Below are 57671 nucleotides of genomic sequence, written 5' to 3'. Positions count from 1 at the left end.
TTAGCGGCTTCCATTTGTCTATAAATTGGAGGGCCGGCAGAATTGGAGGGCTCTCCATCGTCATTGGCTCGGTATGAAATTGGATGCTGGCCTAATTGCCATGCATAACAAAAGTGATTTGCAGTGGGGTGCTTCTTTTTTAGACTTTCCAGGATACCCCTTATCTCATCTTCAGAAACCACTCCAAAACCATAACCCAAAAACTTACTTTTTCGGTCCTTATACTGTATAGGGCCCGTGGGTTTCTTTATGACTTTATATAATTTATTTTCGTCCATTAGAATAAGCTAACCATCAAAATACTAATAACTGCTAACAGAATTCCAAGCCAATTTTTAAGAATTAGTTTTTCTCTGAAAAGAATTATACCCAAAAGAGTAGAAAAGAGAACGATGGCAACATTATTAATAGTAAAAATTGAAGCACTGTTTAAAGTACTGCCTTGAAGAGCGCGGAGTAAGAAGTATATAGAAAAATAATTAGGAACTCCAAGTACAATTCCTCCAATAACATTTCTTAGGCTGTATTTCCATCCATTTTGGGTTGTTTTGAAAGCTAAATAGATAAAACCTCCACAGGCGGCCGAAGCAAAGGCGATCGAGGAAAACAAGGGATATTCTTCTATCGATAAATGCTTTTCTTGAAGGAATTTAAGGCTGGTATCAATTATTCCAGAGCCTAAAAACACTAAAAAAGGCAGCAAGAGTAATTTAGGTTGAAAAACTTGACTTTTTCCTTTATAAGATGCAAGGTAAACCGCCACCAATGCCATGAGGATTCCTATTATCTTAAATGTGTTTAAGGATTCTGAATAAACAAATACCCCAAAAATAACCGGTAATACAAAAGACATTTTTGTTGCAACTGAAGCTACTGAAACTCCAAGGATTTGAGAGGTTCTGGCCATAAGGTTAAATACAACGAAGAAGAAAAAACCTAACAAGACAGTGCTAAAAAACCAACTCTTCTGCGGTAATGTTTCTAAGTTGGTGGGAAGATGGGCAAATAGTAAACCTACCGATGATGCCGTAATATAGTTAACCACAATTGCATATACCGTTTGTACTTTATACGTAGCAAACAATTTGAAAACAACGAAAATAAGACTCGAAAAAAAGACGCTTAATAAAAGATCAAACATGGCGTAAATATCTATCCAACTCTATAATATCTTCTTTACCAACTAACAAATTCCATGTTCTTATACCCAGTCTTTCAGCCCCCAGGGTATTGTCTTTTAGATCGTCAACAAAAAGGCATTCTTCCGCAAGAAGCTTGTTGTTTTTTAACACAAATTCATAAATAGCAGAATCCGGTTTTCGTAATCCAATTTCATGTGAAAGATAAAAGGCATCAAAACAAGACTGGAATCTTTTATAACGTATTTCACCCATTTTACTTCTAACCTCCTCTATGTGTAATTCGTTAGTATTGCTCAAGAGTATGAGTTTATATTTACCTTCCCGGACAAGCTCCTCCAAATAGGTCAGACGGTATTCCGGAAATTCTTGAATTATTGCCTTCCATGCCTTTTCTAAGGCATCAGGAGTCGCTGAAGGAAAAAAAGCAAGCATCTTGCGAATAAACCCTGAGGTACTAATTGCTCCGACCTCATAACTCTTTATATATTGAAATAAAGCTGGACTTAGACCTTCGAAACCAAATTTCGTCATTTCTCTCGCCGTCGCTTCTTTATCTAAATTGATAAATACATCTCCAAAATCAAAAATTATAGTTTTAATCATTAAAATAGGTTTCTAAGTAATCCTTGCCTATTCTTTCTTTTTCCATCAATTTTTTTATTGGTATGTAAGGAGCTTTGATTCCATTTTGGAATATCCCCGGTCCGGTAAATACTCTGGCTTCATCCCAAAGATTAGCATTTAAAAAACTATTGAGAGTAAAGCTACCACCCTCAACTAAGACGCTATTAATGGCTTTTTTAAATAACACCTTACAGATCTCATAGGGCACATTATTTTTAAAATCAATTAGTTCATAGTCTACTTCTGGGAAATAGGACTGCTTATTGGAATTTTCTGTCAAAATAATTGTAGAAGCGATACTTGTGTCAAAAATCTTGCAGCTGCAAGGGATTTTCAGTTCTTTATCTATAATTATTCTAGAAGGTGAATTTCCATACCAATCTCTGACATTTAAACCAGGGTTGTCCTGAAGAACAGTATTTGTGCCCGCTAAAATCGCCTGTTCCTCAGTTCGCCATTTGTGTACCCGTTGTCTCGAGAGAGTATTACTTATCCAATAAGGAGAAGGATCGCCTTCACGCATCTCTTTTGAAGGCGCCAGGAATGAATCTTTGGTCTGGGCCCACTTCAAAATTATATAGGGTCTTTTTTTCTCATGATGACTTAGAAAACGCCTCAGATGAAATCTACATTCCTTTTCCAATATCCCAAAGGTAACTTCACAACCCGCTTCTTTAAGCTTTTTAATACCCCTACCACTAACCTTATTATTCGGGTCCATGATACCTATAAATACTTTCTTTATTTGGTGTTTGATAATGAGGTCGACACAAGGCGGAGTCTTACCAAAATGGGAGCAAGGTTCAAGACTTACATATATAGAAGAATTGGGAAGAAGGGATTTATCTTTAACGGATTTTATGGCATTAACTTCGGCGTGGGCTCCCCCATAGGCACTGGTATAGCCTTCTCCAATTATGCTATCCTTGTACGTAATCACAGCCCCTACCATAGGATTAGGCGCAGCTGTTCCCAATGCTTTTTTACTAATTTCGATACAGCGTCGAATATATTTTTCATGTATCTTCACCACGCAAAAATAGGTATTCCTAAAGATATTAATTTGGGATTTCTGAGAGATAGAGGATTCTTATGTTATTGAGAGAGATAAAGGCCATTTTTCATGAAGAACTAACACTTAAATACCCCAAAGAAGAAATTGATAGTTTTTTTTTCTGGTTGATTTCGCATTATTTGGGTTTGGAAAAATTTGTAATGGTACTTCAGCCTGATTATACGGTAAGCAAAGAACAACAACAGCCGCTATTTGAAGGACTTGCTGCCCTAAAAAAAGGACAGCCAATACAGTATATTACGGGAGAAACGGAGTTTAGTGGCCTGCCTATCTTCATAAATTCCTCTGTATTAATTCCCAGACCAGAGACGGAAGAATTAGTAGATTGGATTTTAGAGGATTATAAAAATAACACGGAAGAATTAAAAGTTTTGGATCTGGGTACTGGCAGTGGAGCTATCGCTGTGGCACTGTCAAGTAAACTGGGCAATTCTGAGGTATTTGCAATAGATATTTCTGATAAGGCAATTGACCTTGCCTCAAAGAATGCAGAGAAGAATAAGGTATCTGTAATATTTAAAAAAGAAGATATTTTTAAATTGCCTTTTAGTATTGCAAGAGATTATCACATAATAGTTTCAAACCCTCCATATGTAAAAATGTCTGAAAAAGCATTCATGCATCAAAATGTATTAGAACACGAACCACATTTGGCACTGTTCGTCCCCGACAAAGATCCATTAAAGTTTTATCGACCTATTGTGAAGTACGCACAAGAATCCCTTCTTTTAAATGGGGCTTTGTATTTAGAAATTAATGAAAAAGAGGGGAGAAGCATAGCTGAATTAATGGAAGAGAATGGGTTTAAAACTATTGAAATAAGAAAGGATATCTTTGGGAAGGACAGAATGGTAAAAGGGGTTATATAAACTAACCAACAACTAAAAATTATATCTTAAGAGAATTCTTTGAGGCGTTTTTTAAAGAAGAAATTTAATGAATGAACTAGAAAAACTAAATGCTCTGCGAGATGAGCTAAGGGAACATAATTATAACTATTACATATTGGATGCTCCGGTTATTTCAGATTTTGAATTTGATTTTAAATTAAAAGAGCTCCAGGCTCTAGAAGCAAAGTTTCCGGAATACGCAGATCCAAACTCACCTTCGGTCCGCGTAGGTGGTGCTATTACCAAAAATTTCGAAACAGTGAAACATACCATGCGTATGTATTCTTTGGATAATTCTTATTCTAAAGACGAGTTATTAGAATGGGAACAAAGAGTTCACAAAAATTTGGGGAATACGGCAGTTACTTATACTTGTGAATTAAAATATGATGGGGCGTCTATTAGTTTGTCGTACGAGAATGGTCGGTTTGTAAAGGCAGTGACACGGGGAGATGGTTTTCAGGGGGATGATGTTACGGCGAACGTTAGGACCATAAGGTCTGTACCCTTACAATTAAAAGGAGACTATCCCGCTAAATTTGATATTAGAGGGGAGATTGTATTGCCCTTTGAAGGATTTGAGAAAATGAATGCCATTAGAATTAGTCAAGGAGAAGAACCATATATGAATCCTCGAAATACGGCATCGGGTAGTCTTAAATTACAGGATAGTGCTCTTGTGGCAGAAAGGCCATTGGAATGTTTGTTGTACAGTGTAGTTGGAAATGATTTGGGGATTTCATCTCAAATAGAAATGCTTGATAAGGCAAGAGAATGGGGTTTTAAAGTACCTAGTATTGCAGCTCATTGCAAAAATACCGATGAAGTCCTGTCCTTTATAGAGCGTTGGGATGTAGAACGTAGTAAATTACCCTATGAAACAGATGGTGTTGTTATTAAAGTAAATAATTTACAGCAACAAGAAGAACTTGGTTATACTGCCAAGTCTCCAAGATGGGCTTTGGCTTATAAGTTTAAGACCGAACAAGCGGCTACGATTCTCGAAAAAATTACCTATCAGGTGGGTCGTACAGGGGCCATTACTCCAGTAGCCAACCTACGCCCAGTTCTCCTAGCAGGAACCTTAGTAAAAAGAGCATCTCTTCACAACGCAGACCAAATTGCCAAATTAGACGTTCGCGAAGGGGACACAGTTTTTGTAGAGAAAGGCGGGGAGATAATTCCAAAAATAGTAGGGGTGGATTTTTCCAAAAGAGACCCGAACTCTTTAGTAACAGAATACATTAGCCATTGCCCGGAGTGCAATACTTTACTGGTTAGAAAAGAAGGAGAGGCGCAACATTTTTGCCCAAATGACAGCGGTTGTCCCCCACAAATTACGGGCCGGATACAGCATTTTATATCCCGTAAGGCTTTAGATATAGAAGGATTGGGCAGTGAGACGGTAGAACTGCTTTTTAAAGAAAACCTGATTGCCAACTATGCAGATTTATACAATCTGACTAAGGAACAGCTTATTCCTTTAGAGAGAATGGCAGATAAGTCTGCTGATAATTTATTAAAAGGAGTACAAGAATCTTTAAAAATCCCTTTTGAAAGGGTTTTATTTGGTTTGGGAATACGCTATGTTGGAGAAACAGTAGCCAAGAAGCTAGCAAAGGCTTATAAGAATATAGAGGCCTTAATGAATACAAATCTAGAAGATTTAATGCGGGTAGACGAAATTGGTGAGCGCATTGCGAATAGCGTGGTTGACTTTTTTTCACAAGAATTGAATAAAGATATTATTAGAAGACTTCAGGCATATGGTGTGCAATTAGCCTTGACACAGGATCAACTAGAAGGGCAAACAGATAAGTTAAAGGGCAAGACTTTTGTCGTTTCAGGGGTTTTTCAGAATATCAGCAGAAATGAATTAAAAAAGGCTATAGAAGATAACGGGGGTAAACTAAGTTCTTCTATTTCTTCCAAAACTTCTTTTGTTGTTGCAGGAGAAAATATGGGACCAAGTAAAAAAATTAAGGCAGAGAAATTAGGGATACCTCTAATCTCAGAGCAAGAATTTTTAGAGATGATCTAATAGATTCGCCCTTGAATTACCAAGGGCGACTCCAACTAATTTCAAAGGTAAAATGTACTAGTTTCCACTAAGATTTTTGTCGTAAACCCATATTTCATCCCAACTGTTGTCCATCACTTGATCCATGTTGCGTATAAACGCATCCCAAGAGTTTTCTCCGTGTACTTTTAGGTAGGTTTGCTTAAAGGTAGGATCTTCATCAAATTCGGTCCAGTTCTTGTAAAAACTTACTGTGGCTATATGTCTTCCAATGCGAGTTCCTTGCCTGTATGCATTGTAATACACACCAAAAATATTGTTGCCGTCCATTGCTTTAATGGTTTTACTAATATGTTCGAGCATGGTTTGCACATTATGGGAATGATCAATATTTACTTCCCAATATCTGATAAACTGAATGGGATAATCGCCTACAACTCCACTGAGTTTGGAGGTATTAGAATTTTTGACATCCTGTGTCCAATGCTCTCCATGTTCCATTTTCTTTATATAGGGCATAATATTATCCCTCCAATCTTCATCATGTCCTCCTACGGCTGGTCTACTATCTAGATCCTTATACTGTAACGGCCCCATCATCCAAATGATTTTACCAACATTAGGACCTGTTGTAATATTGTAAACTGTAGCTCTGTGCGCCCCTTCTTTGTGGTATTTTTGGTTGTGCTTCCGCATATTTTCTCCCAGTATTTTGAGTTTTGTATTATCAGGAGTAAGTGTAATGGCTTCCCACATTGGGGTTATTTCCGAATCTTCTTGCGCTTGTACTTCTGGATTTGCTAAAACTATGAATGCGCATGCAATTACTAGAGTAAAAATGTTTTTTCTCATATCGATATCTGGTGTTAAGGGTTAGCTATTATAGTTTTAAAATGTAATTTTTTATTTTCAAAGAATATTGGCATTAAGGACCAATGACTGAATTAATTGTCCCAAATACCTAAAATAGTTATCAGATAAATGGATAAACGAAAGGATTATTTAACATTTATGGCCTCTCTCGATGAAGCACTGCCAATAGAAGAATGGCCATTGATTAAAACAGCTTTGTGGTGGGCGGCAAAAGGAAATTGGAATAAATCACACAACATAGCGCAAGACCTAGATTCTGAGGAGGGAGCCTGGATTCACGCCTACCTGCATAGGATGGAAGGAGATAAATTTAATGCTGGCTACTGGTACCGGAGAGCAAATAAGCCATACCCAGATCTAGCCTTGGATAAGGAATTGGAGCAAATCATAAACACACTGTTGTTTTAAATGTAACAATTTGTTGTATTTTTAAATGTATTATCCGACGTATCTTAGCATCGAATTTGTATGGATATTAATTACCTTTGGGAAAAGGTAAAAATAAATGTTTTTAAAAGGACTTAAGGATAAGTTTAAATTAAAATCGGGTCGTAAATTTTTAAAGAATGCCTTGGATAATCCGCTATCTGTGGAATCAAGGAAACAAGGGATAACCTCCGTTGGGATTTTGGTAGATCTGGATAGATTCGATAATTCAGAGGTGTTTTATCAATTTGTGGAAGATTTTCGTCTTCGTCCGAATGCTATTAAAATAATGGGATATAAGTCGTATTACGATAAAAATTCTCCTTATGCCACTCCAGTATTTTCCGATAAGGATTTAGGATGGAATGGGGAAGTAGAGAATAGTTACGCCTTGGAATTTTTAGGGAAAGAATACGATATGCTGGTCAATTATTTTAATGAAGAAAATTTTATGCTTCATCTTATGTCTGTAAGAACCAGAGCCCGAATAAAAGTTGGTTTTGCCGAGGTGGATGATAGATTGAATGATTTAATTCTAGAAACTCCGATAGAAGATTTTAAAACATTTAAGAGAGAACTCAAGAAATACCTTAAGGTTTTTAGTGAAATCGAAGTTTAAAAAATAGTATTTAAGAGTTTAGCTTGAATGACAGCTAGTATAAAAATGACAGCTAGTATAAAATGGTATCCATAGGTTTATTGCACAGAAAATTGCAAAATTAAAGACATGATGGAATTGTTACAAAATGCAAAGTTTATTGGTACAGGTGTAGCACTTATTACACCATTTAAGAAAGACCTTACTGTGGATACGGAGGCGTTAAAAGCTTTGGTAAATCACTGTATTGAAGGTGGTGTAGAATATATTGTTGCTCTTGGTACCACCGCAGAGGCGGTGACCTTGAATACGGAAGAAAAACTACTAGTTAGAAAGATTATTGTAGAGGAGACCAGCAACAGAGTGCCCTTAATAGTAGGTGTAGGAGGTAATAACACAGGAGAACTAGTTCATCAACTAAAGGGGGATAAACTCGATGGTTTTGATGCGGTTTTATCGGTTTCTCCATATTATAACAAACCTACGCAAGAGGGTATCTACCAGCATTTTGTAGCTCTTGCCGATGTTTCGGAAAAACCCATTATTTTATATAATGTCCCCAGTCGGACAGGTAGTGATATGACTGCAGAAACAATCATTAGACTGGCCAAAGCCCATTCGAATATTATCGGGATTAAGGAAGCCGGTGGTGATATGGCAAAGGTGGAAGAATTAATACAGAAGGTTCCCAAGGGATTTTTAGTTATTTCTGGTGACGACCTTACCGCTTTAGCTACCGTTCAAAAAGGGGGGGCTGGTGTAATATCGGTTTTGGGACAGGGAATTCCGGATTTATTCTCGCTAATGATCCGGTACGGTCTTAAGGGCAATGCAGAAGAAGCAACAGAGATTAATTCTTCCATAACTTCAATGATACATCTAATTTTTAAGGAAGGAAATCCCGCTGGTATAAAGTCACTTTTGGAATTAAAAAATATTGGTTCCTCATTGGTTCGTTTGCCCTTGGTGGAAAGTTCCTTTGATTTAAAAAGCGAAATAAAAACGGCTTTGGCACGTTTAAAAAAAAAGCATAATAGACTGCGTTCTGCAGAGGAAGAATTAAATTAATTTTACCGTATAAAAGGTAAATTTGGTTAAAACTTCACTAAAACTAGTCCTGAGATTAGAGAACAATAGTATATTAGACCTAATTATTCTTTCTATTTCGCGAAATAGTATTAATTTTGCAAGATGTTTTTTAGACCCAAGTTACTGCCTCTTATACTTTTAGTTTTAATATTCTCCTATTCTTGTAGTGAATATCAGAAAGTATTAAAGAAACCAAATAGCAATGCAAAATATCAGCTTGCAGAAAAATTGTATGCGGAAGGGGACTTTAAAAGAGCAAATAGGCTTTTGGAACAAATTGCTCCTAGTTATGTAGGTAAACCACAGGGGGAGAGGGTGATGTTCTTCTTTGCTAATAGCTATTACGAAATAGAAGATTATAATTTTGCCGGATACCAATTTGAACGTTTTTTAAAATCTTATCCTAAAAGTGATAAGGCTGGGGAGGCATCATTTTTAGGAGCAAAGAGCTACTATATGTTGTCACCACGTTATTCTGTAGATCAGACAGATACCGATAAAGCACTAACTAAGTTGCAATTATTTATAAACTCTTATCCAAATTCGGAACATTTACCAGAGGCCAATATCATGGCAGCGGAATTAAGAACAAAAAAAGAAAAGAAAGAGTTTGAGGTAGCAAAACAATTTACAAAACTTGGGAAGTCGTATATAATGAATTACAGTATCTCTGCCATTGCAGCACTAGATAATTTTATAAATGACAATCCAGGTTCTATCTACCGAGAAGAAGCTTTGTATCTCAAGGTACAGGCCACAACTAATCTGGCTTTGAATAGTTCTGAGGGTAAAAAGCAGGAAAGGCTTAACGATGCAAGAGTAGCACATGCCGACTTATTCAAGAATTATCCAGAAACCGAATACGCAGAGGATGCCAATAAATTGGTCGAAGAAGTTAACAACGAATTAAAACTATATTCAGAACAAGAAAACCTTTCGAAATGAACATGAACGATTTGAAGAATTCAAAAGCACCTGTTTCTACTGTTACAATCAATAGAAATGAATTTGATGAGGATACGAGTAATATATATGAGGCTATATCCATTACGGCTAAAAGAGCTATTCAGATAAACTCTGAAATCAAAAAAGAGCTTTTAGAGAAGTTAGAAGAATTTGCTACTTATAGTGATAGCTTGGAAGAAGTATTTGAAAATAAGGAGCAAATAGAAGTCTCTAAGTTTTACGAAAAACTTCCTAAACCACATGCTTTGGCGGTAATGGAGTGGTTAGAAGATAAAATATACTACAGAAATACCGAGAAAGACCAATAAAATTATGTTAGGCGGTAAAAAGGTTCTTTTGGGAATAACCGGGGGAATTGCTGCCTATAAGACAACTTTTCTCGTAAGATTACTAATTAAAGAGGGTGCGGAAGTTAAAGTTATTTTAACTGAAAGTGCTCTTTCTTTTGTTACCCCCTTAACCTTAGCTACACTCTCAAAAAATCCTGTATTAACAGATTTCGTTAAGGCAGATGAGAAAGGTTTTGATTGGAATAACCATGTTGAACTGGGGTTGTGGGCAGACGTAATGCTAATTGCCCCGGCCACTGCGAATACCTTGAGCAAAATGGCTAAGGGCCAAGGCGATAATCTTTTGATGGCCGCTTATCTATCTGCAAAATGCCCCGTCTATTATGCACCGGCAATGGATTTAGACATGTATAAGCATCCTTCGACTAAAGCTTCTCTTAAGACTCTAGAATCGTTTGGCAATATTATGATACCTCCCGGAAAAGGAGAATTGGCTTCGGGCTTACACGGTGAGGGACGAATGGCAGAACCCGAAGATATCATTTCATTTATAGATCAACACCTCAATGAAAAGGCTGTTCTGTTTGGCAAAACAGTTTTAATTACAGCCGGGCCTACCTATGAGCCATTGGACCCTGTGCGATTTATTGGGAACCATTCTACTGGGCTGATGGGATTTGCCCTTGCTGAGAGAGCGTACGAATTTGGGGCTAAAGTTATACTTATCACCGGCCCAACTAATTTAAGGATAGAAGGAAAGTCTGTTGAGGTAATACGAGTTTTTACAGCGGAGGAAATGTATGCGAAAGCACACGAATTTTATAAAGACTGTGATATCGCCATATGCGCCGCAGCTGTATCGGATTACAGACCAGAATTAGTAGCAACGCAAAAGATTAAAAAAGATTCTAATAGCCTTAATCTTAAATTAATTAAGAATCGGGATATTTTATTATCACTTGGAAAATCTAAGCGTAATCAAATCCTTATTGGCTTTGCCCTGGAAACAGAAAATGGTGTGGAAAATGCCAAAATAAAGTTGCAAAAGAAAAACCTTGATGGGATTGTGCTCAACTCTTTAGAGGATAATGGAGCAGGATTCGGTACAAAGACCAATAAAATAACTTTTATAGATAAGAATTTAAAGATAAAATCGTTTGCTTTAAAAGATAAGATAGATGTCGCTTTAGATATTCTTCAAGAAATTATCCATTTAGTATATGCGTAGCCTTCTCTGTGTCTTTTTTGGCATTTTTATTTTGATGAGCCTTCAGGCCCAAGAATTAAATTGTTCTATAACGGTAAATGCCGATCAGGTTAATCAAACAAATCAACAAATTTTTAGAACTTTAGAGCGTTCGCTAAATGACTTTGTAAACAAAAGCCAATGGACTAACAGGATTTACCAAGAAAATGAAAAGGTAAATGCTCGGATGTTTATTACCGTTACGGAGTTTAATTCCAATCGATTTAAGGCTAATATACAGATACAGTCTACAAGGCCTGTATATAATACCTCCTACGAGAGTTCAGTATTTAATTATAAGGACAACCAGTTTAATTTTGAATATATAGAGTTCCAACCCTTGGTTTATAATCCAAATGTTTTTGATTCTAATTTAGTAGGGGTAATTTCTTTTTATGTATATATTCTTTTAGGAATAGATGCTGATACCTTTTCCTTGGAAGGGGGAAACAGATTCTATGATCAGGCACAGCAAATTGTAACAGCAGCCCAAGGTAGTAATTGGACTGGTTGGAGTCAGTCCACTACAGAAAATAAAACTCGATTTGTTTTAATTGATAATCTACTTTCTAATACGTTTAGGGAATATCGCATAGCCATGTATAACTATCACAGAAAGGGCTTGGATATTTTGGCAGATAATAACAGTACGGGAAAGCAAGTGATTGCAGGCTCTATGCGACTTTTTGAGACAATGATGCAGAGAAGACCTAATGCCCTTCTTATCCAGACCTTTTTTGACGCTAAATCTGAGGAAATTCAGAATATCTTCTCCGACGGTCCAAAAGTAGATATCGTTTCTTTAAAAGAGACGCTAAATAAAGTTGCACCTTTTTATTCCTCCACTTGGAATGAAATTACGTATTAGCTTTTACGCTCCGCTAATATTGATTTATATTTACAGCACGTATTTTAGCTAAAGACAGTGCTTCTAGAATTATCCATAAAAAATTACGCATTAATCGAAGATCTTAAAGTGTCCTTTAAGGAAGGTCTTACGGCTATTACCGGCGAAACCGGTGCCGGAAAATCTATTCTTTTGGGAGGATTGTCATTAGTTCTTGGGAAAAGAGCAGATCGGACATCCTTAAGAAATGCCGACAGTAAGTGTGTGATTGAGGCAACATTTGATCTTAGTAAGTATCAAATACAGTCGTATTTTGAGACTCATGATTTAGTATACGATACACAAACAATTATCCGAAGAGAAATTCATCCAAGTGGTAAGTCGAGAGCATTCATAAATGATTCACCGGTAACCCTTGACGTTTTATCCCCCCTGGGGAATAACCTCATTGATATCCATTCGCAGCATCAGACTTTGCAACTAACAGAACAAGATTTTCAATTAAGGGTTCTGGATTCTTTTGCAAATAATTCTGCACTATTAAATGAATACCAGGAGAAATTAGGCTTTTTTAAAAAGAAAACGGATAGACTAAATAAACTTCTGGATTCTCAGAAAAAGTTTTATAAGGAACGGGATTATAATAGTTTTCTTCTTAATGAACTAGAAGAATTAGCCTTGGAGCCTGGATTACAAACAAGTTTGGAGGAAGAACAGCAGCAACTGGCAAACGCGGAGGGTATTATTGAGAGCTTGTCTAGGGGGAATCAAATGCTTTCAGATGACAATTCTGGGCTGTTGAACCTGCTTCAAGAACTAAACCAAATCACCTCTAAATTAAGCAGTATTGGTGCTAAGTACGGCGAGCTTAATGATCGAATTTCCTCTGTATTCATAGAACTTAGAGATATATCCGATGAGATGCTTTCTCTTCAGGAGGACATTGTTACTGATCCTGAAAAATTAGATCTGGTTAATCAAAGCCTGCAGAAATTATACGATTTGCTGCGAAAACATGATACAGATAGTGTACAAGGCTTACTTGAAATCAAAAATGATCTGAGAAGTAGGCTGGAAACTAGTGAACATCTAGATGCCGAAATTATAAGCAATCAAGAAGAGGTTGAAAGCCTTATAAAGGAACTTCAGAAACTTGGATCTAGTTTAACAACCAGGCGATTAGATGCCATACCTGAGTTAACGTCTAAATTAGAAGCCTCTTTAAAAACTCTAAGCTTGCCCAATGCTTCGTTCAAAATAGAATTGCGACAAGGAGATGCGTTTATGAATACAGGACAGGACAGCCTTCAGTTTTTGTTTTCAGCTAATATGGGATCCGAGTATTTGCCGATAAAGAAAGTTGCTTCTGGTGGAGAATTATCTAGAATAATGTTAACGATTAAAGCCATATTGGCTTCCTATTCTCAGTTGCCAACGCTAATTTTCGATGAAATTGACAGTGGGGTGTCTGGCGAGATTTCGAACAGGATGGGTGATATTATGTCGGATATGAGCAGAAATATGCAGGTATTTGTTATTACACATTTACCACAGGTTGCTTCCAAAGGCGATAGGCAATTCAAGGTTTTTAAAACAGATGAAAACAACAGGACCAAGACACAAATGAAAGAATTGAATATGAATGAGCGCATCGTGGAATTAGCAGAAATGCTTGGAGGGAAGGAATTATCGGATTCTGCTTTGGCGCATGCCAGACAATTGTTGAATTAAAAGACAATTATATTCTCTCTTACGCAAGTTACTTGTTGCGCTATTCTATTGCTATTCATTTCTGCGTTATACTTTTTTAAATATCTTTGGTCTAGAATTAATCCAAACTAATACAAAATGACTTATAATTTACTAAAGGGGAAGAGGGGAATTATTTTTGGTGCCTTAGATGAAAACTCCATCGCTTGGAAAACCGCTGAGAGGGTACACGCCGAAGGTGGGACTTTTGTTTTGACTAATGCTCCTATTGCTATGCGAATGGGGCAAATAAAGACTTTGGCCGAGAAAACGGGATCTGAGATAATTCCAGCGGATGCCACCAATGAAGAAGATCTTGCAAATCTGGTAGCTAAAGCTACCGAAATTCTGGGTGGTAAACTGGATTTTGTACTTCACTCTATTGGAATGTCTGTAAATGTTAGAAAAGGAAGGGCTTATACAGATGAGAAATATGATTTTACGACCAAGGGCTGGGACGTTTCTGCACTTTCTTTCCACAAAGTTATGCAGAGCTTGTATAAGGCAGACGCCATGAATTCTTGGGGAAGTATTGTAGCACTAACCTATATGGCGGCTCAGAGAACATTTCCCGATTATAACGATATGGCAGATAATAAAGCTTATCTGGAGTCTGTGGCTCGTAGTTTTGGTTACTTCTTTGGTAAAGAAAAACAGGTTAGAGTTAATACGATTTCACAATCACCAACTCCGACTACAGCCGGACAAGGGGTTAAAGGCTTTGACGCATTTATAAACTACGCAGAAAAAATGTCTCCTTTAGGAAACGCTACTGCACAAGAGTGTGCAGATTATACAGTGTCCTTATTTTCGGATTTAACCAGAAAGGTGACCATGCAAAACCTGTTTCACGACGGAGGGTTCTCTAATACTGGTGTAAGTCAGGATGTGATTGAGCATTTTGAGTAAATAGATATTTTAAAAATTTTAAAAGCCATCTTGCCAGGGATGGCTTTTATATTAAACACTTATGGTCCTCTTTTTTTCTATAATTATTCCGGTTTTCAATAGGCCAGAAGAAATACATGAACTCTTAGAAAGCCTAACCTCCCTTGGGTATAAAGAAGCTTTTGAAATATTGATTATTGAGGATGGTTCCAATATGCCGGCAGCCGATGTGGTGCAAAAGTTTCAAAAACAATTGCCAGTTAAATATATTGCTAAAAACAATACAGGTCCTGGAGACTCGAGAAACTTTGGAATGGCAAAGGCCTCTGGTAACTATTTTATTCTTTTAGATTCCGATTGCCTGGTGCCTCCTAACTATTTATCGGTAGTGGCGAATTCTTTAGCCCAGAACTATGTTGATTGTTTTGGTGGGCCAGATGCCGCGCACAGCTCGTTTTCTCAGGTCCAAAAGGCGATAAACTATGCCATGACCTCATTTATCACCACAGGAGGAATCAGAGGTCGAAAAAAGGCTGTGAACGAGTTTCAGCCTCGAAGCTTTAATATGGGATTATCCAAAAAAGCCTTCGATATTTCCGGTGGCTTCGGAAATATACATCCTGGCGAAGATCCGGACCTCAGCCTGCGTTTAAAAAAAGCAGGACTAGGGAGTAAATTGATTCCTGAGGCCATAGTTTTTCATAAAAGACGTATCGACTTTAGTAAATTCTACCTTCAAGTAAAAAAGTTTGGTAAGGTCCGACCAATACTGAATAAATGGCATCCGGATTCTGCGAAAATCACTTACTGGTTTCCAACTTTATTCACTTTGGGATTTCTTTTAACGAGTGTAGGTTTACTATGGAACTTAGACCTGGCTAAGGCTTTTCTTATTTTTTATTTGGTTTATTTCCTTTTCATTTTTTTCGATTCCTCAAAAAAGAATAAAAGCGCTTTAGTAGGTCTTTTGGCTATTTTGGCTACGGCAATACAGTTTTATGGCTATGGTCTTGGTTTTTTAAAATCGATAATCTTGATTACTTTTAGTAAAAAGCCTCCTAGAGTTTTGTTCCCAGAATTGTTTTTTGAAAACAGATAACATGGTAAAAGATCACAAACGAAGTAATAACAAAAGGAAAATCAACATTTTTCTAATATTTCTATTGTGCTCTTTTTTAGCATGGTTGGTAAGTAAGCTTTCAGAGTCTTATACTTCCACAGTTAGCTTTAATCTGACTTATGTAAATGCTCCCGATACGCTCGTCTTTGCGGGGGCTTCCTTTAATGAAATAGATGCAAGACTGGAGGCAAATGGTTTTCAATTGCTTCGGAATAACTTTTATGAAAAAGAACTAAAAATAGACCTTTCAAATCTGCGTAATGATCAAGAAGGCTATTATTTAACCAGGACAGACTATAGAAAGCAATTAGAGAAACAGGTGTCAGGTACCATGAATCTATTAGAGTTAAACGGAGATACCTTATTCATTAAACTTTACAGTATTAGTGAGAAGGAGGTTGGTATAGTACCCAGTGTTAATTTAAGCCCTGCTCAGAACTATATTATCGATGGGGAAATAGAAGTAGAGCCTTCCGTGGTAACCATTAAAGGACCAAGAGATGAAATAAACCGTATTTCCAGTATTTCTACTGAGGAAATAATTAGAGAGCAGCTGACCGATAATTTTTCTATCCATACGGAACTAATAATGCCGGAGGAATTAAAAAATAGTGTTCTGTCTCAAAACTCTATAAGAATATCAGGAAAGGTTTATCGTTTTTCGGAAAAAGTTCTTGAAGTCCCGATAGTCGTAATTAATATTCCGGAAGGAACAGAGATAAGCACATTTCCAAGTTCTGTCAGTGTTTTATGCAAGGCCAAAGTTGATGCACTCAAGGAATTAGTAGCTGCAGATATACCTCTTATTGCAGATTTTAGAGAAAGAAATATGGCAGAATCTTTACTTAACCTTAAAATAGCGGAATTGCCTGAAGGGGTATACGATATACAACTGCTTAAAACTGAAGTAGAATTTATTCTAAAAAGACCATGACTTACGTGGGTCTTACCGGAGGCATAGGAAGTGGAAAGTCTACTGTTGCCAGTTTTTTTGCCGACTTAGGTGTTCCTGTTTATAATTCAGATGAGCGAGCGAAATTGCTTATGAATACATCCGAGAGCTTAAAAAGGAATATTAAGAAACTTCTGGGCACTAATGCCTATAAGAGTGAAACATTAGACAAAACCTATGTTGCGGAACAGGTTTTTGGGGATAATGCCTTATTGCAAAAACTAAATAAACTGGTACATCCTGCGGTAAAGAAAGACTTTTATGAATGGGCTCAGGAACAAACATCACCCTACGTTATACAAGAAGCCGCCATACTTTTTGAAAACGGATCTTATGTAAATTATAACAAGATGATCCTTGTAAAGGCCCCTGAAATGGAGCGTATTAGAAGAGTTGCCGCCAGGGATAAAACAACTACGGATCAGATATTAGATCGAATGAAAACACAATGGGAGGACGACAGAAAGATTCCTTTAGCCGATTATGTTATTGAAAATATTAATCTAGAAGAAACGCAAAATAGTGTTAAGAAGATTCACGAAGATCTTTTAAAATCAATTAGTTAAGTCCTTTTTTTAACATTTTTGTTAAGGTTTGGTTAAACACACAAACTTCTAAATGTTAAATTTCTAATTTTACCCAAACGATGAATAAGAGGTTATTTGTAAGTCTGGTGATCTTGATGAGTCTCTCTCTTATTGGGATCATCTCAGTGCAACTCTATTGGATAAAGAGTTCTGTAGAGGATAAGGAAGAACAGTTTTCTAATGCCATTTCTCAGGTCTTAACTAAGGTTACGGACAAGATTGAGGATAGGGAAATGGACGATTATTCAGACCGTTTTTTGAATTTAAAGGATAGTGTGGGAGAATTTAAAAGTTCTCATTTAAGCAACATCTTTTTTATAGATCGTGATCTTAACTCTAATGAAATACTCTTTTATTCCCATGGGATACTAGAAGAAGATTACAATATAGCATCTACGTTCTTTGACAATGGCAATGGTAATGATTCTACGTCCATAAAAAACTATACCAGTAAGAGAACTAAAACGGTATATAAAGAAGAATTTGGTTTAGATGGTAAAAGCTACAAGTTAAATCCTATTCAAAAACTTGAAAAAGTTGGAGGTCTGTCTTCAATTGACAAGGCCATGTTTGATGATGTATATAGGGTATACGCAGAAAAAGTTCCTATACACAAGCGGGTTACAAGACAGGAAATTGAGCTTCTATTAGACAGAGAACTTGAAAATAGAGGAATGAATATAGACTATGAGTACGGGGTTTATAGTAAAGGTCTTCCAACAAAAGTGAAGTCACCAAAGTTCAAGTTTGGAAAGTCGACCATTTATAAAGCTCCATTTTTCAGGGATAGTGAAGGAAATAGTAATTTTTCACTTTTAATTAATTTCCCTAAAAAGAAGAAGTTTTTGCTTCAATCTATTCTTGGAATGGCTATTCTATCTTTGGTTTTCACCTTGATTATCGTAATAGCTTATTCCGGGGCAATATATCAACTGATAAAACAAAAACAGATTTCTGAAATAAAGTCCGACTTTATTAATAATATGACGCATGAGTTTAAGACTCCCATAGCAACCATCAATTTGGCCGTAGAAGCAATCAAAAACCCAAAAATAATTGGAGATTCGGAAAAAGTACAGCGCTATTTGCAGATGATACGTGAAGAGAACAAGCGAATGCATGCACAGGTAGAAAATGTTTTGCGAATATCTAAACTGGAAAAAAATCAGCTGGATATTAGTAAGGATAGAGTAGATGTTCACGACATTATTACCAAGGCAATTACCCACGTGCAATTAATTGTAAATGATAGAGGAGGGTATATTAAAACACATTTAAATGCAGTTAGGTCAGAAGTTTTGGCTAATGAGATGCATTTTGGAAATGTCATTGTGAATATTTTGGACAATGCGGTAAAGTATTCTCCAAATGAACCAAAAATTGATGTATTTACTGAAGTAGTAAATAATTTTATTGTCATTGAAATAAGAGACCAGGGAGCAGGAATGAGCAGGGCTGTTTTGAAAAAAGTTTTTGAAAAGTTTTATAGAGAACATACCGGAGATATACATAATGTAAAAGGACATGGTTTAGGCCTGGCCTACGTAAAAAAAATAGTAGAAGATCATCAAGGGGAGGTTTACGCAGAAAGCGAAAAAGACAAAGGAAGTAGCTTTTATCTTAAACTACCATTAATCTAACGAATTATGGAAACAATAAACAAAAAAATACTTTTAGTAGAAGACGATCCTAATTTTGGTATTGTTTTAAAGGACTACTTATCCATGAATGATTTTGACGTCACTTTGGCCAAAAATGGTATGGAAGGTTTTGAAAAGTTCAAAAAGGACAATTATGACATTTGTATTCTAGATGTTATGATGCCTTACAAAGATGGTTTTACCCTGGCTAAAGAAATTAGGGAGAAAAATGAAAATGTTCCGATAGTTTTTCTGACCGCCAAAACCATGAAAGAAGATGTCTTAAAAGGGTATAAGGCCGGAGCGGATGACTATCTTAACAAGCCATTTGATTCCGAAGTTTTACTAATGAAACTTAGAGCAATTCTTCAAAGAAAAGCATCTAACACATTGGCAGACAGCAAACAATTTGAATTTACAATAGGAAATTTCCATTTGAACTCAAAACTGCGTTTTCTTAAGTATAAAGAGGAGGAGCCCATTAAACTTTCTCCTAAGGAGAATGAGCTTCTAAGACTTTTAGCACTTCATGAAAACGACCTGATGCCTAGGGAATTAGCCTTGACCAAGATATGGAGAGACGATAATTATTTTACTTCCAGAAGTATGGATGTTTATATTGCCAAACTTCGTAAGTACTTAAAGCGAGACGACGTAGTAGAAATACTCAATATACACGGTGAAGGTTTTAGATTAGTAGTAAAATCTTAAACGGAGCTTAGATATTAGCATTAAAAAGCATCCTTTTATAGGATGCTTTTTAATTTAAGCTTTTAGCTCTAACAATATTTTTGCCACCATTTCCTCGGGAGTTTGACTAATAGAGATATTTAGCGCATTTACGGGTGGTTCTAGGGTTTTGAATTGCGATTCTAAAAGGGTAGAGGGCATAAAATGATCTTTTCTCTTTTTCATTCGCAACCAAATCTCATCAAAGCTACCATCTAGAAATACCCATTTTGTTATGTCTTCGATGTTTTGTTCTAACAGATTCCTATAAGTTTTTTTTAAAGCTGAACAACCGATTATCGCCCCATTTTCTTTATGGTCTATAGCAAGGGCATTAAGCTTTTCAAGCCAGCCAATTCGATCTGCATCGGTCAGTGGTACTCCTGATGCCATTTTTTTTACATTTTCTTTTGGATGAAAGTCATCTGCATCAAAAAAAGGAAGTTGTAATTTGTCGGCAAGCATACTGCCGACAGTACTCTTTCCACAACCAGATACCCCTATGATATACACTATATTGCCTACTATTTTCATCTGTTGCTTCCTGAAATTTTTGAGTCAATTGTCTCGATAATGCTATTTATATCCGTTTTATGATCAAACCAAAGAGCATTAGGATCTTTCTTAAACCAATTTAGCTGTCTTTTCGCAAATCGTCTTGTATTTTTCTTTATTTCTTCTATGGCCGTTTCCTTGTTGAAGCTTCCATCGAAAAAGTGGAATATCTCTTTGTAACCAACCGTCTGAAGGGCGTTTAGTTTTCGATATGCGAGTAGGCCTTCAACTTCTTGAAACAAACCCATCTTTACCATTTTATCAACCCTAGAATTAATCCTTTCGTATATAACATCTCTTTCTGCCTTAAGTCCCACCAAAACAGTCTTAAAAGACCGTTCTTTACGTTCAGGAGTTAAATAGGACGAATAGGGTTTGCCAGTTCCCAAACATATTTCTAGCGCCCTAATAATTCTTTGTGGATTTTGCAGATCTACCTTGTCATAGTAGGTCGGATCCTTCGCTTTTAACTCATTTTGTAGATACTCTATACCTTGTTCTTTAAATACCTTATTTAGTTTATTTCTAATATTCTTATCAACCTCTGGAAAACTGTTTAAGCCGTAAAGTACGGCATTGATATACAAACCGCTTCCACCCACAAGGATAACTATATCGTGTTTAGCAAACAATTTATGTAAGAGTTCTATACAGTCTTTTTCAAAATCCCCAACGGTGTAAAAGTCTTCGACACTCTTATGATGAATAAAATAGTGCTTAACTGACTTAAGTTCTTTTTGAGACGGGACAGCGGTACCAATGCTCATTTCTTGATAAAACTGCCTGGAATCTGCACTTAATATTACCGTATTATAGTATTCTGCCAAGGAAATAGCTAAACGCGTCTTACCAATTGCCGTAGGACCTACAATCGTTAACAGATTTTTTTTCATTTTAAAGAACTTCCACAGTTATAGCAGTGCTTTGCATTGTTTTGGTGCCCTTCAACTCCACAAGAGGCACATACCATAGGGCTTTCTTCTTTGATGGTGTTTCTTCCTTTGGCAATTTCAACTGTAACAATTCCAGTCGGAACAGCGATGATTCCATACCCAATGATCATAATTAAGGTAGCAATAAACTGGCCTAGCCCTGTTTCCGGAGAAATATCTCCATAGCCCACGGTAGTAAGTGTAACAATGGTCCAATAAACACTGTGAGGAATACTATTAAACCCATGTTCTGGTCCTTCAATTAAATACATTATTGTCCCTAGTAATACAGAGACTACTAAGACAAAGAAAACGAAGATAAATATCTTGGTTCTGCTTGCATGCAATGCTCGCATAAGGTTATTAGACTCCCCTACATAACGAACCAATTTTAATATACGAAATACTCTTAGTAAGCGTAAAGCTCTAAAAGCAGTAATATACTGGGTCCCACCAACAAAAAAGGAAAGATACTTGGGAATTGTAGACAGAAGATCTACTATACCAAAAAAACTAAAAATATACTCTTTGGGCCTTCGTATGCAAACAAGTCGTAAGATATATTCGATTGAAAATAGGATGGTAACTACCCATTCGGAAATATCAAAAAAAGTATGATATTTTCCATCCATTGAAGGGATGCTTTCCAACATTACAATTAGGATACTATATAATATCACTACAAGCAGGATGATATCAAATAACTTACCTGCAGGAGTATGAGTCCCATAAATTATTTCATGAATTTTAAATCTCCAACCTTTTTTCGGTTCTATTTTTGGGTCTAACACTATAATTTGTTTAACTCTATAACCTCAAGTGCCTTTTTCTGCTTTAAATATCCTTCGATTATGGTTTTTGAACCTGCAGAAAAGGCCATGGGCGTAATAACAGATTCTAAGATATGAATATTATTTATTTGATGATTCAAATTGTAATAACCCAATCCAATAAAATGCCCATTCTTTACTAGGATTACACTGCGTTCGCCTATCTCCCTGCCCGTGTCTTTGATAATAAATGAGCTAGACGAATGGTCATAACCATTTAGTTGTATTGGTTTAATCCCCTTCGATTTATTAGTCTTTCTGGGCGTATTATTATATTTGGGCTTGTTTCTTTGAAGCTCCTCGTTCTCCTTTAAAAGGGCTACTAATTCACTGCCAGTTTTCTCAAAAGTAACTTTTCTTGTTTCCTTTTGCAGTTTTCTAGCTTTTTCACCATCCTGGATAAAATGCCTGTTTACTCGTTTTTTAAGATTACTACTTTTTCCTAAATAGATTATTTCCCCATCTTTATTATGCATATAATAGATGCCTACTTCAGATGGAATACTCTCTACGATATCTAATTGTCTGGCAGATAATTCTCCTAGAGTCTCTGCTCTGACGATCTCCTTGATAATGTTTTTGTCAGAATCTTTTGCGAGAAGTAATTTGAAAAGCATTAAAGTGGCAAGAGCGTCACCATTTGCTCTATGCCGGTCGCTTACAGGAATGCCCAAAGATCTGACCAATTTCCCTAAGCTGTGTGATTCCGCTTCTGGTATTAGTTTTTTAGAAAGGTCAACTGTGCAGAGGGTTTTTCGCTCAAATTGATACCCAAGTCTTCGGAATTCAGTTCTCAATATTCTATAGTCGAATTGCGCATTGTGGGCCACAATTACTGTGTCTTTTGTTATTTCTACAATGCGTTTCGCTACTTCGTAAAATTTTGGGGCAGTACGTAACATTTTGTTATTTATCCCGGTGAGATTTACTACAAAGGGTTGGATTTCCTTCTCAGGATTAATTAGACTAATAAATTTATCTACTACATTATGGCCATCAAATTTGTGGATGGCGATCTCGGTTATGCCTTCTTCGTTAAATTTACCTCCTGTAGTTTCAATATCCAGTACGGTGTACATAGGTTGTTATATCTCGTTGCTTTAAAACAAGGATTAATAATTCCTTTGCCCAAATATACTACTTCCAATGCGGACCATAGTACTGCCTTCCTCGATAGCAATCTTATAATCAGCACTCATTCCCATGGATAAAACGCGAAGATTTTCGTTTTTTTCTCTTATTTGGTCAAAGAGCCTTTTCAAGTATTTAAATTCTGATCGTATTGTATTTGTCTCATCTGTATAAGTGGCCATCCCCATTAATCCCGTAATTCTTATATTTTTTAATTCTAAGTTAGTTATGTCTTTTAGCACTGCCATTAAACCTTCCTCTGAAAGACCAAACTTCGAGTCTTCTTTGGCTATATGGACTTGCAGTAAACAGTCTATTACTCGTTGGTTTTTTAGTCCTTGCTTGTTTATTTCTTTAAGTAGTTTAAGACTGTCTACTCCATGAATTAACGAAACAAAAGGCGCCATATATTTTACTTTGTTGGTTTGCACATGTCCTATCATATGCCACCTAATATCCTTGGGTAAATTTTCCCATTTGGATACCATTTCCTGCACCTTATTCTCTCCAAAAATTCTTTGACCTGTTTCATAGGCCTCCATTATCTCTTCTTTAGACTTAGTCTTGGAAACGGCAACAAGGATAGTCTTTCCAGGCAAGCTCTTATGTATTCTTTCTAAATTAGCTTTTATTGACAAGGGCACTTAATTTACTATTTATTATTCTAACTCTTATTAAACCTATATGAACAATGGCCTACAACTTATAGATGGTCAGACCACTTTTTAATTTTGGTTCAATATAGGAACTCTTAGGTGGCATTACCAATCCTTCATCTGCAATATTCTTTATCTCCTCAACGGTAAGAGGGAGAAGACTAAATCCTACCTTAAATTTTCCTGCGTCTATTTTTCTCTTCATCTGCTCTACGTTATTCTTCCCAAATCCATATTTAATTCGTTTGTCATTCCGTAAATCTTTTATGCCCAAAATAGGTTTTAATATAGACATATAAAGTATTTGTGTGTCTAATTTACTCAGGGCATCTGTGAATGAAAAGTTTTCTGTTTTTAAATGCAGTGCATAAAACTGACCATCTAAATACATGCTAAAATGGTCTTTAGACTTAGGTTTATATACTTCGCTACCTTTGGGATAAATTGTAAAGTCTTTCTCCAGTTCTTTTAAAAATAAATCTTTGGAAAGACCATTAAGGTCGCGTACCATTCTATTAAACTCATATATTCTCACTTCAGTTTCGGCCAACAGATAACTCATGATATAATTATACGCCTCTGTACCATCATGATTATCGTTTTTTCTTTTGCGCCTTAAGGAAAATCTACTTGTAGAGGCGCTTCTGTGATGCCCATCGCCTATGTAAAAAGAGTCAACCTTACCGAAATGTTGTTTTAGAAGATTTATGGTTTGTATATCAGATATTTTCCACATTGTATGGATAGTACCGTCGGCTGATTGAAAATGATATTCGGGAGTTTTTATTGATTCAGCTACAATAATCTCGTTAATTTCCGGCCGGTCTTTATATAGCATTAAAACAGGCTCAGCTTTAAAGCCTACAACCTCTAAATAGTTTGCAAAGAGCTTCTCCCTTTTCTCAATAGTATTTTCATGTATTTTAATGATAGAGTTTCTGTATTCTTCAGCCTGAGTAGCGCATAAAATGCCACAACTACTATAATTTTGCTTTTCTAATTTATACAGGTAGAGACTGGGTTCGGAATCTTCAATAAGAATACCCCGATTTATGAAATCCAGATACTTTTCCCGAATTTTTTTATATTTTTTTTTGGGTTTCCATTTTTCTTTTGAACGGAAGTCAGGTAGTATTATCTGCAGAAAAGAATCCTTATTCTTTGTAAGTATTTCCTGTTGCTCTTCCTTTGAATAGGTCTCCAGGGAATCGGTAACGACCGACGAAACTTTTTCTGGACTAGGTCGAATGGCTCTAAAAGGTTTTATATATGCCATATGTTAGCGGCTAAATTGTGAAGCAATTTTTTCAGCCTTCCGACTTGTGGAATAGTCATAAAAACCTTCTCCGGATTTTATCCCAAGTTTTCCGGCAACCACCATATTCACCAGCAAGGGGCAAGGTGCGTATTTTGGATTTTTAAAACCATCATACAAAACTTCAAGTATAGAAAGACATACATCCAGACCTATAAAATCGGCTAATTGAAGCGGACCCATGGGATGTGCCATTCCTAACTTCATCACGGTGTCTATTTCGGCAACCCCGGCAACCCCATGAAAGAGAGTTTCAATAGCCTCATTAATCATTGGCATTAATATTCTATTCGCAACAAATCCAGGGTAGTCATTAACTTCGGTTGGTATTTTTCCGATCTTCTTGGAAAGACTAAGAATAGAATTCGTAGTTGCTGAACTGGTGCTGTACCCATTGATAACTTCCACTAGCTTCATGAGTGGAACAGGGTTCATAAAGTGCATCCCAATAACCTTGCCTGGCCTTTTGGTTGCGGAGGCAATTTTTGTAATGGAAATAGATGAAGTATTCGTCGCCAAAATAGTGTGCTCAGGGCAAATTTCATCTAACTCTTTGAATATAGAAAGTTTAAGCTCATAATTTTCAGTGGCGGCTTCAACAACCAGATCTGCCTTGGAGACACCTTCCTCTATGGAGGTAGAGGTAGTTATGCGATCTAAAGTTTGGGTTTTATCAATAGCCTGTATTTTTTCCTTATCAATCAATCTGCTGAGGTTCTTGGAAATTGTCGCTATTCCTTTTTCTAACGCAGCAGCAGAGATATCCGTCAGTATCACTGAATATCCGTTTTGGGCAAATACATGGGCTATGCCATTGCCCATAGTACCAGCTCCAATTACAGTTATATTATTCATTACTTAAACTAATTTACTTATTGATAGATTTTAGAATTGAGACGTTTATTCAAAGGCATCAATGATTTTGAGGGCAACTTCAAGAGCTTTGCCGCCCTCTGCCAAAGTCACCCTCGGCAAGGAATTGTTATTAATTGCAAATGCAAAAGATTCTAATTCGTCCTGAATTGCATTATTTGCGAGTATTTCGGGATTCTCGAAATAGATTTGCTTTTTTTCTCCCTCGGCATTTTGTAATACCATATCAAAAGCACCTGTTTCCTCGGGTGCATCTTTCATTTTTACCACCTCTACTTTCTTTTCTAAAAAATCCACAGAGATGTACGCATCTCGTTGAAAAAATCTAGATTTACGCATACTTTTGAGAGATATTCTACTCGCTGTTAGATTGGCTACACATCCATTTTTGAATTCTATTCGGGCGTTTGCAATGTCGGGAGATTTACTAATCACGGATACTCCACTAGCCATAATATTGCTTACTTCTGAGTCTACCACACTTAGAATGATGTCGATATCATGTATCATTAAATCCAACACTACCGGAACATCAGTGCCTCTGGGATTAAATTCTGCCAGCCGATGTGTTTCAATAAACATCGGATTACGCACCATTTTTTTTACTGCCGTAAACGCCGGGTTGAAGCGTTCTACATGTCCAACCTGTCCTTTTACCTTATGCTTTTTTGCAATATCAATAAGTTCAACTGCTTCATCCAGTGTATGGGTAATTGGTTTTTCTATAAAGACATGCTTTCCTTTCATCATTGCGCGCTTGGCACATTCAAAATGCGAAAGAGTAGGCGTTACTATATCTACAACTTCTACGGCATCTATGAGTTTTCCGATGTTATCGTAATAGGTATAACCAAATTCAGCTGCTACTTTTTGTCCATGTATGGCATCTGGGTCGTAAAAACCTATTAAATCGTAGTCTTTCGATTCTGCTAGCAGACGCAGATGAATTTTTCCTAAATGTCCTGCGCCTAGGACTCCTACTTTGAGCATATATTTTAGTTTTGTCAAAAATAAGGAGATTAATTTTAAATTAATGAAATCAATTAGCCCTAAATCTTGGGGATATTAAATTGTATTTTTCTAAATTTAGCCGAAGAAAAAAATCCATTGAAAGACACGTTTAAGCACAAGGGTATGCGTAATAAGCTTGTAGAAACTATTACAAGCAAAGGCATTCAAGATAAGAGGGTTTTAGAAGCCATTAGAAATGTTCCAAGACATATGTTTATGGACAGCAGTTTTGAGGGGCATGCCTATCAAGATAAGGCTTTTCCTATAGCTGCCGAACAGACTATCTCACAACCCTATACCGTGGCTTTTCAAACCGAATTATTAAAGGCAGCTCCTGGAAGTAAGGTTTTGGAAATCGGAACGGGAAGTGGATACCAGGCTGCGGTATTACTCTTTATGAAGTTCAAGGTCTATACTATTGAAAGGCAGTTAGAACTCTTCAAAAAAACATCGTTGTTTTTTAAGAAAATGGGATATCGCCCCAAAAAATTTATTTTCGGTGACGGCTACAAAGGAATGCCGGAAGAAGCTCCTTTTGATGCGATTCTGGTTACAGCAGGCGCTCCGTCTATTCCTAAGGCGTTGTTGTCTCAATTGAAAGTAGGGGGTAGATTGGTGATTCCTGTAGGGGAAGAAAGTCAGATTATGACGGTCGTAATTCGAAAATCAGATAAAGAATTCGAACGAGAGGAATTCGGATCTTTTAAATTTGTACCGCTTTTAGAAAATAAAAACTAAAGGGCTTAGTTATTAAAGCTTTTTTTTATCCTGGCTAGATCGCGCTTATTGTCCCGATCTTTGATCACCTCTCTTTTGTCGTATAGTTTTTTTCCTTTTGCAAGTACTATTTTAAGTTTAGCTAATCCTTTAGAATTTATGAAAAGATTTAGAGGTATAATGGTTAACCCAGTATTCTGAACCTCTTTAAGTAGCTTCTTAAGTTCCCTTTTGTGTAAAAGAAGTTTTCTAGCGGCTTTGGGCAAATGATTAAAATGAGTGGCATGCGAATATTCTTGCACTGTCATATTTATTACCAACAATTCTCCCTTTTCATTAAACTCGCAGAAACTTTCAGATATAGAAGCTTTGCCAGCTCTTATGGCCTTAATTTCTGTACCTTTGAGCACAATACCTGCGGTGTAAGTGTCCAGAAATTCATATTCAAAACGGGCCTTCTTATTTTTAATATTAACATCTTTCTGCATTAGGCAAAAGTAATAACAAATGGAGAATCAGAAAGAGGTTATGGAAATTTTAGTGCAGATATTGTAAGGAAGAGCCTTGTTTTTCGATAATGGTTTAAAATATTAAAAATGTATAGATACATAATACTTGCTATGAGCTCTTTATTTCTCTCCTGTAAAGAAGCGAGTGTAAATAAACTAACAGCACAACAAATTATTGATAAATCTATTGAAGCATCCGGAGGCCACTTGCTTAGCCAAAGTGAAGTATCTTTTGTTTTTAGAAATGTTCTATACAAACGAAGTAGAAGTAAAAGAGGTAAGGTGCTAGAAAGGATTTTTATAAGGGACAGTAATCAAATAAGGGATGTTTATTCGCCCAGAGGTTTTGAAAGATATGTAAATAATGAATTAGTAAGTCTGGCCGATTCTACAGCTAGAAAGTATCAAAATTCGATAAATTCGGTCCACTATTTCGCTTACTTGCCAGAAGGATTAAACGATAAAGCGGTGATTAAGAAATTGCTAGGGGAGACCCAGATAGAAGAGACCTATTATTATGTTGTGGAGGTGACGTTTAATGAAGAGGATGGAGGAGATGATTTTGATGATGTTTATTTGTATTGGTTTAATAAAGAGAATTTTAAGGTTGATTACTTAGCCTATCAGTTTAGTGTTAATGATGGAGGAGTTCGTTTTAGAGAAGCTTATAACGAAAGGGTTATTAATGGTATTAGGTTTGTAGATTATAGGAATTATGGTGAAGACGGAGAGGTTTCTGTATTCGAGGTTGAAGAAAAATTCATACAACAAAGAATTCCATTAAAATCTTCAATTATTTTGGAAGATATAAAGGTTAGTCCGGACAGTTACAATTAAAATGTAAACGCTGACTGCTTACTTTATTACCTGTAATCTGTACAATAAATAAACTTCCATTATCATAATCATCCATGGGCGGATATGCTTCTTCCCCAAGGACTTTATTCACAAATTCGGGCGTGCTATTACTGTGGCCAACTACCAAAACGTTTTGTCCGAGGTGATTGTTTTTAAATTGAACGATGTCTACCGTTTCTGCGTCGTAGTAAGTAACGTTTAAATCTTGTTTTACAGCCGATGGCGCTGCTGTCATGGCAGTTCTTTCGTAGTCTGTAGTATAAATAGCATCTAAGGAAACGTCTTGTAGTATTTCAGCCCAATGCATGGCTCTTCCCAGGCCTTTCTGATTAAGTTCTGGGTCTATATTACCGAGATCTGATCTATCTTTTTCGGCATGTCTAATAAAGTAGAACGTAGAGACAATAGCTTCTGGTGTTTCAACAGCACTTTGTTCTTCTTTACAAGAGATAAAACAAAGTATTAATGAAGTAAATAATAAAAGTTTAAATGTTTTCATAATCGGTTGGTTTGATTATTTTTGTCGGCATGCTCTTATGTAACTGCATTTCGGTGAAATTAGTATGTTAAACCCACGTTTTTTCCTAGTTTATGCTCAAAAAAAACCTCCTTATTTGTTTGGTTTTCACCGTGTTTATTGTAAAAGCACAGGAGCCTAATCTTCCTACGGATTTTAGACAGCATAACCTCACACAATTTAATAGTAGTTTACTAAGTCCGGTTTTTTCATTAGACCGGAACGATCCACAGTCCGTTGCCTTATGGACCAGATGGCAGTGGCAGTCTATTGATGCAGACCCTACTACCGTCTTTTTTAACTATACCAGAAAGTTAAATAATGAATCTGCTATCGGCGCAGGTTTTATTCAGAATAATACAGGCGTATTTGTAAATACCGGGGGAATTCTTAATTATGCCTATAACTTTGAGCTCAACTCTTCTACCTTTATTGCAGTTGGGGTAAACCTTATTGGTTATCAGAGAGAACTAGCCGATCCTTTTAATCAAAATCCTGATTTTGACTTTCCTCAATTTGAAGAAAGAAATAGCTTTATTTTACAGTTGGCACCTGCAGTACGATTACAATACAACACCTTAAGTTTTGGTATCGCAATGGAAAATATTGTAGACTACAACTTTACCGAGGAGGAAGGTCTTGCCAGTACTACCGGGAAAATATATACATTGTTAGGAAGTTATGATATTCCCTTAGGAACCTTAGACAATCCCATGACTTCGTACATTAGACCTTCTATATATTATAGGAGATTGCCAGAATTTAAAAATCAACTTGGGTTTAACGGGTATTATTCTCACCCAAAGTATTGGGGCCAGCTTGGTTTCAATAGCTTTTATGGTATTTCTGCGGGAGCTGGGGGCCGATTTTTTGAGAAGTTTTCATTCGGTGCTTTAATAGAATTTGGAACTGGCGGGGAATTAAAAGGAGAAGACCCAACGATAGAACTTGTTACTGCCTTTAGTTTTGGAGCGCAAGAATTTAAGTCGGAAGAGGTCCCGGAAGAAGAGCCAGCGGCTGTAGATGAACTTGAAGAAATTGAACAAAAAGAAGAGCAAGAGCGTATAGCTGCAGAACTAGCCCTTCAAGAAGCAGAACGAAAACAAGATTCGATAGCTGCAAGAGAGTCGGAACTATTGGCAAATCGGATGAGACAAGAAAGAGCAAATGATTCTATTGCCAAGGCAAACAAAGATGCGCAACTCGCAATAGAACAGCTGCGGGAGCAAAAAAGAAAAGATTCCATTAAAACTATTCAGCAAGAGCTATTAGCGGCACAGATCTTGCAAAAAGAGGAAAGGCGTCAAGATTCTATAAATGCCGTAAAAAAGGCTGAAGCCCTGGCAGAAGCACAGAAAATGGAGGAACGAAGACAAGATTCCATTAATAAAGCATTAGAAGAGCAACAGCTGGCAGAAACTCCAGAGCCCATTACCCCGGAGAAAGGGGAGAAATATGAAGAAGTTAAAACAGAGGATGGCTTAGCCCCAGGCTTCTATCTGATTGCCAATGTTTTTGGAACGAAAACCTATTACAATGCCTTTATGAAAAAGCTTACGGACCAGGGATTGAACCCTCAATCTTTCTATAGGACGAAAAATAAGTACAACTATGTCTATTTAAAACGTTACGATTCTATGGAAGAGGCTAGAAAGGCTAGAGACAGTAAATACGGAGGTAAATATCCAGATAAGACATGGATATTCCGAGTAATAGGGGAGTAAGTTATTTTGTAATTTCTTTTTGAATAAGCAGATCCAAATAGGCCACGGTGTTTATTAAATATTTCCTGTCATCACTCATTGTTGCCATAGCAATAGCTCCTTGTAACATGGTGTAAAGTTGTTTGGCAAACTGCAAAGGAGTTACGGGTAGTCTTAGCTCATTATTTTTAACACCATTTTCTAAAACTAAGGCAATTTTACCTTCGATAACACGGACGGTTTCAGCAGCAGCAGCTCTTAATAATCTATTGTTATGTTTAGCATCTATTCCCACATTTAAAACCGGGCACCCACCCATTTTAAAAGTGAAAACATCGTAATTCTTATAAAATTTAGTAAGCTGAAATAGTTTTTCTAAGGCAGTCCCTTCTATTTCCAACTGTTCATCAATGGCATTCAAAAGTTTATTGCTATTGTATTCAAAAGCAGATAAAGCCAAAGCTTCTTTGTTTTCAAAATTACCATATATCGCTCCCTTGGTTAAACCCGTTGCTTCTGTTAAATCATTCATGCTTGTACCGACATAACCTTGTCTGCTAAAAATAGGGGCAACAGTGTCAATAATGTATGCTGTTGTTTTTTCTGCTTTAGATGCCATATGAAATCCTTTTTAACGAAGATAAAAAAACTATATACTGTATGGTATTTAAAAACAAAAAAAACCTTCTCCTATTTCTAGGAGAAGGCTAAATGTATAATTCACTCGTTTTATTTAACCAATTCATTGTGATTTCTGAACACAAGTTCGTCGTCGAAGGAATCAATTAAGACAATACTCTCTGCGCTAATGTTACCACTCAAGAGCTCTTTAGACAAGCTATTCAGCACCTCTTTTTGGATAACTCTTTTAATAGGTCTGGCACCATATTGAGGATCAAACCCGCGTTCCGCTAAGAAACTTATGGCTTCATCTGTAGCGTCTATAGTAATGTGTTGCTTTTGCAATATCTTGCTCAATTGAGCTAATTGGAGTTTTACAATTTCCGTAATATCTTCCCTATTTAGCGGAGTGAACATAATTATATCGTCTATTCTATTTAGAAATTCCGGCCTAATCGTTTTTCTCAACAGTCCAAGGACTTCAATTCTAGCCGCATCCCCGGCCGTTTCTAAATCTGGAATATTCTCATATTTTTCCTGAATAATATGGCTTCCAATATTACTCGTCATTACGATAATAGTGTTCTTGAAATCTGCCACCCTACCTTTATTGTCTGTAAGTCTACCCTCGTCCAATACCTGCAATAATATATTAAAAGTATCGGGATGGGCTTTTTCAATTTCGTCTAATAGAATTACAGAATAAGGTTTTCTTCTTACGGCCTCAGTAAGTTGCCCTCCTTCATCATAGCCGACGTATCCTGGAGGTGCTCCAACTAGTCTGCTCACAGAATGTCTTTCTTGATACTCACTCATATCAATTCTTGTAAGCGCATTTTCATCGTCGAATAAATAACTAGCTAGGGTTTTAGCCAACTCTGTTTTTCCAACCCCGGTGGTACCAAGGAATAGGAAAGAGCCAATGGGTCGCTTTGCATCTTGTAAGCCAGCCCTGCTTCTTCTTATGGCGTCAGAAACCGCATTGATTGCCTCATCCTGTCCAATAACTCTCTGGTGCAAGACGCCTTCTAATTGAAGGAGTTTATCTCTTTCGCTTTGAAGCATTTTGGTAACAGGAATTCCAGTCCATTTTGCCACAACTTCCGCAATATCATCGGTGGTCACCTCTTCTTTGATTAACGTTCCTTTTTCTTGTTGGATGGACAATTCTTTTTGCAATACGTTTAAGGATTCTTGCGCATCTTTTATTTTTCCATAGCGTATTTCTGCTACGGTTCCATAATCCCCATTCCTTTCCGCTCTTTCTGCCTCCAGTTTATAGTTTTCAATATCCTGCTTTGTTTTTTGAATATTATCTACTACGGATTTCTCTCCCTCCCATTTTGTGAAAATCTCGATTCTATCCTCTTTTAAGTTCGCCAGTTCGGCGTTCAAAACCTTTAACTTGGCCTGATCATCTTCTCGTTTTATAGCTTCAATTTCAATTTCAAGCTGCATTATTTTCCGATCCATCGCGTCTAATTCCTCGGGCTTGGAATTAATCTCCATTCTCAATTTAGATGCAGCCTCATCCATTAGGTCAATAGCCTTATCCGGAAGAAAACGGTTAGTTATATATCTTTGAGAAAGTTCTACGGCTGCAATTACGGCTTCATCTTTTATCCTTACTTTATGGTGCGCCTCATATTTTTCCTTTAATCCTCTGAGGATAGAAATGGCGCTTTCCGTATCGGGTTCGTTGACAACTACTTTTTGAAAACGCCTTTCCAGAGCCTTGTCTTTTTCAAAATACTTTTGATATTCATCTAAAGTAGTAGCGCCGATTGCTCGTAACTCACCTCTGGCAAGTGCAGGTTTGAGAATGTTCGCAGCATCCATTGCGCCCTGTCCGCCACCGGCTCCTACTAAGGTGTGAATTTCGTCTATAAACAGTACAATATTCCCGTCAGAGCTGGTGACCTCTTTAATTACGGCCTTAAGTCTTTCTTCAAATTCTCCTTTGTATTTAGCTCCGGCAATAAGTGCACCCATGTCCAAAGAATAGATTATTTTATCCTTTAAATTCTCTGGTACGTCTCTTTGAACAATTCTATGGGCAAGACCTTCGGCAATTGCTGTTTTTCCCGTACCTGGCTCTCCAACCAACATTGGATTATTCTTGGTGCGTCGCGATAGAATTTGAAGAATTCGTCTTATCTCCTCATCTCTTCCAATAACTGGGTCTAGTTTTCCTTTATCTGCCAGTTCATTTAAGTTTCTTGCATATTTATTCAGGGAATTGTACGTCTCTTCTGCACTTTGTGAAGTAACCTTACCTCCTTTACGGAGTTCATTGATTGCTGTTGCTAATGCTTTTTCAGATACTCCTTGGTCTTTTAAGATTTGCGCTATTTTGCTTTTTGACTTAAAAATGGCCAGAATTAGATGTTCTATGGAAACATATTCATCTTCCATTTTGCGTGCAATAACATTCGATTCTGTTAGTGTCTTACCAGCTTCTTTAGAAAAAATAAGTTCCCCTCCTGAAACCTTAGAGAAACTTTCTAACTCTTTATCTAGTATCTGATTTACCATCGCAACGTTTACGTTTAGCTTCTTTAGTAAAAACGGAAGTACATTTTCGTCTACCTCGAATATTGCCTTAAAAAGATGTTCGTTGTCTACTTGTGGGTGTTCAAAGCCCTGCGCAATTAATTGCGCCTGCTGTATAGCCTCCTGTGCTTTTATTGTGAAATTATTTATGTTCATTATATATGTTTTATGTCGTTAATGTTTAATTTTGTTTAGTATATGGCAACAATCTTACCAAGGGAGTGGTGGCGACAAAATGGCGCTTAATACGAATAAAATAGCGACAATAAGTCAGGTTTTATACTTGATTAACTTTAAACAATAAAATTTTACTATGGGACTTTTTAATGGGTTGTTTAATGGGAAACGTTCTTCGGATGAGGCGAAGGAAGTTCAGGCAGAATGGATAGATTTGGAAGACATGGATCAACTAGAGGCAATCACAGAAGATTCACATGAGAAAATGCAGGTAGTTTTTAAACATTCTACGAGTTGTGGAATAAGTAATATGGTATTAAGGAGGTTTAAATCATCATTTGCACTGGAAGAAAATGAAGCCCGCCTCTATTATTTGGATTTACATAGACATCGAGATATTTCCAATGAAATCAGCAGAAAATTTGGAATTGCACACGAATCTCCTCAATTATTAATTGTGCGCAATGGTAAGGTTGTAGAACACGATTCCCATAGTGGAATTAATACTATAGAGCTAAAGCAATATATATAAAAAAGGCCCGACAACTAGTCGGGCCTTTTTTTAGTTGAAACGTTGTCTGACAACGATATCCTTTAATTTTAGTTTTAAGTCTTCCCCGGCATCATAGACCATTTGTTCATTAGAAGGAAACGGTACGGCCACCTGATTGGTTAAAGGAAGTAGATTGTTATCTAAAGCCCTTTTGTCTCCATTATAGTGAGCATAAACATGTTCAAATATGAATTCGCTGCTAAGAGGGTAGGTGTTGAGCTGTTGTTGACGTCGAAGATCCATATAACTCACATTACCTGTTACTTGTGCCGTTTTTAACTGTGTAAATTCATAATAATTACAACTTACAGTTCTTAGGCGGTCTATCATTATTTCATTCCCAAGGCTATCTTTTACTGCTCTACCATTTTCATCTAGTAATATTTCATACCCATCTTTCACTTGCTTTTCTTTAACTATTTGCCTTTCCTGAACCTGCTCAGGAGATATATTAATAGTTCTGAAGGCTACTAACATTTCATAATCATATTTGATATCTGCAATAGGATTAGTATGGTATTGTGTCCATTCATCATCCAGACCATAGGTATTAAAATTTAATAATTCTTCTTCCAGTCTACTGGGTACAATCTGTTCTGTTTCATTAACCACCTGTACTTTAACATAATCCTGCCCTTTACTATATGCTTCTTCCATTTTTAATCTGGCATCTAAATAACCAGGGCTTAGTTCATTCAGATAGGCAAAGTCTCTATATGCGTTTCGGTAGTCTTCTTTAAATGATGCATTTTGTAACAAAGCTGAGGCATTATCATATAGGTAGTCCGAAAGATTTTCTTTGGCTACCAGAATATTGTTGTCATAATTGTTAAAAGCGAATCTAGCTTCTCTATTTTCTTCAATAAGATACAGGGGTAATAAAGGTCTGATGCGTTCCTGCGTCTGTTTTAATTGGCTATAACTTCTATATATAGCTTCGTAGTTAGCCGGATTGCCTTCCTTTTGTAGAAAGGCTATTTTCTCCAATTCTCGTTGGGTGTTTTTACCATATGCTTCTTCTAATAAGAAAATATAGGGTTGATGATTCTTTTTGGTTTTATTATCGGCTAAGTTTCTGATAGATGTGTTTATTGCCCTATAATAGTTTCCTGTATTTAGAGCTTCTTGGGTTTTTTTTACACCTCCACAGGCATATATTAAAACCAAAATAATTGAAGATAGTACTACTTTTTTCATGACTGTTAATTATGGGGTTTGGAAGCTATTATTCAATAGCCGTGCCAAAACCTTTATTTTTCATAACGAAAAAGGAGTAACAATCGTATAAATTAGATAAAAGGTGTTTAGGCTAGTTGGCCGGTAGTAATTGGGTAAGAACCTGTCCAAAACCTATTCTCACCTCATCATTGCTACAATATCCTTTTAGGGTAACGGTATCGTAGTCCTCAATAGAAGTGCGTGTTTGGCCACCTTCTAAACGAAGAGGTTTAGTACCCTGCCATGCAAGTTCTAACATAGAACCATAAGAATCTGGAGTGCTGCCAGAGATTGTACCGCTTCCCATTAGGTCTCCACTCAAGACTTTGCAGCCATTGGAAGTATGGTGAGCCAATTGTTGGCTCATTGTCCAATACATGTATTTAAAATTCGATTTGCAAACAGTGGTTGGGACTCCTCCCTCCGGGGTTATGGAGACCTCTAAATTAATGTCGTAGCTATTATTTCCCTTTTGCCTTAAATAGGGCAGAGGTTCCGGTGTTTGAGAAGGACTGGCAACCCTAAAAGGTTGCAGCGCATCTAAGGTAACTATCCATGGGGAAATGGAGGAAGCGAAATTTTTAGCATTAAAAGGTCCTAGGGGTACATATTCCCATTTTTGAATATCTCTGGCACTCCAATCATTAAATAGTACTAATCCAAATATATATTTCTCAGCATCTTCTATTGGAATTGTTTCTCCCAATTTGTTGGCGTCGGTGGTGATAAAAGCCATTTCTAATTCAAAGTCAACCATTTTAGATGGTCCATAAATAGGTTTATCAGCTCCCTTTGGTTTAGTTTGTCCTTTAGGCCTTCTAATCTTGGTATCACTAGTTATTATGGTAGAGCTTCTACCGTGATATCCAATAGGAATATGCAACCAATTGGGTAAAAGGGCATTTTCAGGATCTCTAAACATGCTACCGATATTCGTGGCGTGCTCTTTACTGGAATAGAAATCCGTATAATCCCCAATTTGGACGGGTAATTGCATCTCGATTTCTTCCATAGTAAACAGCACGGTTTTTTGATGCTCAATGTTTTCTCTTAGTATAGGATTTGTACTATCAAATATCTCACTGATTCTATCTCTAACCAGTCGCCAAGTTTTTTGCCCATCGGAAATAAAATCATTTAGGGTATCTTGTAAAAAAATGTCATCGGTTAATGGGATGTCATTAAAATATCCAAGTTGATGAAGTGCTCCTAAATCTATGGCATAGTCCCCAATGCGTGTTCCAATAGTAATTACATCATCTCTAGTTAAAAATACGCCAAAGGGAATATTTTGAATCGGAAAATCAGAGTTTGGGGAAACAGAAATCCATGAACTTAATGATGGATCATTTGCTTTATTCGACATAATTCAATTGTTAATTGATATTTAATAAAATCCTTATCAAATATATTATTTTCTTCTTATTAAAGTTTCTCAATTTGTATTTTTACCGCTCATTTAACAGAAGACAATTTTTATGGAACGTGATTACGAAATATTTGATCTAATCGAGGCTGAAAAACACCGTCAATTAAGCGGTATAGAGCTTATTGCTTCGGAGAATTTTACAAGCCCGGAGGTTATGGAAGCAGCTGGTTCCGTATTAACCAATAAATATGCAGAAGGATATCCTGGAAAGAGATATTACGGTGGCTGCGAAATTGTTGACCAAGTAGAGCAATTGGCCATTGACAGGGCTAAAGAGTTATTTGGAGCTGTCTATGCCAACGTACAGCCTCATTCGGGTTCTCAGGCAAATGCTGCAGTGTTTCAGGCTTGTCTGCAACCTGGAGATACCATTTTAGGTTTTGACCTCTCCCATGGAGGGCATCTTACTCATGGTAGCCCTGTAAACTTCTCAGGGAAACTCTACAGGCCAGTTTTTTATGGTGTAGAAGAAGAGACTGGAACCTTAAACTACGATAAAATTGAAGAAATTGCACTTGCAGAAAAGCCAAAATTAATTATTGCTGGTGCCTCTGCATATTCCAGAGATATGGACTTTGAGAGGTTCAGAAGTATTGCGGATAAGGTGGGAGCCCTTTTATTAGCCGATATAGCACATCCCGCCGGTCTAATCGCTAAAGGTATTCTTAACGACCCTATTCCACATTGTCATTTTGTTACTACGACCACACATAAAACCTTAAGAGGACCAAGAGGGGGCTTAATACTAATGGGACAAGACTTTGAGAACCCATTTAACATTAGGCTTAAAAATGGAAATCTGCGTAAAATGTCTGCTTTACTAAATTTGGCTGTATTCCCGGGGAATCAAGGCGGGCCATTAGAGCATATAATTGCAGCAAAAGCAATCGCTTTTGGGGAAGCTTTAACAGATGAATTTCTCCATTACATGCTTCAGGTGAAAAAAAATGCGGCAGCAATGGCGGCAGCCTTTGTAGCTAAAGGTTATAAAATAATTTCAGGCGGGACAGACAACCATATGATGTTGATTGATCTTCGAAACAAGAATATAACCGGAAAAGATGCAGAGACTATCCTCGTGAATGCAGATATTACTGCAAATAAAAATATGGTTCCTTTTGACGATAAATCCCCCTTTGTTACCTCAGGAATCAGATTTGGTACTGCGGCTATTACTACAAGAGGACTTAAGGAAGAGGATATGTCCTTAATTGTTGATCTGGTAGACAGGGTATTGTCCCAGCCGGAGAATGATCAAGAAATAGTTAAGGTAAAAAAAGAGGTCAATGCTTTGATGGAACATCGACCTTTGTTTAGTGCTAACTAACGTTGAGGTTAAATTACAAGGGGAAGATTACCTTTTAAATACTTTATTAATCGTTTAACATAAGTAAGTCTCCCGGAATAAAGCTTTTATCCTTTAGATTATAGATAAGAGCGTCTTCTTCAGACTCAAAATAAAGACCCCAGAATTTAAAATAATCTCGCTGGTGGTTATTATTTCTTTTTATGTTTCTTATTTGCGTGTTTTTTTCGAATATGTCTTCTCCAAATACAGGAACATAAATTTCAAAAGGAGTTTCAGTCATTTTTTTTGTAAAATGTACATAGTGTAATGCGGTAAAACCCAGTATTGCATTCAGCTGTTCTTGAATACTATTTTTATAAATATTCTTGATGATTATAGAAGAATCTTTTAAGTAGAGCGAGAATTCCTCTATATCAATAATTTTGCTGTTAATTTTTCGTAGGGAATCTAAAGCATTGATTAAAGGAGATGTGCTTCTTACGCCAGAAGTTGCGCCCCAGTTGCCTTTCTGTAGATGCGATAATATTTCAACAAGACTAAAATTGCAATCTAATTCTATAATAAGATTTGTACTGTTGGCATTTATTGGAATTGTTCGTACAACTACCTCAGAAAAGTAGTCCTTTTCCAGTCTATTCTTAAAATCCTGTAACCCCTGTATGTCGGGATTTTGTCCAATTTTAAGATGAAAATGATCACCGAATTTCTGAAGGGGGTTTTGCATAGATTACTAAATCTAAATTGATTTAAATCAAAAGTAAATTTTAATAATCACAGTCAGTTATATAAAAACCATAGAATAAATATGGTTTTTATATAAAATCAAATTTACTGAAACAGTTTTATTAAGGTGTTTAGCGATCTGAATTATAAAAACCCTCTCTTTTGTGATTCAATAATTAGGGCTTGGTCTGTTTGTTTTTCAACACCAAATAAAGACTTAAGATGGCGTTTTCTGTTTTCTATACTTGGAAGAGATAAGGAAACGTAATTTACCATATCCTTTGTTTTAATACCCCTGGATAAATGATAAAGAATTTTTTTGTCATTTTCATCCAGAACTATATCATCATTAGCCATTTTCTTTCTAATTGCCGCTAAAGCCTTTTGTGAATAGAATGGTGGGTTATGCAATACAATGGGGATCATAATTTCCAAGGACTTTTTATCGATTTCCGTTTTAACCATATAACCCTCGGGGTCTACGGTTGAAAGAATGCTATTAATTCTATAATTATCACTAAAAGAAGACATAAAGACTATTTTGGTTGTAGGTATATGTTTTCTTGCATAGATACCTAAGTCTTCTCCATTAGCTGAATTCTCTTCATTTCCATTGCTTAATTGGATGTCAAGAAGTAAAACATCATACCCTTTTGCGCGTTTAATTGAATTATTAATTTTTTCAATAGCCTCTACATAGGTTTTAGCCGTTTCTACTTTTACCTTATAATCTTTAAAATCTATATCTTCAAGGATGAACTTATAACCCAAGGTGGTCATTTCATGATCATCTACCGCTAATACTGTTATAACATCCATAAATTATATTCTCAAATTTTTATTGCGCCCCTTAATTTTAATCAATAATTATTTGGAATTAAAATAATAATTTCCGCTCCTTCGTTCGGGGCGCTAGAGATCTGCAAACTTCCTTTTAACCTTTTAATACGCGACCCAATATTTTTATAACCAATACCGTTTTTTCTCTTTTTTGGATCGAAACCGACACCGTTGTCTACAAACGTAATCCGCAATTGGTCAGTATCGCCTTCTATTTTTACTAAGACCTCACTCGCCGAGGCATATTTTACGGTATTATGAAGTAATTCTTGTATTATTCTATATAAATTTATCTTAATATCTCCACTTAGATTATCCAGGTCTAAGCTTTTATCGTATGCAAACTTATACTCAAGACCTACCGGCATGCAAGTATCTTGTAAAAGGCTATCTACAGAGGTACTAAAATTATTAAATTTTTGGTGGGAAGCACTATTTAGTTCATGTGATATTGTTCGGAGTTCCTCTTGAAGAGCTTGTAATTTAACAATAGCATCTTCTCGGAGATTAACCGCCTTAAGGTCGTTTTTCTTATTCAACCCTAGTAAAACCATTCTAATTCCGTTCATCTGGCCTAAAACCCCATCATGCAATTCTTCTGAAATCCGCCGCTGAATGGTTTGTTTACTCTCTTCAATTTTTTGTGTTTGAGAAAGCATAAGATTAAATACTTCCTGGTTAGACTCCTGTTGTTGTTTTAAAAAGATGAGTTTTCGATTTTTAGATCTCTGATAAATTATGGTATATATCGCAAGAGCCATTAAAAATAAACCAATTGATATTCCAACCCATAACTGTTTTTGCTTGGTTAGAACTATATTCTCTTTTATAAAGGAGTCTGTCTCAAAACGAATTCGGGTAAATTTATCCCGGGTTTTTCTTTCTAATTCAGTTAAACTGTCGTTTAACTCTAAATGTCTGCTTAAAAATGTTGAAGCATTCCTGGGCTCTATTAATGATAAAAGCCTTAATGTGGCTAGTGTCTGATTAGGCGCGCTACTTAAATTGGATAATCTAAGGGATTCGACGGCGTACGATTTGGCTTTTGTTGAATCGGATTGGCTCAAATAATACTCCGCTAAATGAAAGTTTGTTATAGCTGCTCCTTCTAAAAAAAACAAGGAATCCTGAATATGCAAGGCTTTTAAATAGCCATATTCTATTTCTTTCCTATTACCGGACATAAATCTACTGAAGGTTAGATTGTCTAGTGTCCGGGCATAGCTTTCAGGAGATTTGATTAAAAGGCTATCCGATTCGAGAACTTTTTCAAAATAAATGATACTTTTCTCAAAATCGCCTTCCTCTTTGAAGGCGTTTCCAATATTATTGTTAAGAGCGCTTTGGGATTGTTCTTTTAGGGGCGAAGAACTGGTTTTGTTTAAATAGATCTGCGCAGTTTTAAAATGATCTTGTGCTAAGTTGAACTGTTTTAGACTTTTTGCAATAGTTCCAAGAAGGTTGTAGCTTGTAAACAAATGGATGTTATCTTCTAAAGGAATAAAACCCTCAATGGCTTTTATGACATTGATTTCACTACCTGTAAAGTCTTTAATGTCTTTCTGAATAACAGCCATATTGTAATACATTAAACTAGTCTCATAAGTCCTGTTTAAGTTGTTATATACTTTTTGCGCCTTAACGAAGGCATAGTAAGCACTATCCTTTTTGAAATTAGCGTCGTAAAAGTTACCTAAATCCCAATAGAGTCCTGCTGAAGCAATAGAATCTCTTAATTCTAGACTTAAAGCAATGGCCTGTTTATTGAACTTCTTAAACCTAAGGGAATCACCCAGCTCTAGGGTAAGAAGAGATAAGTCAGTCAGCTTTTCTAATCGCGTAGAATCTATCTTTATTTTAGAAATGGCTTGTTCTAACCTATTAAATATAGAATCTTTAGATGCGGTAGTTTCTGTGTTACTTTTTAGTTTACTAAGATTAAGGGATATACTATCTCCTAAAGATATATTGGTGTTATTTGCTCTGAAGTCATTTTGATCCTGACAAGCTAGAATTATGAAGAATAAATAGATTGGAAACAAGATTTGTTTAAACATAGAGGACAACAATATGGTGGCTTAGGTTGTAAAGCAAAGTAATTAAAAATGCCCTAAATATTATATTTAGGGCATTCTATTTTTATTTATTTCACAGCATCATAACACTTACCTAGACCGGTACAAATAAAGTGTGGTGGTGTGAGGGGTTTTCGGAACTTATCCTCGAGTTCTTCTTACTGTCTGATTTTCATCTCCATCGGTAGCTTTCTCATATAGAGCTTGATCTTCAGCGCTATCTACTTCACAAGAATACATGCCAATACATAATACAAACACGGACAAAATACTTAATACTTTCTTCATTTTATTTAGATTTTAGGTTGGATTAGAAGTTGTTTTATTTTTCTAAACTACTGGTTATAAGTAGTTTCATCGAGAATTTTAGGGTTGTTTTAGTGAAATGGCCGAATCTATGAGTATTGGTGCCTTTTCTGAGAGAATCTGACTAATTCAGAGGGGAAATGGCATTTTTTGAAAGTATTTGTTTTAGCCCATCCACATTTTCTCTATACGATTTAGAGAATGGGAGCTGTATTTTACTTTCTTTAAGAGCACAGATAGACTTCCCGTAATTAATTCTTGAAACAAAATCGGTGTTAAGAATGTAACTTTGGTGCACTCTAATAAAATTATCAGGTAATTGATTTTCAAAATGCTTTAAAGTTTTGAAGGCACTAATTCTACTGCCGTCCTTCATAATGAAATCTGTAGCGTTATTGTCTGCCTGTAAATACAAAACTTCTTTGGCATCTAAGTATTGAAAGTCTTTATAAGATTTTAAACAAATAGTTTTACTCACTTCCTCTTTTGGAAATAATTTTTTGAGCTTGAGGATGGTTTTTCTTATGTCGAATTCATTGTACGGCGTAAGCCAATAATCAAAGAAATTATTCTTTATGGCATCGTAAGCATATTTTTTACCTTTAGATACACCAATAATTAGCGGAATGGTATTTATATACTGATACAGTTCTTTGACCATTCCAAAATAGTTGGTAGCCTGCTCGTTTAAGTTTATGAATACAATATCTGGGGAATGTTTTAGAATTTGGTTTAATCCCTCATCACTGGCTCGTGCTTCTCCGAGGCAGATAAATTCTCCATAATCCTCTAAATAATGCTGTAGTTGCAATTTAGAGGTAGCTTCCGAATCTATAATGGTGTATGAGTACTCCATGCCTAAGATAATTGGGTACAAAGTAGTAAACCTATTTCATAAGGTACTATAAAAAAACCATAGAATTCTTATGGTTTTATAGCTTATTCGTTGAAATACATGCTTTTGCGCGAATTTAGGCGTAAATAATCTTGCTAATCCTAGAATTCTGACTGATAGGCACCAATATCTGGGTCTTCTACTCTGCTAATCCCAATTATGTCTAAGGGAACTTCTAAGGCGGCCTCCAATTGCGCATTTCCTACAGCAGAAGAATTAGGACCTAATCGAAAGTCTTCTTTTGAGGTGTTAAGAAAATCTGCTGCTTGGTTTAGTTGTATGTCTTGATAATACTCTTGATTTTCAAAGTCATATAAGGGATCCGCAGTGGAAAGATCTTCAAAATCTCTAAATTTTATAAGGCTGTTGGTGAATTTAAAATCGAAAATGTTATCCGGACTTTTTATTAAGCTCAATTCCTGGAAAGAATTACCATCTACTATACAGTTAAGAAACTCGGCTTGTAAGTCATCAAAGATGCCCGCACCACTATTGGAGAGCTGAAGAGCTGCGCCTATTCTAAAACCATTGCTCCAATAGTTGGCTATGGTGCAATGTACAAATCTATAGATTCCACCACCTTGACATACAAGACTTCCATTGCCTGCATTTCCAAGCACTAAATTCTGAGCTTGTATGTTTCCCGATTGTACCCAGAGAGCATTTAGAGTGCAATTATAAATTGCTGAATTGGATATGATAAGATCGGAATCTGTGTTACTACTACTTCCTTCTAGGTAAATTCCTCTGCTGGCATTTTTTATAGTGAGATGGTTTATCCTATTGTTAGAACTACCTTTGGCAAGGTAAATTCCTCCCCATTGGCCAGGGGTATTACTGAAATTTGATTCTAACCTATCTCCTTCAAATATTACTTCATTTTCTAATAGGAGCGAATCGCTACTTATAGCTCCATTGACTTCCATACTGCCGCCCTCGCTCACAATAATACCCGAATTCTTATGGAAATGAACTCTAACCCCCGCTTCCATAGTAAGCTTCTTTTGAGCAGCCACACCGGCATAGCCATAAACTACATAGGGCTTTTCCTTAGTAAAGTCTAACTGATCATCCTTTAGAATAAAACCTTCCACTACAATTTCTTCTCCTTTATCATCTACCCCTATGGTTATTGTTTCTTTTGTTCCATCCGGATTAGTGGCAGGAAAAAGAAAATGAGCATCTTTTACCAGGGTAACTAGTTCTACCTTTTGTTCAGAACTTCCTTGGTCGAATAAAATAGCGTCGGTATATAAGAACTCATTTACGTCCAAATCACTTACATCCAATGTTGTTTCAATAAATATATAGAGACTATCTTTTGCGAATAAAGGGATGTTGCTAAATTCCTTGCCCGCTACGCCATCTACATTTAAACGATACCCACTGGCTTCTCCTTCCCCCAAACGAATATTCGGTATTTCAAGGTCGGTGTTTGTATCATTGTAGACTTTTAGGGAATAAGTACTGCTTCCAATATTGCTGAATACAGTATCTAAATAAACGGTATCTTTTGAAAATAGTAGCTGTCCATTGCTCTTTTCATAAGTAAAGTCTTTTCTGCATGAATTGTAAAAAATGCAGCAAAGGATTAGAAAAAAGCATAATAGAATGCTGCGCATAAGACTTAACTTGGATACTTAGTGACGTTTATAAAAAGAGAACGTATCTCCTCGGAAATTCGTATGGGTTTCAAGGTATCGGGATTTAATAAACACCATTTTGTCTTGGATTTGACCAAAAGCTCCTGGGTTTGATTGTTAAACATTTCAACAACTCTAATCGAAAGGGCTCCTTTAGAACTTTCTATATAGGTTTTTAACAAAATTTCATCTCCCAAAACAGCGGCACTTTTATAGTCGATATTGTGATTTAAAACTACCCAAATAACTTTTTCTTGAATGGCGGCGGTAGTTAGCTTATCCCAGTGCTCTTTGGAAATATCCTGTATCCATTGAACGTACCTTACATTATTTACATGTTTTAGTTCGTCTAGATCTTCGTTTGTTACGAGTATCTTTTTTTGAAAAGCTTCCATACTTACTTGGGAGAGAATTTCACTTCGAAAAGAGTATCCCAATTTTTGCCAGTAACAAAAAAGGTTTGTCGTTCAGGGTGGTAAGCAATTCCATTTAGTACGTCAAGATTATTGTGCTTTTTAACTTTCTCTTTTAGACCAGCCATATTAATAACACCTTCGATGGCGCCACTCTTGGCATCAATAATCATAATGCTTTCTTTCTGCCAAACGTTTGCATAAATTTTACCATTTACATACTCTAATTCATTAGCCATATTGAAGATAGACTTATTGGTGACGATTTCTATGAAGGACATTTCTTGCATCGTCTTCGGGTCTAAAAGCCATATTTTTTCAGTTCCATCACTTTTATAAATGACAGCACCATCATTGCATAATCCCCAACCTTCTTTACTTAGGTTATATCTAAATTCGCGAGTTTTATTAAAGCTGCTTAGATCATAGGTTCTGCCAAATCCACTCTTCCATGTCAGCTGATAGAGTTTGTTATTTAAAATTGTAATTCCCTCTCCAAAATGAGGCTTCTCTAAGTCTTTTTGAAGCAAAACATTACCACTTCTATAATCAATTTTTCGAATATAGGATTTTGCCGCACCTCCGCTGCCAGTTCCTTCGTAAAGCGTGTCCTTATAAAACTCTAAACCCTGTGTATATGATTTTAAATCATGCGGATATTGATTTACAATTTCATAGGTGTATATAGTCGGGGCGTTTTTGGCTAAGACTCGCAAACTGGTGGTAACTTCGGCCGTGTTCTCTTCATATTCAATAACTGCTTTAAGCTTTTTATTCCCGAGTTTGGAGATATTTAAAGGAAGAAGACCATTTTCTAATTCTAGTACTTTTCCGTCAATAGAATAACTAATACGATCTATTTGTTTGTTTTTTTTATTCCGTATACTAACATTTATTCTATCGTTTTGACGAAAACTTTTCTTTTTTCCGTCTATTTTAATTTCGAAAAGATCTGCTGCCGTAGTCTCTCCCTCACAAGCTAGAAATAGAATACCAATACTAGTGGTAATAAGAAGCTTCAAAAGACTCATAGTATATTTTTTTCAGAGATTAATAAGTTGTATCCTTAGTATTATACATTTTAAATCTCCATTAATTGGATGAAAGCGAAAATAAGACCCTAAAACGATTGTAGCAAATTTAAATTGATTGTATATTTGCCGCCGGGCAAGTCCTACACGACCAGCTCCTACAAAATCCCCCAGGGTGGGAACGCAGCAAGGGTATGTGGTTGTAGCGGTGCGATGTAGGTAGCTTGCCTTTTTTTGTTATCTTCCTTTGTTCTATTTACAGTTTAGTTTTTTCACATTCTCTCTTTATTTTAAGCGTCCATAGAATCCGTTTTATGATGCTTTTTTGTTTCTTTGCCTCAGTTATGAGACAGAAAGTTGTATTAATTACTGGTGGATCATCAGGTATAGGTAAGTCTATTGGACTTTTCTTAAAGTCTAAGGGCTTTACTGTCTACGGAACCAGTAGAAATCCAGAGAATTATAAAAGTCACACTTCATTTCCACTGTTAAAGTTAGAAGTAAGAGACAGGGATGCCGCGAATACGCTGATTAAGGAACTTTTAAAACGGGAGGATAGGATTGATGTTCTTATAAATAATGCGGGTATTGGAATTACCGGCCCCATAGAAGAAACTTCTTTAGAGGAGATGAATAAGGTGTTTGAGACCAATTTTTATGGACCAATTAGGATGATAAAGGCGGTATTGCCATCCATGAGAAAACAGAAGGAGGGATTAATAATAAACGTTACTTCTATCGCTGGATTTATGGGGTTGCCTTATAGAGCTATTTATTCTACTTCTAAAGGAGCATTGGGAATATTAACGGAAGCACTCAGGATGGAGTGTAAAGATTTTGGTGTCAAAGTAACCAATGTTGCTCCTGGGGATTTTGCAACCAATATTGCCTCTGGAAGATATCATGCCCCTGTAATTAAGGATTCGGCTTATGAACAGCCTTATAAGAAAACCTTAGAGCTCATCGATGACCATGTGGATGAAGGAGAAGATCCTATCTTGGTAGCAAAGAAAATCTATAGAATAATTAATACTAGAAAACCCAAAGTTCATTATGCAGTGGGGAACGCACTTCAGAAGTTTTCTCTTTTTCTGAAAAATGTTCTTCCTGATAAAGTATATGAACGCCTATTATTAAAGCATTATAAGTTGTAGTTTTACAGTAATTTCTTGAAAGTAAATTTCAAGTGCATTTAACACTCAAAAAAATAGACCATGAAGTTTTTTATCGATACAGCAAACTTAGAACAAATTAAGGAGGCACAAGCCTTAGGGGTCCTGGATGGGGTAACTACAAACCCTTCCCTTATGGCTAAAGAAGGAATTACCGGAAGGAATAACATTCTAAAACACTATGTAGATATTTGTACTATTGTAGAAGGGGATGTTTCGGCTGAAGTAATTTCTACTGATTTTGACGGTATGATAAAGGAGGGAGAGGAACTTGCTGAATTGCACGAGCAGATAGTTGTAAAAGTTCCGATGATAAAAGATGGGGTAAAGGCCCTAAAGTATTTTACCGATAAAGGTATCAGAACCAATTGTACGCTTGTCTTTTCCGCTGGCCAAGCTCTTTTAGCTGCCAAGGCAGGAGCCACATATGTATCACCGTTTATAGGTAGATTAGATGATATCTCAACAGATGGTTTAAACTTAATATCAGAAATAAGACATATTTATGATAACTATGCCTATGAAACTGAGATTCTCGCTGCATCTGTAAGACATACTATGCATGTTATAGATTGTGCGAAGATAGGAGCCGATGTTATGACAGGGCCATTGTCTGCAATTGAAGGCTTATTAAAGCATCCACTTACAGATATTGGATTGGCTAAGTTTCTAGCAGACTACCAAAAAGGGAATTAAGAAAGGCTATTCCAAATTTCGGACTTATTTGGTGTGTTACTCAGGAAAAGATCTGTAAACATTTGCAAAAGCGTTTACAATTTTACCATCTTTTGTAATAATACTTCTATTTGGATCGTATATCACAAGTGTATGCGCAACATCTTCAAAGTCTTTGGTCCAAAATTGTTCCGTTTTATTCAAATTAGATGTTTCTAGAATATTCATCCATTTGGATTTGTCGGTACGCACATTTATTCCAACAAACATATAGTTAGGATATTTTTCTTTGAGATAGTTTATTCGTCTGGTCATATTGTGAAAATGTCTTTGCTCTGGACCAGACCAAAAGTAGAAGACTACCTCTTTTCCTTTGCCAATTTCTGGTAAAGACACGCTATTGCCATCAACATCTTGCACCCAAACCTCTGGTAAATCATGTTGTGGCTGCAAATTTCTGATACCCTGATAGAGGTTATTTATTTCCCTCATATGCCTGTTATTCCCCGAAAGCTTTTGAAAATCATTAATAAAAATTTCGATATTTTCTTCTGAATCATATTTAAGAAGATAGTCTAACGCAACATTTCTGTATAGATTATCCCGGAGTTCGTTTTCTGGAATTAAACTATCTATTAGTTTTAGCTTGTGCTGATTAAAATGTAATTGTTTGCCCATTTCTTCAGGCTTCATGGCGCAGTCTTTCTTACAACTCATATAGGAGAGGTTTCCTAAATGGTACTTCATAAAGTTGTAATATGGTCTGTAATATGTTAAACCATTTCCGTTATAGTTTATTTCCTTGCGGTAATCATAAAAATTATCCGGAAGGTCGTGAATGGTTTTATCTTTATTCTTTTTCTTATGATAGAAAGGGTATGCTTCTTTTGAAATGTAAGAGCCATAAATAATACCGGCATGGGCGAGTTTATAGGCGGACGGACTTAATTCATTTTCTTCTATAAGCGCGTCTAAGTTCTTTAATTTAATATCCATTAAAGAATCAATTTTAATGACAAACTCTAGAGGTTCTAGCGCATAATAGGAGTAGACCAGTTCCTCTTCCTGTTCCATAGCTAAAAACAGTTCCACCAAAAAATTGTTTACTACCTCGTTTGAGCCAGAAAAAACGAGGGATTCATCAAAGTCTACAGTATTTAAACGGATCTGCAAACTATCCCCCTTTTCTATGTAAATATATTGTTCCTCCGGGGCGTGATAGAAATGATATAAACCCTCTTCTATGGTATCCAATTCAAAGGCAAATCGATTTTCTCCATCGAGCTGTGCGGTATCAACGACCAGGTCACCTTTATAAAGGACTATTTCGTCATTGGTAGGATTAACAATTTCACCAGCAAAATAAATAGATGTTCCATCCTGTTTTGCCGTCTGACAACTTGCTAATATGAGTAAAAGAAAATAAAGTAAAGTTCTATTCATATATTTTCGGCTCACTTCTAATCGGTAAAATTAAATAATCCCCAAGGGCACTGCTGTTAATGCACAGTTAAATCTTTCTAAACATTATTTCAATTTGTCTAGAATTCAGAACGATACCAGGTGGTTAAATTGCAGTAATTTTAGTACTTTTGCCGAAATTTTTAAAACATAAAAAATGCTATCCGTATCTAATCTTTCCGTGCAATTTGGCAAAAGAGTACTCTTTGATGAAGTAAATGTGAGTTTTACGCAAGGAAACTGTTACGGTATTATTGGTGCCAACGGCGCCGGGAAGTCAACTTTTTTAAAAATTCTCGCTGGAGACATCGATCCAACCTCAGGACACGTGTATTTAGAAACGGGTCGCAGGATGTCGGTTTTGGAACAAAATCATAATTCTTATGATACACATACTGTTTTAGAAACTGTGGTTATGGGTAACAAGCCTCTTTTTAAGGTAAAAAAAGAAATAGATGCCCTCTATGCAGACTATAATGACGAGAATGCCGATAGGATAGGGGAGCTGCAAGTAATATTTGAAGAAATGGATGGTTGGAATGCAGAAACTAATGCGGCAACTTTGCTCTCTAATTTAGGTATCTCCGAGGCCCTTCATTATTCGTTAATGTCTGATATTGATTCGAAACTTAAAGTAAGGGTACTGCTCGCTCAAGCACTTTTTGGTAGTCCGGATGTATTGATCATGGATGAGCCAACAAATGACTTAGATTTTGAAACAATTGGGTGGTTAGAGAATTTCTTGGCTTCATATGAAAATACTGTAATTGTTGTTTCACACGATAGACATTTTCTAGATGCGGTTTGTACACACATTGCTGATATTGATTTTGGAAAGCTTAATTCCTATTCCGGTAATTATACATTTTGGTACGAAAGTAGCCAGTTAGCTGCCAGACAAAGGGCACAGCAAAATAAAAAGGCCGAGGAAAAGGCAAAGGAATTACAAGAGTTTATTCAACGATTTAGCGCTAATGTTGCAAAAAGTAAGCAGGCGACTTCGCGAAAAAAGATGCTGGAGAAATTAAAAATAGATGATATAAAACCTTCGAGCAGAAGATATCCGGCTATTATTTTTGATAGAGAACGAGAAGCAGGGGATCAGATTTTAAATATAGAAAATATGTCTGCTTCCTCTGAAGATGGAGAACTCTTATTCCAAAATCTAAATTTAAATCTTGCAAAAGGAGATAAGGTGGCAATAATTTCTAAAGATTCCAGAGCCACAACCGCATTTTATGAGATAATCAATGGCAATCGAAGAGCAGATTCAGGAAGCTTTAAATGGGGTATAACCACAACCCAGTCTTATTTGCCGGCCGATAATTCTAATTTCTTTAGAGAAAATTTAAATTTAGTTGATTGGCTTAGACAATGGGCCAAAACCGAAGAGGAAAAAGAAGCAGTTTACCTAAGAGGTTTTTTAGGAAAAATGCTTTTTAGTGGGGAAGAGGCACTGAAGAAATGTACCGTTTTATCTGGAGGAGAAAAGGTTCGATGTATGCTTAGCCGTATGATGATGATGCGTGCCAATGTATTAATGCTCGACGAACCAACAAATCATCTGGACTTAGAAAGTATTACCGCTTTTAATAACTCCTTGAATAACTTTAAAGGCACTGTGCTATTTACAACACACGATCATCAATTCGCTCAAACTGTGGCGAATAGAATAGTAGAACTGACGCCAAGAGATACTATAGACCGATATTTAACGTTTGATGATTATATGTCCGATAGAGCTATCAAGGCACAAAGAGAAAAAATGTACGCAGTGCAGGTATAGCGAATTGGGATCCCAAATCCTTCGCCTATGCGTCTTTATGCGAAATTTATCACCGTTTTATGTCTACTACTCACTGCCTGTTCAAAGGATGGGGTTTCAGAAAACCCCATAACGACCGCACAGAATGTTGATGTAAACTATTCTATCCTGCAAACATCAGACGACATCCTTTCTGAAGTAAATATAATTGCAGATAAAGAAAACATCCTGGCAAGCAACCGTAGTCAGGCCTTCGAAAGTATTGCCATGCCTGTATTAACCAATTTTTCTTTAGATCAGGCATTATTCTATAAGAATACGTTGGACTGCACTGGCGAACTACTTAATTATGATTTAGACAAGGATACTTCGAACGAATTTTACTTTTTTAAGGATTCAAAGAACTGTGACAGACAGATTTATGCTATTAAAACTGCAGAGACAAGGTTTTTCGTCCTTTATTCATTGCCAGGAGACTTTTTAAAGGATGAAAAATATTATTTGAGACTGGTGGATAATAAGGATTTGGAAAGCGGCTTTGAGGATTTTGAAATGGATAAAAAACCTACTCAGCTTGTATATGCCAATGAACGTTTGTTTGTTTTAGTGGAAGACATAACCCTAGGTAATGTTTACTCTGTGCAGGTTTTTGATTTGCAGAAAAAAGAATGGATAGTAGAGATTAATCTGGGAGATCAAGTGGAAAGACTCATTAGAACACCAAATAATAATTTGATAATTACCTACCCCGATCTTCACAATGTATACTCCACAATTACACTGGATATTTTGTCATCTACTCGATATTTAGCAGGTACCGAACCACACTTGGGTGAAACAGAAATACATCATTTTGGCCCTGATGGCAAAGTATATTTTGCCTCTTCTACGAACTTGAATGGCACCTTATACCCTCAGATTCCGGCTGTTTTTGATTTTGAAAGAAATACTACGATACTCTACTATTATGAGAATTTTTTAACAGAAGAAGAACAACGTTTTGAATTTGATATTGGAAATACTACGGCGGTGGCTTACGATTCTAAAAATAATCTGATGCTTATAGGGTATCAAAAATCACAAAACCCAAATAAAGGTGGTTTAATAAGAATTAAACCCGCTCCAAATCCAAAGATGGTCGACCAAACGAATTTAGATGGTATACCCTTATACATTTACTCAGAATAAATCTAGCAACTGGTAGAGTTTATTTAGCTTTTTAAGCATTAAAATACTTGCTCTTCCAAATGGCTGGATTAAAATTTTTACCCAGTGCAAAGCCATAAAATATAACTACAGCTGCAATAGACTTAAACATAAAAAAGAATACAATCATAAACTCGGCAAGACCTTCATTCTTGGAAAATAAACCTGAGGGTACCAAAGAGGTTGTTAAAAGACTAATTAAGACCACTAGAAGACTGAGATTCATTATATTCCTAAAAGGCCATACAAGGGCTTTTCTAAAAGGATGCAGATCGTTACCCCATTTGTGCACCAAATAATAATATTCTTTACCTATGGGAGCAAATAAAAGTGGATCATCTTTATCTTCTAGTTTAAAAAGTTTAGAGGGTGCCATTATCTTAAAGCCTTCTAGTTTTGAATTGTGCACTTTTTCTAGCCTTTCAATTTCCTCAATTGCCGTATGAGGGATTACGCCTTTAAAGTACTTGCTGTCTAAAAATCGCAGCCGGTATGAAATACATATTTCCTTAATTTGATCTATATGATATATTCTTGAGGTATCTAATAAATCAAAATTAAAATTATTGATAACTGTAGCTGAGGGTGCGGCAAGTTTTTCAAGTATTTTTTCACCAGTTGTAGAGGTGCTGCTCAGCATTTCATTCACCTCGTTAATCAATTTATCTTCAAGAACTTGGTCACTTTTAGTCCTCCCGAGACGTTCCTCGATATTTGTAGATTTAAATAGCATCTTTTTCTTTTTTTTAGCAATTACTCAAAAATAAGAATAACTCTTTGTGAAGTCAATTTTGGCCAGGATATTTCAAATGTTAACATTATGTTAAAAGAAATAGACCTGTGGTATTTTCCAACTGATTAATCAAGTTTTCGAGTATCTTGTCGGAATAACTGTGTATTTCATCGATAATTTATCTTTATTCTAAATAGATCCATGTCTCTAAAATTCCCCTTCATTTTGATGTTTTTGTTTCTTTTTTATAATAATGGGGAGTGTCAGTTTAAAGAAACTGTAAAAACAGAGCAGCTATATCCATTAGAGTTGTCTGCAGTTGCTACTGGATCTAAGTATTTGGAAGTACTGAAACTTGCCTTTAAATCCTTAGACCTAGGTGTTTTAAAAGATGCACATAGCTTTACTATTTTTGCGCCTAACGATGCATCTCTTATCCATAAGTCCGATTTGAGTTTAAAAACTCTGTTAAGACCTGAAAACAAGAAAGCCCTGTTTTCTTTTGTAACTTATCATATGGTGGCTGGTAAGTTGACGGCTTCTTCTATACTAAGAGCAATGTCTAGAGGTAATGGTATGGCCCGTTTTAAAACGGTTCAAGGAAACGAATTAATAGCGTCTATGGAAGGGACAGATATTGTTCTTACGGATTGTTTTGGAAATAAAGCAAAAATTATGTCAGCAGATAAAAATTATGGAACTAGTGTTGTCCATATCATTGATAATGTGATTCGGGCAAACTAGCAAATCTATCGAAGCTTTGCACCAACTTCTTTTTCTAAGCTGGTCTGTATTTTCCTCATTATTTTGTCGATCTGTTTATCCGTAAGTGTTTTGCTTTCATCTTGTAGCCTAAATCCAATGGCATAAGATTTTTTCTCAGGAGGGAGGTTTTTACCCGTATAAACATCGAAAAGATTTATCCCTTTTAGAAACTTCCTTTCTGCTTTAAAAGCAAGTCGCTGGATTTCATCGAAGGTAATGTCATTGTCGATTAACAATGCAAGGTCTCTTTTTACTTCGGGATATTTTGGTATGTCCTTAAACAATACCTCGTTCCTTTTTTTTAGGAGCATTAGAACAGTATCCCAATTAAAATCGGCCTGAATCACCTCTTGTTTAATATCAAATTTTGAACTTATGTCTTTTTTAATTATTCCAATACGAACAATCTCCTGATTGGCTGACTTAAAAACGATACTTTCCTGATAATTTGGTAAACTTTTTATTTCAATCTCATAACCACTTACCCCTACACGTTTTAGGACTTGTTCAGCAATGCCTTTTAAGAAGTAAAAATCGGAATACACTGCTTCTTTTTTCCAATGATTTTCGCTTCGTACTCCGGTACTTAAGAGCGACAAGTGTTTTGCCTCATGATAAGTCTCGTTTACCATTTTATAGGTACTTCCAAATTCAAAGAGTAACAGATTAGACTTTTTTCTATTAATATTATAAGACACTACTTCCAACCCACTAAAAAGCATAGATTTTCTAAGAACCGAAAGATCATTGCTCAAAGGATTTAACATAGTAACTGCATTGTCTGCTTCTACTTTGTCGTTTGATAGTGTGTTATATTCAGGTTTACTGAGACTATTCGTCAAAATCTCATAAAATCCTTTATTGGCTAATAAGTCTCCTACAATTTTTTGAATTTTAAAATCCTCAAACCTTGTGCTTGAAGCAATCGAAGCCGTTAGTTTCTCTTTGGAGTCTATGTTATTGTACCCATAAACTCTTAAAATCTCTTCGATAACATCCACTTCTCTTTGCACATCGACCCTGTAGAAAGGAATTACAAGACCCAGACCAGATTCTGTAGAACTTCTAACCTGTATATCTAGAGAGGCTAATATAGATTTGATGGTATCTCCTGGGATTTCCTGACCAATTAGATTATTAATTTTATCGAGGGAGAGAAAAACTTCATAATCTTCTTTTTTTCGTGGATATAGATCTACAATGTCCGAGGTGATATAACCTCCGGCAATCTCTCTAATGAGTAAAGCAGCTCTTTGTAAACAATACTCTACATTATTTATATCAATTCCTCTTTCAAACCTAAAAGAAGCATCTGTATTTAACCCATGTCTCTTAGCTGTTTTTCTTATGGTAACAGGATCGAAGTAAGCACTTTCTAAAAATATAGAGGTGGTGTTTTCCGTAACACCAGTATTTATCCCTCCAAACACCCCAGCAATACACATAGGTTTTTCATCATCGCAGATCATTAAATCCTCTTCGCTCAATAGTCGTTCTTCTCCATCCAGTGTCATGAACTTGGTGCCCGATTTTAATCTTTTTACGATTATTTTTTTACCGTGAATCCTATCAGCATCAAAAGCGTGTAAAGGCTGACCAAGCTCATGTAAAACATAATTAGTGGCATCAACTACGTTGTTTATAGGCTGTAATCCTATAGCTCTGAGCCTGTTTTTTAACCAATGTGGGGAAGGTTGTACAATTAGATTGCTAATGGTAACACCGCAGTATCTCGGCGCTAGATCGGAATCTTCTACACTAACATCGATCTTTAAAGATCTGTTTTCAACATTAAAAGTACTTATCGATGGAGTAATAAGTTCGGTATGTATGTCTCGTTGTTTTAAACCTGCTTTAATATCTCGGGCTACTCCATGATGACTCATAGCGTCTGCTCTGTTTGGAGTTAAGCCAATTTCAAAAACCTCGTCAATCTCTAATTCAAATACTTCTGCACATGGTGTTCCGGGTAATAAACTATCACTTAGAACTATGATTCCCTCATGGCTGTCTCCAACTCCGATTTCATCTTCTGCACAGATCATCCCATGACTTTCTATCCCTCGTATTTTACCTTTCTTGATCTTTAGTTCTTCGCCCTTTATAGAAGTAAGTACTGTACCGATAGTAGCAATTACAACATTTTGCCCAGCAGCTACATTCGGAGCCCCACAGATAATTTGTTTTGGACTATTGTCTCCTATATCAACGGAAGTAAGTTTTAGTCGATCGGCATTAGGATGTTGTTCGCATTTTAGAACATGTCCTACAACCAGTCCTTCTAAACCTCCTTTAATAGATTCAAATTTTGTAATACCCTCTACCTCAAGACCTAGATTAGTTAAAAGTTCACCGGTTTTTTCTGCTTCCCAATTAAGTTTTAGAAACTGTTTCAACCAGTTATAGGAAATTTTCATTGGATAGTTTTAGCCTGCAAAGATAAAACAAAGCAGGAACACATTCAACACTCTTTGCCTTAAAGAGTTTATTTTTTATTATTGGATTTTAGTTGTTATTTCGCAAAAGATTTAAAGAAAATTTATATGAAGTTTTTTCTTCTAGTAATTTGTGTTTTTTTGATGCTGTTTGCTTGTGTTGCTCCAAAGGATAATACTTTAAAAAGCGGCATTTGGCGGGCACATTTGACTACTTTAGACAATCAGCAACTTCCCTTTAACTTTGCGGTAACCAGAGATGCCAGTGATTATAAAGTGGAAATATTTAATGCCAGGGAGGTAGTCGTCGTTGAT

Annotated in this window: 57 protein-coding genes and 1 other RNA gene (2 of these 58 running past the window's edge); 28 read left to right on the top strand and 30 right to left on the bottom strand. The window is 36.3% G+C overall.

The genetic code is table 11. The features are described from left to right. The 4 genes in view from PXG98_RS15710 to ribD are tightly spaced (each overlapping or abutting the next) and all read right to left on the bottom strand, a layout consistent with a single transcriptional unit that may run on beyond the window. Positions 1 to 278: the 5' end (the start) of an IMPACT family protein gene (locus tag PXG98_RS15710; RefSeq protein WP_276392709.1), read on the bottom strand. The gene continues 331 nt to the left of window position 1, outside the view; 278 of the gene's 609 nt are visible here — the first part of the coding sequence; it begins with the start codon at positions 276 to 278; its stop codon lies beyond the left edge, outside the window. Continuing rightward, positions 278 to 1141 carry an EamA family transporter gene (locus PXG98_RS15705; protein WP_276392708.1) on the bottom strand — a complete coding sequence of 288 codons (864 nt, stop codon included), beginning with the start codon at positions 1139 to 1141 and terminating at the stop codon, positions 278 to 280. Before PXG98_RS15705 ends, PXG98_RS15710 begins: the two co-directional genes overlap by 1 nt. Continuing rightward, positions 1134 to 1745 carry an HAD family hydrolase gene (locus tag PXG98_RS15700; RefSeq protein ID WP_276392706.1) on the bottom strand — a complete coding sequence of 204 codons (612 nt, stop codon included), beginning with the start codon at positions 1743 to 1745 and terminating at the stop codon, positions 1134 to 1136. Before PXG98_RS15700 ends, PXG98_RS15705 begins: the two co-directional genes overlap by 8 nt. Further along, entirely contained in the window at positions 1738 to 2799 is a 1062-nt protein-coding gene (gene ribD, locus PXG98_RS15695; protein ID WP_338150252.1) for a bifunctional diaminohydroxyphosphoribosylaminopyrimidine deaminase/5-amino-6-(5-phosphoribosylamino)uracil reductase RibD, read from the bottom strand. Before ribD ends, PXG98_RS15700 begins: the two co-directional genes overlap by 8 nt. 59 nt (positions 2800 to 2858) lie before the next feature. On the opposite strand from ribD, the gene prmC reads away from it, so the two are divergent. Further along, complete coding sequence (gene prmC / locus PXG98_RS15690; RefSeq protein WP_276392705.1) at positions 2859 to 3710, top strand: peptide chain release factor N(5)-glutamine methyltransferase; 852 nt, start codon at positions 2859 to 2861, stop codon at positions 3708 to 3710. Between the two features lie 67 nt (positions 3711 to 3777). Beyond that, positions 3778 to 5772 (top strand): NAD-dependent DNA ligase LigA, encoded by a 1995-nt coding sequence (gene ligA / locus PXG98_RS15685; RefSeq protein ID WP_276392703.1) that lies wholly within the window; start codon positions 3778 to 3780, stop codon positions 5770 to 5772. Positions 5773 to 5829: 57 nt separating this feature from the next. On the opposite strand, the gene PXG98_RS15680 is transcribed toward ligA, so the two are convergent. Next, positions 5830 to 6603, bottom strand: a complete 774-nt coding sequence (locus PXG98_RS15680) for a hypothetical protein (protein WP_276392701.1) — start codon at positions 6601 to 6603, stop codon at positions 5830 to 5832. 129 nt (positions 6604 to 6732) lie between these two features. Between PXG98_RS15680 and PXG98_RS15675 the strand changes: the two genes are divergently transcribed. From PXG98_RS15675 to PXG98_RS15610, 14 genes are all read left to right on the top strand, one after another. After that, a complete protein-coding gene (locus PXG98_RS15675) occupies positions 6733 to 7032 on the top strand; it encodes a hypothetical protein (protein ID WP_276392699.1) in 300 nt (99 codons plus the stop codon). A 97-nt stretch (positions 7033 to 7129) separates the two neighbouring features. Further along, entirely contained in the window at positions 7130 to 7669 is a 540-nt protein-coding gene (locus PXG98_RS15670) for a DUF6913 domain-containing protein (protein WP_276392697.1), read from the top strand. A gap of 108 nt (positions 7670 to 7777) precedes the next feature. Continuing rightward, positions 7778 to 8716, top strand: coding sequence for a 4-hydroxy-tetrahydrodipicolinate synthase (gene dapA / locus PXG98_RS15665; RefSeq protein WP_276392695.1), 939 nt, complete (start codon positions 7778 to 7780; stop codon positions 8714 to 8716). 123 nt (positions 8717 to 8839) lie between these two features. Then, entirely contained in the window at positions 8840 to 9682 is an 843-nt protein-coding gene (locus PXG98_RS15660; RefSeq protein ID WP_276392693.1) for an outer membrane protein assembly factor BamD, read from the top strand. Next, on the top strand, positions 9679 to 10011 hold the full coding sequence (locus tag PXG98_RS15655) for a DNA-directed RNA polymerase subunit omega (RefSeq protein WP_276392691.1): 333 nt from the start codon (positions 9679 to 9681) through the stop codon (positions 10009 to 10011). The genes PXG98_RS15660 and PXG98_RS15655 overlap by 4 nt, the downstream gene beginning before the upstream one ends. Before the next feature lie 4 nt (positions 10012 to 10015). After that, positions 10016 to 11221, top strand: coding sequence for a bifunctional phosphopantothenoylcysteine decarboxylase/phosphopantothenate--cysteine ligase CoaBC (gene coaBC, locus PXG98_RS15650; protein WP_276392689.1), 1206 nt, complete (start codon positions 10016 to 10018; stop codon positions 11219 to 11221). Further along, positions 11214 to 12107 (top strand): type IX secretion system protein PorD, encoded by an 894-nt coding sequence (gene porD, locus PXG98_RS15645; protein ID WP_276392687.1) that lies wholly within the window; start codon positions 11214 to 11216, stop codon positions 12105 to 12107. Before coaBC ends, porD begins: the two co-directional genes overlap by 8 nt. Positions 12108 to 12164: 57 nt before the next feature. Next, positions 12165 to 13817, top strand: a complete 1653-nt coding sequence (recN, locus tag PXG98_RS15640) for a DNA repair protein RecN (protein ID WP_276392686.1) — start codon at positions 12165 to 12167, stop codon at positions 13815 to 13817. A 117-nt stretch (positions 13818 to 13934) separates the two neighbouring features. Beyond that, positions 13935 to 14744, top strand: a complete 810-nt coding sequence (locus PXG98_RS15635; protein ID WP_276392684.1) for an enoyl-ACP reductase FabI — start codon at positions 13935 to 13937, stop codon at positions 14742 to 14744. A gap of 61 nt (positions 14745 to 14805) precedes the next feature. Then, complete coding sequence (locus tag PXG98_RS15630; RefSeq protein ID WP_276392682.1) at positions 14806 to 15822, top strand: glycosyltransferase family 2 protein; 1017 nt, start codon at positions 14806 to 14808, stop codon at positions 15820 to 15822. Continuing rightward, positions 15809 to 16777, top strand: coding sequence for a CdaR family protein (locus PXG98_RS15625; protein ID WP_276392680.1), 969 nt, complete (start codon positions 15809 to 15811; stop codon positions 16775 to 16777). Before PXG98_RS15630 ends, PXG98_RS15625 begins: the two co-directional genes overlap by 14 nt. Next, the gene (gene coaE, locus PXG98_RS15620) at positions 16774 to 17361 is read left to right on the top strand and encodes a dephospho-CoA kinase (protein ID WP_276392679.1); all 588 of its coding nucleotides are present in this window, start codon (positions 16774 to 16776) and stop codon (positions 17359 to 17361) included. The genes PXG98_RS15625 and coaE overlap by 4 nt, the downstream gene beginning before the upstream one ends. Before the next feature lie 80 nt (positions 17362 to 17441). Next, positions 17442 to 19022, top strand: coding sequence for a sensor histidine kinase (locus PXG98_RS15615; RefSeq protein ID WP_276392678.1), 1581 nt, complete (start codon positions 17442 to 17444; stop codon positions 19020 to 19022). A 6-nt stretch (positions 19023 to 19028) separates the two neighbouring features. Continuing rightward, positions 19029 to 19733: a response regulator transcription factor gene (locus PXG98_RS15610; RefSeq protein WP_276392677.1), complete on the top strand. Its 705-nt coding sequence runs from the start codon at positions 19029 to 19031 to the stop codon at positions 19731 to 19733. A gap of 54 nt (positions 19734 to 19787) precedes the next feature. Here the strand turns inward: PXG98_RS15610 and PXG98_RS15605 are convergent, their stop codons facing one another. From PXG98_RS15605 to PXG98_RS15570, 8 genes are read right to left on the bottom strand one after another with little or no spacing between them, the layout of a single operon-like run. Further along, complete coding sequence (locus PXG98_RS15605) at positions 19788 to 20285, bottom strand: gluconokinase (protein ID WP_276392675.1); 498 nt, start codon at positions 20283 to 20285, stop codon at positions 19788 to 19790. After that, positions 20282 to 21199: a tRNA (adenosine(37)-N6)-dimethylallyltransferase MiaA gene (miaA, locus tag PXG98_RS15600; protein ID WP_276392673.1), complete on the bottom strand. Its 918-nt coding sequence runs from the start codon at positions 21197 to 21199 to the stop codon at positions 20282 to 20284. Before miaA ends, PXG98_RS15605 begins: the two co-directional genes overlap by 4 nt. Continuing rightward, the gene (locus tag PXG98_RS15595) at positions 21196 to 22029 is read right to left on the bottom strand and encodes an ion transporter (RefSeq protein WP_276392671.1); all 834 of its coding nucleotides are present in this window, start codon (positions 22027 to 22029) and stop codon (positions 21196 to 21198) included. Before PXG98_RS15595 ends, miaA begins: the two co-directional genes overlap by 4 nt. After that, positions 22029 to 23147 carry an exonuclease domain-containing protein gene (locus tag PXG98_RS15590; protein ID WP_276392669.1) on the bottom strand — a complete coding sequence of 373 codons (1119 nt, stop codon included), beginning with the start codon at positions 23145 to 23147 and terminating at the stop codon, positions 22029 to 22031. The genes PXG98_RS15595 and PXG98_RS15590 overlap by 1 nt, the downstream gene beginning before the upstream one ends. Before the next feature lie 33 nt (positions 23148 to 23180). Beyond that, the gene (locus PXG98_RS15585; RefSeq protein ID WP_276392667.1) at positions 23181 to 23837 is read right to left on the bottom strand and encodes a YggS family pyridoxal phosphate-dependent enzyme; all 657 of its coding nucleotides are present in this window, start codon (positions 23835 to 23837) and stop codon (positions 23181 to 23183) included. A gap of 58 nt (positions 23838 to 23895) precedes the next feature. Next, a complete protein-coding gene (locus tag PXG98_RS15580; protein WP_276392665.1) occupies positions 23896 to 25131 on the bottom strand; it encodes a DUF1015 domain-containing protein in 1236 nt (411 codons plus the stop codon). Between the two features lie 3 nt (positions 25132 to 25134). Beyond that, positions 25135 to 26025 carry a 3-hydroxybutyryl-CoA dehydrogenase gene (locus PXG98_RS15575; RefSeq protein ID WP_276392663.1) on the bottom strand — a complete coding sequence of 297 codons (891 nt, stop codon included), beginning with the start codon at positions 26023 to 26025 and terminating at the stop codon, positions 25135 to 25137. A 45-nt stretch (positions 26026 to 26070) separates the two neighbouring features. Further along, entirely contained in the window at positions 26071 to 27033 is a 963-nt protein-coding gene (locus PXG98_RS15570) for a Gfo/Idh/MocA family oxidoreductase (RefSeq protein WP_276392661.1), read from the bottom strand. A 117-nt stretch (positions 27034 to 27150) separates the two neighbouring features. Here PXG98_RS15570 and PXG98_RS15565 point away from each other — a divergent pair, with 117 nt between their 5' ends. Continuing rightward, entirely contained in the window at positions 27151 to 27792 is a 642-nt protein-coding gene (locus tag PXG98_RS15565) for a protein-L-isoaspartate(D-aspartate) O-methyltransferase (RefSeq protein ID WP_276392660.1), read from the top strand. Positions 27793 to 27797: 5 nt separating this feature from the next. Here the strand turns inward: PXG98_RS15565 and smpB are convergent, their stop codons facing one another. Further along, complete coding sequence (smpB, locus tag PXG98_RS15560; protein ID WP_276392659.1) at positions 27798 to 28259, bottom strand: SsrA-binding protein SmpB; 462 nt, start codon at positions 28257 to 28259, stop codon at positions 27798 to 27800. 108 nt (positions 28260 to 28367) lie between these two features. On the opposite strand from smpB, the gene PXG98_RS15555 reads away from it, so the two are divergent. After that, positions 28368 to 29117, top strand: a complete 750-nt coding sequence (locus PXG98_RS15555; RefSeq protein ID WP_276392658.1) for a DUF6503 family protein — start codon at positions 28368 to 28370, stop codon at positions 29115 to 29117. Here PXG98_RS15555 and PXG98_RS15550 read toward each other — a convergent pair. Continuing rightward, the gene (locus PXG98_RS15550; RefSeq protein WP_276392657.1) at positions 29095 to 29637 is read right to left on the bottom strand and encodes a SixA phosphatase family protein; all 543 of its coding nucleotides are present in this window, start codon (positions 29635 to 29637) and stop codon (positions 29095 to 29097) included. The genes PXG98_RS15555 and PXG98_RS15550 overlap by 23 nt on opposite strands. A 92-nt stretch (positions 29638 to 29729) precedes the next feature. Between PXG98_RS15550 and PXG98_RS15545 the strand changes: the two genes are divergently transcribed. Further along, complete coding sequence (locus tag PXG98_RS15545; protein ID WP_276392655.1) at positions 29730 to 31379, top strand: PorP/SprF family type IX secretion system membrane protein; 1650 nt, start codon at positions 29730 to 29732, stop codon at positions 31377 to 31379. 1 nt (position 31380) lies between these two features. Here PXG98_RS15545 and PXG98_RS15540 read toward each other — a convergent pair whose 3' ends face one another. Beyond that, a complete protein-coding gene (locus PXG98_RS15540) occupies positions 31381 to 31977 on the bottom strand; it encodes a TetR/AcrR family transcriptional regulator (RefSeq protein ID WP_276392653.1) in 597 nt (198 codons plus the stop codon). A 110-nt stretch (positions 31978 to 32087) separates the two neighbouring features. Further along, positions 32088 to 34688: an ATP-dependent chaperone ClpB gene (gene clpB / locus PXG98_RS15535; RefSeq protein ID WP_276392651.1), complete on the bottom strand. Its 2601-nt coding sequence runs from the start codon at positions 34686 to 34688 to the stop codon at positions 32088 to 32090. 157 nt (positions 34689 to 34845) lie between these two features. Here clpB and ytxJ point away from each other — a divergent pair, with 157 nt between their 5' ends. Beyond that, positions 34846 to 35241, top strand: coding sequence for a bacillithiol system redox-active protein YtxJ (ytxJ, locus tag PXG98_RS15530; RefSeq protein WP_276392649.1), 396 nt, complete (start codon positions 34846 to 34848; stop codon positions 35239 to 35241). 30 nt (positions 35242 to 35271) lie between these two features. Here the strand turns inward: ytxJ and PXG98_RS15525 are convergent, their stop codons facing one another. Further along, on the bottom strand, positions 35272 to 36459 hold the full coding sequence (locus tag PXG98_RS15525) for a hypothetical protein (RefSeq protein ID WP_276392647.1): 1188 nt from the start codon (positions 36457 to 36459) through the stop codon (positions 35272 to 35274). A 112-nt stretch (positions 36460 to 36571) separates the two neighbouring features. Next, complete coding sequence (fahA, locus tag PXG98_RS15520; protein WP_276392645.1) at positions 36572 to 37846, bottom strand: fumarylacetoacetase; 1275 nt, start codon at positions 37844 to 37846, stop codon at positions 36572 to 36574. A 112-nt stretch (positions 37847 to 37958) separates the two neighbouring features. Here fahA and glyA point away from each other — a divergent pair, with 112 nt between their 5' ends. After that, positions 37959 to 39236 carry a serine hydroxymethyltransferase gene (gene glyA / locus PXG98_RS15515; RefSeq protein ID WP_276392643.1) on the top strand — a complete coding sequence of 426 codons (1278 nt, stop codon included), beginning with the start codon at positions 37959 to 37961 and terminating at the stop codon, positions 39234 to 39236. Between the two features lie 46 nt (positions 39237 to 39282). Here the strand turns inward: glyA and PXG98_RS15510 are convergent, their stop codons facing one another. The 8 genes from PXG98_RS15510 to PXG98_RS15475 form a co-directional block, all read right to left on the bottom strand. After that, positions 39283 to 39942, bottom strand: a complete 660-nt coding sequence (locus PXG98_RS15510; protein WP_276392641.1) for a hypothetical protein — start codon at positions 39940 to 39942, stop codon at positions 39283 to 39285. A 143-nt stretch (positions 39943 to 40085) separates the two neighbouring features. Then, positions 40086 to 40760 carry a response regulator gene (locus PXG98_RS15505; protein WP_276392639.1) on the bottom strand — a complete coding sequence of 225 codons (675 nt, stop codon included), beginning with the start codon at positions 40758 to 40760 and terminating at the stop codon, positions 40086 to 40088. A gap of 41 nt (positions 40761 to 40801) precedes the next feature. Continuing rightward, positions 40802 to 42838: a tetratricopeptide repeat-containing sensor histidine kinase gene (locus PXG98_RS15500; protein ID WP_276392637.1), complete on the bottom strand. Its 2037-nt coding sequence runs from the start codon at positions 42836 to 42838 to the stop codon at positions 40802 to 40804. Between the two features lie 159 nt (positions 42839 to 42997). After that, positions 42998 to 43144 (bottom strand): hypothetical protein, encoded by a 147-nt coding sequence (locus PXG98_RS15495; RefSeq protein ID WP_276392636.1) that lies wholly within the window; start codon positions 43142 to 43144, stop codon positions 42998 to 43000. 142 nt (positions 43145 to 43286) lie between these two features. Continuing rightward, entirely contained in the window at positions 43287 to 44018 is a 732-nt protein-coding gene (locus PXG98_RS15490; protein WP_276392635.1) for a LytR/AlgR family response regulator transcription factor, read from the bottom strand. Positions 44019 to 44158: 140 nt separating this feature from the next. Further along, positions 44159 to 45679 carry a right-handed parallel beta-helix repeat-containing protein gene (locus PXG98_RS15485; protein WP_276392634.1) on the bottom strand — a complete coding sequence of 507 codons (1521 nt, stop codon included), beginning with the start codon at positions 45677 to 45679 and terminating at the stop codon, positions 44159 to 44161. 5 nt (positions 45680 to 45684) lie between these two features. Next, entirely contained in the window at positions 45685 to 46095 is a 411-nt protein-coding gene (locus PXG98_RS15480; RefSeq protein WP_276392633.1) for an acyl-CoA thioesterase, read from the bottom strand. A 2-nt stretch (positions 46096 to 46097) separates the two neighbouring features. Then, entirely contained in the window at positions 46098 to 47144 is a 1047-nt protein-coding gene (locus PXG98_RS15475) for a glutaminyl-peptide cyclotransferase (protein WP_276392631.1), read from the bottom strand. A 134-nt stretch (positions 47145 to 47278) separates the two neighbouring features. On the opposite strand from PXG98_RS15475, the gene ffs reads away from it, so the two are divergent. The 3 genes from ffs (at position 47279) to fsa (ending at position 49012) form a co-directional block, all read left to right on the top strand. Continuing rightward, positions 47279 to 47377: signal recognition particle sRNA small type (gene ffs / locus PXG98_RS15470), an RNA gene on the top strand. A gap of 111 nt (positions 47378 to 47488) precedes the next feature. Continuing rightward, complete coding sequence (locus PXG98_RS15465; RefSeq protein ID WP_276392629.1) at positions 47489 to 48298, top strand: SDR family oxidoreductase; 810 nt, start codon at positions 47489 to 47491, stop codon at positions 48296 to 48298. 60 nt (positions 48299 to 48358) lie between these two features. Next, positions 48359 to 49012, top strand: coding sequence for a fructose-6-phosphate aldolase (gene fsa / locus PXG98_RS15460; protein WP_276392628.1), 654 nt, complete (start codon positions 48359 to 48361; stop codon positions 49010 to 49012). Positions 49013 to 49048: 36 nt separating this feature from the next. Here fsa and PXG98_RS15455 read toward each other — a convergent pair whose 3' ends face one another. Continuing rightward, positions 49049 to 50434, bottom strand: a complete 1386-nt coding sequence (locus PXG98_RS15455) for a TlpA family protein disulfide reductase (RefSeq protein WP_276392626.1) — start codon at positions 50432 to 50434, stop codon at positions 49049 to 49051. Between the two features lie 175 nt (positions 50435 to 50609). On the opposite strand from PXG98_RS15455, the gene PXG98_RS15450 reads away from it, so the two are divergent. Together PXG98_RS15450 and PXG98_RS15445 are read left to right on the top strand one after the other, a co-directional pair. Then, entirely contained in the window at positions 50610 to 52238 is a 1629-nt protein-coding gene (locus PXG98_RS15450; protein ID WP_276392624.1) for an ABC-F family ATP-binding cassette domain-containing protein, read from the top strand. A gap of 27 nt (positions 52239 to 52265) precedes the next feature. Then, complete coding sequence (locus PXG98_RS15445) at positions 52266 to 53405, top strand: hypothetical protein (protein ID WP_276392622.1); 1140 nt, start codon at positions 52266 to 52268, stop codon at positions 53403 to 53405. A gap of 31 nt (positions 53406 to 53436) precedes the next feature. Here the strand turns inward: PXG98_RS15445 and PXG98_RS15440 are convergent, their stop codons facing one another. Beyond that, positions 53437 to 54156 carry a hypothetical protein gene (locus PXG98_RS15440; RefSeq protein ID WP_276392621.1) on the bottom strand — a complete coding sequence of 240 codons (720 nt, stop codon included), beginning with the start codon at positions 54154 to 54156 and terminating at the stop codon, positions 53437 to 53439. 201 nt (positions 54157 to 54357) lie between these two features. Here PXG98_RS15440 and PXG98_RS15435 point away from each other — a divergent pair, with 201 nt between their 5' ends. Next, positions 54358 to 54900, top strand: coding sequence for a fasciclin domain-containing protein (locus PXG98_RS15435; protein WP_276392620.1), 543 nt, complete (start codon positions 54358 to 54360; stop codon positions 54898 to 54900). Between the two features lie 5 nt (positions 54901 to 54905). Here the strand turns inward: PXG98_RS15435 and pheT are convergent, their stop codons facing one another. Further along, the gene (gene pheT, locus PXG98_RS15430; protein ID WP_276392618.1) at positions 54906 to 57338 is read right to left on the bottom strand and encodes a phenylalanine--tRNA ligase subunit beta; all 2433 of its coding nucleotides are present in this window, start codon (positions 57336 to 57338) and stop codon (positions 54906 to 54908) included. A gap of 126 nt (positions 57339 to 57464) precedes the next feature. On the opposite strand from pheT, the gene PXG98_RS15425 reads away from it, so the two are divergent. Further along, on the top strand, positions 57465 to 57671 hold the 5' portion of the coding sequence (locus PXG98_RS15425) for a peroxiredoxin family protein (RefSeq protein ID WP_276392616.1). 1017 nt of this gene lie beyond the right edge of the window; 207 of the gene's 1224 nt are visible here — the first part of the coding sequence; the start codon lies at positions 57465 to 57467; the stop codon falls past the right edge of the window.

Source organism: Eudoraea chungangensis, assembly GCF_029360665.1.
GTDB classification, from domain to species: domain Bacteria; phylum Bacteroidota; class Bacteroidia; order Flavobacteriales; family Flavobacteriaceae; genus Eudoraea; species Eudoraea chungangensis.
The sequence above is the reverse complement of the archived record's forward strand: the minus strand, read 5'-3'. Positions and strand labels throughout refer to the sequence as shown.

Coding starts and splice junctions, on each gene's coding strand:
- PXG98_RS15705 (WP_276392708.1), bottom strand. CDS start 1,141: ATGTTTGATCTTTTATTAAGCGTCTTTTTTTCGAGTCTTATTTTCGTT.
- PXG98_RS15700 (WP_276392706.1), bottom strand. CDS start 1,745: ATGATTAAAACTATAATTTTTGATTTTGGAGATGTATTTATCAATTTA.
- prmC (WP_276392705.1), top strand. CDS start 2,859: ATGTTATTGAGAGAGATAAAGGCCATTTTTCATGAAGAACTAACACTT.
- ligA (WP_276392703.1), top strand. CDS start 3,778: ATGAATGAACTAGAAAAACTAAATGCTCTGCGAGATGAGCTAAGGGAA.
- PXG98_RS15680 (WP_276392701.1), bottom strand. CDS start 6,603: ATGAGAAAAAACATTTTTACTCTAGTAATTGCATGCGCATTCATAGTT.
- PXG98_RS15675 (WP_276392699.1), top strand. CDS start 6,733: ATGGATAAACGAAAGGATTATTTAACATTTATGGCCTCTCTCGATGAA.
- PXG98_RS15670 (WP_276392697.1), top strand. CDS start 7,130: ATGTTTTTAAAAGGACTTAAGGATAAGTTTAAATTAAAATCGGGTCGT.
- dapA (WP_276392695.1), top strand. CDS start 7,778: ATGATGGAATTGTTACAAAATGCAAAGTTTATTGGTACAGGTGTAGCA.
- PXG98_RS15660 (WP_276392693.1), top strand. CDS start 8,840: ATGTTTTTTAGACCCAAGTTACTGCCTCTTATACTTTTAGTTTTAATA.
- PXG98_RS15655 (WP_276392691.1), top strand. CDS start 9,679: ATGAACATGAACGATTTGAAGAATTCAAAAGCACCTGTTTCTACTGTT.
- coaBC (WP_276392689.1), top strand. CDS start 10,016: ATGTTAGGCGGTAAAAAGGTTCTTTTGGGAATAACCGGGGGAATTGCT.
- porD (WP_276392687.1), top strand. CDS start 11,214: ATGCGTAGCCTTCTCTGTGTCTTTTTTGGCATTTTTATTTTGATGAGC.
- PXG98_RS15635 (WP_276392684.1), top strand. CDS start 13,935: ATGACTTATAATTTACTAAAGGGGAAGAGGGGAATTATTTTTGGTGCC.
- PXG98_RS15630 (WP_276392682.1), top strand. CDS start 14,806: ATGGTCCTCTTTTTTTCTATAATTATTCCGGTTTTCAATAGGCCAGAA.
- coaE (WP_276392679.1), top strand. CDS start 16,774: ATGACTTACGTGGGTCTTACCGGAGGCATAGGAAGTGGAAAGTCTACT.
- PXG98_RS15615 (WP_276392678.1), top strand. CDS start 17,442: ATGAATAAGAGGTTATTTGTAAGTCTGGTGATCTTGATGAGTCTCTCT.
- PXG98_RS15610 (WP_276392677.1), top strand. CDS start 19,029: ATGGAAACAATAAACAAAAAAATACTTTTAGTAGAAGACGATCCTAAT.
- PXG98_RS15605 (WP_276392675.1), bottom strand. CDS start 20,285: ATGAAAATAGTAGGCAATATAGTGTATATCATAGGGGTATCTGGTTGT.
- miaA (WP_276392673.1), bottom strand. CDS start 21,199: ATGAAAAAAAATCTGTTAACGATTGTAGGTCCTACGGCAATTGGTAAG.
- PXG98_RS15590 (WP_276392669.1), bottom strand. CDS start 23,147: ATGTACACCGTACTGGATATTGAAACTACAGGAGGTAAATTTAACGAA.
- PXG98_RS15580 (WP_276392665.1), bottom strand. CDS start 25,131: ATGGCATATATAAAACCTTTTAGAGCCATTCGACCTAGTCCAGAAAAA.
- PXG98_RS15575 (WP_276392663.1), bottom strand. CDS start 26,025: ATGAATAATATAACTGTAATTGGAGCTGGTACTATGGGCAATGGCATA.
- PXG98_RS15570 (WP_276392661.1), bottom strand. CDS start 27,033: ATGCTCAAAGTAGGAGTCCTAGGCGCAGGACATTTAGGAAAAATTCAT.
- smpB (WP_276392659.1), bottom strand. CDS start 28,259: ATGCAGAAAGATGTTAATATTAAAAATAAGAAGGCCCGTTTTGAATAT.
- PXG98_RS15555 (WP_276392658.1), top strand. CDS start 28,368: ATGTATAGATACATAATACTTGCTATGAGCTCTTTATTTCTCTCCTGT.
- PXG98_RS15550 (WP_276392657.1), bottom strand. CDS start 29,637: ATGAAAACATTTAAACTTTTATTATTTACTTCATTAATACTTTGTTTT.
- PXG98_RS15545 (WP_276392655.1), top strand. CDS start 29,730: ATGCTCAAAAAAAACCTCCTTATTTGTTTGGTTTTCACCGTGTTTATT.
- PXG98_RS15540 (WP_276392653.1), bottom strand. CDS start 31,977: ATGGCATCTAAAGCAGAAAAAACAACAGCATACATTATTGACACTGTT.
- clpB (WP_276392651.1), bottom strand. CDS start 34,688: ATGAACATAAATAATTTCACAATAAAAGCACAGGAGGCTATACAGCAG.
- ytxJ (WP_276392649.1), top strand. CDS start 34,846: ATGGGACTTTTTAATGGGTTGTTTAATGGGAAACGTTCTTCGGATGAG.
- PXG98_RS15525 (WP_276392647.1), bottom strand. CDS start 36,459: ATGAAAAAAGTAGTACTATCTTCAATTATTTTGGTTTTAATATATGCC.
- fahA (WP_276392645.1), bottom strand. CDS start 37,846: ATGTCGAATAAAGCAAATGATCCATCATTAAGTTCATGGATTTCTGTT.
- glyA (WP_276392643.1), top strand. CDS start 37,959: ATGGAACGTGATTACGAAATATTTGATCTAATCGAGGCTGAAAAACAC.
- PXG98_RS15510 (WP_276392641.1), bottom strand. CDS start 39,942: ATGCAAAACCCCCTTCAGAAATTCGGTGATCATTTTCATCTTAAAATT.
- PXG98_RS15505 (WP_276392639.1), bottom strand. CDS start 40,760: ATGGATGTTATAACAGTATTAGCGGTAGATGATCATGAAATGACCACC.
- PXG98_RS15500 (WP_276392637.1), bottom strand. CDS start 42,838: ATGTTTAAACAAATCTTGTTTCCAATCTATTTATTCTTCATAATTCTA.
- PXG98_RS15495 (WP_276392636.1), bottom strand. CDS start 43,144: ATGAAGAAAGTATTAAGTATTTTGTCCGTGTTTGTATTATGTATTGGC.
- PXG98_RS15490 (WP_276392635.1), bottom strand. CDS start 44,018: ATGGAGTACTCATACACCATTATAGATTCGGAAGCTACCTCTAAATTG.
- PXG98_RS15485 (WP_276392634.1), bottom strand. CDS start 45,679: ATGCGCAGCATTCTATTATGCTTTTTTCTAATCCTTTGCTGCATTTTT.
- PXG98_RS15480 (WP_276392633.1), bottom strand. CDS start 46,095: ATGGAAGCTTTTCAAAAAAAGATACTCGTAACAAACGAAGATCTAGAC.
- PXG98_RS15475 (WP_276392631.1), bottom strand. CDS start 47,144: ATGAGTCTTTTGAAGCTTCTTATTACCACTAGTATTGGTATTCTATTT.
- PXG98_RS15465 (WP_276392629.1), top strand. CDS start 47,489: ATGAGACAGAAAGTTGTATTAATTACTGGTGGATCATCAGGTATAGGT.
- fsa (WP_276392628.1), top strand. CDS start 48,359: ATGAAGTTTTTTATCGATACAGCAAACTTAGAACAAATTAAGGAGGCA.
- PXG98_RS15455 (WP_276392626.1), bottom strand. CDS start 50,434: ATGAATAGAACTTTACTTTATTTTCTTTTACTCATATTAGCAAGTTGT.
- PXG98_RS15450 (WP_276392624.1), top strand. CDS start 50,610: ATGCTATCCGTATCTAATCTTTCCGTGCAATTTGGCAAAAGAGTACTC.
- PXG98_RS15445 (WP_276392622.1), top strand. CDS start 52,266: ATGCGTCTTTATGCGAAATTTATCACCGTTTTATGTCTACTACTCACT.
- PXG98_RS15440 (WP_276392621.1), bottom strand. CDS start 54,156: ATGCTATTTAAATCTACAAATATCGAGGAACGTCTCGGGAGGACTAAA.
- PXG98_RS15435 (WP_276392620.1), top strand. CDS start 54,358: ATGTCTCTAAAATTCCCCTTCATTTTGATGTTTTTGTTTCTTTTTTAT.
- pheT (WP_276392618.1), bottom strand. CDS start 57,338: ATGAAAATTTCCTATAACTGGTTGAAACAGTTTCTAAAACTTAATTGG.